General features: G+C 45.1%; 43 protein-coding genes, 2 tRNA genes and 2 pseudogenes. 17 read left to right on the top strand and 30 right to left on the bottom strand.

What is annotated here, in order from left to right:
• From LAY57_RS36555 to LAY57_RS18780, 3 genes and pseudogenes are all read right to left on the bottom strand, one after another.
• Positions 1-131: pseudogene (locus tag LAY57_RS36555) on the bottom strand (Uma2 family endonuclease); the annotation flags it as partial.
• A gap of 529 nt (positions 132-660) precedes the next feature.
• Entirely contained in the window at positions 661-789 is a 129-nt protein-coding gene (gene psaJ / locus LAY57_RS18785) for a photosystem I reaction center subunit IX (RefSeq protein ID WP_249068340.1), read from the bottom strand.
• A gap of 36 nt (positions 790-825) precedes the next feature.
• Complete coding sequence (locus tag LAY57_RS18780) at positions 826-1,320, bottom strand: Photosystem I reaction center subunit III (RefSeq protein WP_249068339.1); 495 nt, start codon at positions 1,318-1,320, stop codon at positions 826-828.
• A 135-nt stretch (positions 1,321-1,455) separates the two neighbouring features.
• Here LAY57_RS18780 and tsaD point away from each other — a divergent pair, with 135 nt between their 5' ends.
• Both tsaD and LAY57_RS18770 read left to right on the top strand, forming a co-directional pair.
• Complete coding sequence (gene tsaD, locus LAY57_RS18775; RefSeq protein ID WP_249068338.1) at positions 1,456-2,499, top strand: tRNA (adenosine(37)-N6)-threonylcarbamoyltransferase complex transferase subunit TsaD; 1,044 nt, start codon at positions 1,456-1,458, stop codon at positions 2,497-2,499.
• A gap of 95 nt (positions 2,500-2,594) precedes the next feature.
• Complete coding sequence (locus LAY57_RS18770; RefSeq protein WP_249068337.1) at positions 2,595-3,200, top strand: Uma2 family endonuclease; 606 nt, start codon at positions 2,595-2,597, stop codon at positions 3,198-3,200.
• A gap of 227 nt (positions 3,201-3,427) precedes the next feature.
• Here LAY57_RS18770 and LAY57_RS18765 read toward each other — a convergent pair whose 3' ends face one another.
• Positions 3,428-4,936, bottom strand: a complete 1,509-nt coding sequence (locus tag LAY57_RS18765; protein ID WP_339389358.1) for a pentapeptide repeat-containing protein — start codon at positions 4,934-4,936, stop codon at positions 3,428-3,430.
• A gap of 16 nt (positions 4,937-4,952) precedes the next feature.
• On the opposite strand from LAY57_RS18765, the gene LAY57_RS18760 reads away from it, so the two are divergent.
• A complete protein-coding gene (locus tag LAY57_RS18760) occupies positions 4,953-5,315 on the top strand; it encodes a hypothetical protein (protein WP_249068360.1) in 363 nt (120 codons plus the stop codon).
• 236 nt (positions 5,316-5,551) lie between these two features.
• Here the strand turns inward: LAY57_RS18760 and LAY57_RS18755 are convergent.
• From LAY57_RS18755 to LAY57_RS18740, 4 genes and pseudogenes are all read right to left on the bottom strand, one after another.
• A pseudogene (locus tag LAY57_RS18755) lies at positions 5,552-5,686 on the bottom strand (pentapeptide repeat-containing protein); the annotation flags it as partial.
• Between the two features lie 126 nt (positions 5,687-5,812).
• The gene (locus tag LAY57_RS18750) at positions 5,813-6,463 is read right to left on the bottom strand and encodes a carbonic anhydrase (RefSeq protein ID WP_249068336.1); all 651 of its coding nucleotides are present in this window, start codon (positions 6,461-6,463) and stop codon (positions 5,813-5,815) included.
• A gap of 662 nt (positions 6,464-7,125) precedes the next feature.
• Positions 7,126-8,028 carry an alpha/beta fold hydrolase gene (locus LAY57_RS18745; RefSeq protein WP_249068335.1) on the bottom strand — a complete coding sequence of 301 codons (903 nt, stop codon included), beginning with the start codon at positions 8,026-8,028 and terminating at the stop codon, positions 7,126-7,128.
• 273 nt (positions 8,029-8,301) lie between these two features.
• Positions 8,302-9,024 (bottom strand): hypothetical protein, encoded by a 723-nt coding sequence (locus LAY57_RS18740; RefSeq protein WP_249068356.1) that lies wholly within the window; start codon positions 9,022-9,024, stop codon positions 8,302-8,304.
• Between the two features lie 218 nt (positions 9,025-9,242).
• Between LAY57_RS18740 and LAY57_RS18735 the strand changes: the two genes are divergently transcribed.
• Complete coding sequence (locus tag LAY57_RS18735) at positions 9,243-9,770, top strand: GNAT family N-acetyltransferase (protein ID WP_249068334.1); 528 nt, start codon at positions 9,243-9,245, stop codon at positions 9,768-9,770.
• A 209-nt stretch (positions 9,771-9,979) separates the two neighbouring features.
• Positions 9,980-10,053: transfer RNA gene (locus LAY57_RS18730), tRNA-Pro, on the top strand.
• A gap of 1 nt (position 10,054) precedes the next feature.
• Here LAY57_RS18730 and LAY57_RS18725 read toward each other — a convergent pair.
• Positions 10,055-11,353, bottom strand: coding sequence for an ABC transporter substrate-binding protein (locus LAY57_RS18725; protein WP_249068333.1), 1,299 nt, complete (start codon positions 11,351-11,353; stop codon positions 10,055-10,057).
• Positions 11,354-11,699: 346 nt separating this feature from the next.
• On the opposite strand from LAY57_RS18725, the gene LAY57_RS18720 reads away from it, so the two are divergent.
• Positions 11,700-12,584 carry a Tic22 family protein gene (locus LAY57_RS18720; protein WP_249068332.1) on the top strand — a complete coding sequence of 295 codons (885 nt, stop codon included), beginning with the start codon at positions 11,700-11,702 and terminating at the stop codon, positions 12,582-12,584.
• Here LAY57_RS18720 and LAY57_RS18715 read toward each other — a convergent pair.
• A complete protein-coding gene (locus LAY57_RS18715; RefSeq protein ID WP_249068331.1) occupies positions 12,562-12,798 on the bottom strand; it encodes a hypothetical protein in 237 nt (78 codons plus the stop codon). The genes LAY57_RS18720 and LAY57_RS18715 overlap by 23 nt on opposite strands.
• A 34-nt stretch (positions 12,799-12,832) precedes the next feature.
• On the opposite strand from LAY57_RS18715, the gene prmC reads away from it, so the two are divergent.
• Positions 12,833-13,738 carry a peptide chain release factor N(5)-glutamine methyltransferase gene (gene prmC / locus LAY57_RS18710; protein ID WP_249068330.1) on the top strand — a complete coding sequence of 302 codons (906 nt, stop codon included), beginning with the start codon at positions 12,833-12,835 and terminating at the stop codon, positions 13,736-13,738.
• Positions 13,739-13,775: 37 nt separating this feature from the next.
• Here prmC and LAY57_RS18705 read toward each other — a convergent pair whose 3' ends face one another.
• The gene (locus LAY57_RS18705; protein ID WP_249068329.1) at positions 13,776-14,150 is read right to left on the bottom strand and encodes a DUF433 domain-containing protein; all 375 of its coding nucleotides are present in this window, start codon (positions 14,148-14,150) and stop codon (positions 13,776-13,778) included.
• Positions 14,151-14,277: 127 nt separating this feature from the next.
• Here LAY57_RS18705 and LAY57_RS18700 point away from each other — a divergent pair, with 127 nt between their 5' ends.
• On the top strand, positions 14,278-14,868 hold the full coding sequence (locus LAY57_RS18700; RefSeq protein ID WP_249068328.1) for an L-threonylcarbamoyladenylate synthase: 591 nt from the start codon (positions 14,278-14,280) through the stop codon (positions 14,866-14,868).
• Between the two features lie 60 nt (positions 14,869-14,928).
• Entirely contained in the window at positions 14,929-15,768 is an 840-nt protein-coding gene (locus LAY57_RS18695; RefSeq protein ID WP_249068327.1) for a sensor histidine kinase, read from the top strand.
• Here LAY57_RS18695 and LAY57_RS18690 read toward each other — a convergent pair.
• From LAY57_RS18690 to rplU, 4 genes are all read right to left on the bottom strand, one after another.
• A complete protein-coding gene (locus tag LAY57_RS18690) occupies positions 15,716-16,189 on the bottom strand; it encodes a GNAT family N-acetyltransferase (RefSeq protein WP_249068326.1) in 474 nt (157 codons plus the stop codon). The genes LAY57_RS18695 and LAY57_RS18690 overlap by 53 nt on opposite strands.
• A gap of 248 nt (positions 16,190-16,437) precedes the next feature.
• Positions 16,438-17,415, bottom strand: coding sequence for a porphobilinogen synthase (gene hemB / locus LAY57_RS18685; RefSeq protein WP_249068355.1), 978 nt, complete (start codon positions 17,413-17,415; stop codon positions 16,438-16,440).
• Positions 17,416-17,517: 102 nt separating this feature from the next.
• Positions 17,518-17,814 carry a 50S ribosomal protein L27 gene (gene rpmA, locus LAY57_RS18680; protein WP_249068325.1) on the bottom strand — a complete coding sequence of 99 codons (297 nt, stop codon included), beginning with the start codon at positions 17,812-17,814 and terminating at the stop codon, positions 17,518-17,520.
• Positions 17,815-17,841: 27 nt separating this feature from the next.
• Positions 17,842-18,255 carry a 50S ribosomal protein L21 gene (rplU, locus tag LAY57_RS18675; protein WP_249068324.1) on the bottom strand — a complete coding sequence of 138 codons (414 nt, stop codon included), beginning with the start codon at positions 18,253-18,255 and terminating at the stop codon, positions 17,842-17,844.
• Between the two features lie 369 nt (positions 18,256-18,624).
• Here rplU and LAY57_RS18670 point away from each other — a divergent pair, with 369 nt between their 5' ends.
• Positions 18,625-19,746, top strand: coding sequence for an AAA family ATPase (locus LAY57_RS18670; protein WP_249068323.1), 1,122 nt, complete (start codon positions 18,625-18,627; stop codon positions 19,744-19,746).
• A gap of 2 nt (positions 19,747-19,748) precedes the next feature.
• Positions 19,749-20,696 carry a hypothetical protein gene (locus LAY57_RS18665; RefSeq protein WP_249068322.1) on the top strand — a complete coding sequence of 316 codons (948 nt, stop codon included), beginning with the start codon at positions 19,749-19,751 and terminating at the stop codon, positions 20,694-20,696.
• A gap of 194 nt (positions 20,697-20,890) precedes the next feature.
• Here the strand turns inward: LAY57_RS18665 and LAY57_RS18660 are convergent, their stop codons facing one another.
• On the bottom strand, positions 20,891-23,734 hold the full coding sequence (locus LAY57_RS18660) for a zinc-dependent metalloprotease (RefSeq protein ID WP_249068321.1): 2,844 nt from the start codon (positions 23,732-23,734) through the stop codon (positions 20,891-20,893).
• 261 nt (positions 23,735-23,995) lie between these two features.
• Between LAY57_RS18660 and LAY57_RS18655 the strand changes: the two genes are divergently transcribed.
• Positions 23,996-24,808 carry a carbon-nitrogen hydrolase family protein gene (locus LAY57_RS18655; RefSeq protein WP_249068320.1) on the top strand — a complete coding sequence of 271 codons (813 nt, stop codon included), beginning with the start codon at positions 23,996-23,998 and terminating at the stop codon, positions 24,806-24,808.
• An 80-nt stretch (positions 24,809-24,888) separates the two neighbouring features.
• Here LAY57_RS18655 and fba read toward each other — a convergent pair whose 3' ends face one another.
• The 3 genes from fba to LAY57_RS18640 all read right to left on the bottom strand — a co-directional run bounded on the left by fba (position 24,889) and on the right by LAY57_RS18640 (position 27,171).
• On the bottom strand, positions 24,889-25,968 hold the full coding sequence (fba, locus tag LAY57_RS18650) for a class II fructose-bisphosphate aldolase (protein ID WP_249068319.1): 1,080 nt from the start codon (positions 25,966-25,968) through the stop codon (positions 24,889-24,891).
• A 144-nt stretch (positions 25,969-26,112) separates the two neighbouring features.
• Positions 26,113-26,184, bottom strand: a tRNA-Lys gene (locus LAY57_RS18645).
• Between the two features lie 117 nt (positions 26,185-26,301).
• Positions 26,302-27,171 carry an aldose epimerase family protein gene (locus tag LAY57_RS18640; RefSeq protein ID WP_249068318.1) on the bottom strand — a complete coding sequence of 290 codons (870 nt, stop codon included), beginning with the start codon at positions 27,169-27,171 and terminating at the stop codon, positions 26,302-26,304.
• A gap of 454 nt (positions 27,172-27,625) precedes the next feature.
• Between LAY57_RS18640 and LAY57_RS18635 the strand changes: the two genes are divergently transcribed.
• Together LAY57_RS18635 and LAY57_RS18630 are read left to right on the top strand one after the other, a co-directional pair.
• Complete coding sequence (locus tag LAY57_RS18635; protein ID WP_249068317.1) at positions 27,626-27,874, top strand: hypothetical protein; 249 nt, start codon at positions 27,626-27,628, stop codon at positions 27,872-27,874.
• A gap of 1,055 nt (positions 27,875-28,929) precedes the next feature.
• A complete protein-coding gene (locus tag LAY57_RS18630) occupies positions 28,930-29,241 on the top strand; it encodes a DUF6679 family protein (protein ID WP_249068316.1) in 312 nt (103 codons plus the stop codon).
• A 139-nt stretch (positions 29,242-29,380) separates the two neighbouring features.
• Here the strand turns inward: LAY57_RS18630 and LAY57_RS18625 are convergent, their stop codons facing one another.
• Positions 29,381-31,069: an MBL fold metallo-hydrolase gene (locus LAY57_RS18625; protein ID WP_249068354.1), complete on the bottom strand. Its 1,689-nt coding sequence runs from the start codon at positions 31,067-31,069 to the stop codon at positions 29,381-29,383.
• A gap of 155 nt (positions 31,070-31,224) precedes the next feature.
• Positions 31,225-31,347, bottom strand: coding sequence for a DUF8629 family protein (locus LAY57_RS36815; protein ID WP_522729853.1), 123 nt, complete (start codon positions 31,345-31,347; stop codon positions 31,225-31,227).
• A 471-nt stretch (positions 31,348-31,818) separates the two neighbouring features.
• Between LAY57_RS36815 and mgtE the strand changes: the two genes are divergently transcribed.
• The 3 genes from mgtE (at position 31,819) to LAY57_RS18610 (ending at position 34,932) form a co-directional block, all read left to right on the top strand.
• A complete protein-coding gene (gene mgtE, locus LAY57_RS18620) occupies positions 31,819-33,168 on the top strand; it encodes a magnesium transporter (protein WP_249068315.1) in 1,350 nt (449 codons plus the stop codon).
• An 18-nt stretch (positions 33,169-33,186) separates the two neighbouring features.
• The gene (locus tag LAY57_RS18615) at positions 33,187-34,176 is read left to right on the top strand and encodes an aspartate carbamoyltransferase catalytic subunit (RefSeq protein ID WP_249068314.1); all 990 of its coding nucleotides are present in this window, start codon (positions 33,187-33,189) and stop codon (positions 34,174-34,176) included.
• 255 nt (positions 34,177-34,431) lie between these two features.
• Positions 34,432-34,932, top strand: a complete 501-nt coding sequence (locus LAY57_RS18610) for a molybdenum cofactor biosynthesis protein MoaE (protein ID WP_249068313.1) — start codon at positions 34,432-34,434, stop codon at positions 34,930-34,932.
• A 446-nt stretch (positions 34,933-35,378) separates the two neighbouring features.
• On the opposite strand, the gene LAY57_RS18605 is transcribed toward LAY57_RS18610, so the two are convergent.
• The 9 genes from LAY57_RS18605 to folB form a co-directional block, all read right to left on the bottom strand.
• Complete coding sequence (locus LAY57_RS18605; RefSeq protein WP_249068312.1) at positions 35,379-36,236, bottom strand: DUF4351 domain-containing protein; 858 nt, start codon at positions 36,234-36,236, stop codon at positions 35,379-35,381.
• Between the two features lie 65 nt (positions 36,237-36,301).
• Positions 36,302-36,652 carry a PIN domain-containing protein gene (locus LAY57_RS18600; RefSeq protein ID WP_249068311.1) on the bottom strand — a complete coding sequence of 117 codons (351 nt, stop codon included), beginning with the start codon at positions 36,650-36,652 and terminating at the stop codon, positions 36,302-36,304.
• The gene (locus LAY57_RS18595) at positions 36,645-36,941 is read right to left on the bottom strand and encodes a UPF0175 family protein (protein WP_249068310.1); all 297 of its coding nucleotides are present in this window, start codon (positions 36,939-36,941) and stop codon (positions 36,645-36,647) included. The genes LAY57_RS18600 and LAY57_RS18595 overlap by 8 nt, the downstream gene beginning before the upstream one ends.
• Positions 36,931-37,128 (bottom strand): four helix bundle protein, encoded by a 198-nt coding sequence (locus LAY57_RS18590; protein WP_249068309.1) that lies wholly within the window; start codon positions 37,126-37,128, stop codon positions 36,931-36,933. The genes LAY57_RS18595 and LAY57_RS18590 overlap by 11 nt, the downstream gene beginning before the upstream one ends.
• A 98-nt stretch (positions 37,129-37,226) precedes the next feature.
• A complete protein-coding gene (locus LAY57_RS18585; protein ID WP_249068308.1) occupies positions 37,227-38,969 on the bottom strand; it encodes a bifunctional serine/threonine-protein kinase/formylglycine-generating enzyme family protein in 1,743 nt (580 codons plus the stop codon).
• Positions 38,970-39,097: 128 nt separating this feature from the next.
• Positions 39,098-39,916, bottom strand: a complete 819-nt coding sequence (locus LAY57_RS18580) for a tetratricopeptide repeat protein (RefSeq protein ID WP_249068307.1) — start codon at positions 39,914-39,916, stop codon at positions 39,098-39,100.
• Positions 39,917-39,959: 43 nt separating this feature from the next.
• Positions 39,960-40,778 carry an SDR family oxidoreductase gene (locus LAY57_RS18575; RefSeq protein ID WP_249068306.1) on the bottom strand — a complete coding sequence of 273 codons (819 nt, stop codon included), beginning with the start codon at positions 40,776-40,778 and terminating at the stop codon, positions 39,960-39,962.
• A 109-nt stretch (positions 40,779-40,887) separates the two neighbouring features.
• Positions 40,888-41,859 (bottom strand): CBASS cGAMP-activated phospholipase, encoded by a 972-nt coding sequence (locus tag LAY57_RS18570; RefSeq protein ID WP_249068305.1) that lies wholly within the window; start codon positions 41,857-41,859, stop codon positions 40,888-40,890.
• Positions 41,860-41,880: 21 nt separating this feature from the next.
• Positions 41,881-42,243 (bottom strand): dihydroneopterin aldolase, encoded by a 363-nt coding sequence (gene folB, locus LAY57_RS18565; RefSeq protein ID WP_249068353.1) that lies wholly within the window; start codon positions 42,241-42,243, stop codon positions 41,881-41,883.
• Positions 42,244-42,419: the final 176 nt, after the last annotated feature.

Raw genomic sequence — 42,419 nt, 5'->3', positions numbered from 1 at the left:
AGAGAATCAGTTAACAGAATGCTTTGGGGATGCTCCTGAAAATTCTTCACGAAAGTACCGTCTGATTCTGGTAGTTGAGTATGGTCTGGTAATGCTGTTATTACTGTTTGGGGCTCGATACTTAGAGTCATTCGATTTTGGATTTTGGATTTTGGATTTTGGATTGACCCCAGGGATGAATCGGGCTGGCTCTTAAAATAATAATTTATTGGTTATAAGTAGACATATTTATGATGCCATGTCCCTACAAAAATGTTTATAACGAACATTAGCATAATGATTCCGAAAGACCCGTAAATTCTAATTTTTTATTATATTATAGCAACCGCCTTGGCGGTTAAGACAACTCCATCTCTTACCTCTGGTTCATAATCCCTTACGGAGTAACCTTTTCCCTCTTCCCTCTTCCCTCTTCCCTCTTCCCTCTTCCCTAGCCCCTAGCCCCTAGCCCCTAGTCCCTAGCTATACATTGAAACTTTTTATGCCACCTGATACGGAATCCGCAACGATTACCCGTCTTATCTTGACCTGCTGTAGAGACGGTTCATGAACCGTCTCTACAATTGCTAGTTTCGGAAGAAGCTACCGCAAAAAGCCAAAACTAGCATATCCCTTTGGATAGAACCCACTCTTCAAATGAGTAAGCCTAAAGATAGATTCTTACGGCATCGGGTGAAACAGCAGGTCGGGGAAAAAGCGGTTGAATTCGATCAAAATTCCAGCTGTGATGGTCATCCAAACAGCGGCAATAACTGGTGCGGTGGAAAGATACTTGAGGAAGTATTGCATGAGCGAAGATTCTCCAAAAATTAAGGTGTAAATAACCTAGCGCGGTGAAACTGGGATTTCTTCTTCCTTGGCAAACATTTCACCAGTGGTGAATTCTTTCAAGGCTAAGAGAGGCCACATCGGCCCAGTCAGCATCTTGGAAACAGCCAGAGGAACATCGATGATGATTTCTTTTTCTTCTGGGGATTTGTCTTGCTTGATGGCTTGCAGGTAGGAACGACCGACCCAGCCAATCCAACCAGCGATATACAGGAACAGAATGCTAGGAATCAGAAAGTCCCCAGCAAGCTTTAAACTGCCATCTACGAGCAAATGGGGTAATCCCTCTGGGCCGCAGAGTTCCTTGGAATAACGCTGAAATCGTTTTACGCCTGATTGGGGATCGTCAGTGGTATTACGCGCACTTTCGATCCGTTGCTGGAAAGCGGGGGAGTCTTTGCAAGGTACAAGCATAGCAGCGTCGGCTGACCCTGCGGGGACAAATGTAAACCAGAGACCGATTACAAGAATCAGAGCGAACAATCGTCGCATGGATTGTTTCCTTTTGTTACAAAACAATAACTTTTCCCTACAAGAAGTTGAAGTTATTTGTACAGTCAAGGTGGCTGAACTATAAAACAGCCTCTCTTGCAGGGAAAGCACATTGATTTTTTAAAGTACCAGTGAATGGCGACAGTTTTAGCAATTGAAACAAGTTGTGACGAAACTGCGGTAGCAATTGTTAAGAACCGTGAAGTTTTAAGTAGCATCATCGTTTCTCAAATTCCTGTCCACCGACAGTATGGCGGTGTTGTGCCGGAGGTAGCTTCGCGCCAACACTTGGAGACGATTAACGATCGCATAGCCCAAGCCCTCAAAGACGCTGATATAGGGATAGCAGAGATTGATGGCATTGCAGCCACCTGTGCCCCTGGCTTGGTGGGAGCTTTGTTAGTAGGATTAACTGCCGCCAAAACGCTGGCTATACTTCACAATAAACCTTTGGTGGGCGTTCATCACCTGGAAGGACATATTTACGCTTCTTATCTCAGCGCCCCCGATTTAGTGCCACCCTTCCTCTGTCTGCTAGTTTCGGGCGGTCACACAAGTTTGATTTATGTGAAAGATTGTGGTAAATACGAAACTTTAGGAGAAACCCGCGATGACGCTGCCGGTGAAGCCTTCGATAAGGTGGCGCGGTTGTTGCAGCTAGGTTATCCCGGTGGCCCAGAGATCGACAAGCTGGCGCTTTTGGGCAATCCCAAAGTCTTTCCCCTCCCAGAAGGTAAAATTTCGCTTCCCAGTGGCGGCTATCATCCCTATGATTCGAGTTTTAGCGGTTTAAAGACTGCTGTGCTGCGGTTAGTGCAAAAGCTGGCAAGGGAGGGCGTAGAGCCTTTGCCTGTGAATGATATCGCGGCGAGTTTCCAGGATACGGTGGCCCGATCGCTAACTCGCAGAGCAATTTCGTGCGCCCTCGATTATGGACTAAGTACGATCGCAGTTGGCGGTGGGGTAGCAGCTAATAGCGGACTGCGCCAACACTTGCAAACAGCCGCAGAATCTCATAATTTGCGGGTAATCTTCCCCAGTCTTAAATTTTGTACTGATAACGCGGCGATGATTGCTTGTGCTGCTGCGGATCACCTGGATCGGGGCCATACATCGTCTTTGACTTTGGGAGTGCGATCGCGCCTTGCGATTACCGATGTGATGCAGCTTTACATCTAGAAACCCGGTTTCTTCAAGAAACCGGGTTTCTGAGGTCTACTTCATCCAACTGCAAACCGCTTTATGACAATATTCGTGATTCATAGGAATCAACAATGGTTTACACCACGCCAAAACTCCTAACCTTTGAAACATTTATCGCTCAATATGGTGATAATCCGCGCTATGAACTTGCTGACGGAGAATTAGTTGAGATGGAACCCACTGGGCCACACGAAACAGTCAGTGGTAAACTAGCAACTCAAATTGGGATTGCGATCGCATCTGAACAACTCCCTTGGTTTATTCCTCGCACTTGTTTAATCCGTCCCTTGGCAGATGCAGCTACTGCCCGTCGTCCCGATATTATCGTTTTAGATGAAACCACTCTCGCTAGCGAACCTTTATGGCAAAGAGAACCTGTGATTACGTTGGGGCGATCGATCAAATTGGTAGTAGAAGTCGTTAGCACCAACTGGGAAACAGATTACGCTCGAAAAGTGGAAGAATATGCTCTTTTGGGAATTCCTGAATATTGGATTGTCGATTATCTAGGCTTGGGAGGTGTGGCTTTTATCGGTAAACCCAAACAACCAACTGTTACCGTTTGCCAATTAATTGAAGAAGATTATAGTCAGCAACAATTTCGCCTCGGTCAACCGATAATTTCGCCTCTGCTAAAAAACTTACAAATTCGCCTTGATGATATTTTGCCTCGTTAATAGCCTTGTCATGGGATTTGGAAAAAAAACCCGGTTTCTGGGATGTATTGAAGTACGTTGTTGCGCTTTATCGCTAAATCGCAACAACATATAGCTAGGGGCTAGGGGCTAGGGAAGAGGGAAAAGCTTACTCCGTAAGGGATTATGAACCAGAGGTAAGAGTTGGAGTTGCTCTAACCGCCTTGGCGGTTGCTATACCTCTATTTATAGAGGTTTTCAGATTTTTTTTATAAACCAAAAACCGATGTAATTAATGGCAACAACTTATTCCAAGATTCCACAAAAGTTGCAGCAAGAGGTAGTCCGGTAACTATTCCTTTTAGCATCGTAATTGCATTATCTGCGATATCTTTCTTATCCTCATCTTTGGGATTTTGACCTGCTTCTGCTAAGGCTTTCACCTGTTTTAATACCTTAGCTTTGTCCTTATCTGATAAATTGGTGTCAGATTCAATTGCTGATTGTAACTGCTTTAACAAGTCTGCCAACTTTGGCGCTTCTGGGGTGTTTGAATTTTCAGGTTCACCGATGCTAACAGTGACATTACCGCTAATTTCACCCCCTGCAACTCCGGTCATTTCTTTACCGGCGACACCGCTATTGTCGCCGCCTACGATACCTGCAACATCGCGACCAACGTCGCCAAATTTGAAATTACTGCTTTTATCTGACATGGTAGTATCTCCTTGATTTTGATGAGTAGAAAAATTAGGTGAAATAGTAATAGTCGGTTCCGATGTTTTCTGCTTTCCTTCTATGAATGTACTTAGCAATCTAATCGTTGATTCTCTTTCAATTAATAATGCTCTAATCGTTTCTGGTGGTAAAGATTGAAGATAACCTAAATTATCTGAGTAACTAACACTTAAAGCAGCATGGTCAGCTTGGGCTGCGGTTTCTGCTTTCAGAATTATTTTATCCTTATTTTTGCCTTTTTTCTCGATTGCTACTAATTCTATATCTGCATCAGAATGCTCATCAATTAGTTGTTGAAAAGCTAGAGCTATCAATCGAGGGTCAGTAGGTTTATTGTGGTAAAGGTTAAGCGTTTGGCGCATTGGCGCAATAAAATCTGCAAAATTACCGTCTTTAAAGAATTGATCCCAATTTGCAGGCTGACGGCGCGGGTTCGGGTCGCGTCTTTCTTCGGGTGGTAGAGTGATAAAATCCGGGCGCTTATCTGGTGGTAAACGCATGAAGACAAAATCGCATTTCACGCCATCAATTTTTGTTTCGGTAGTGATATTCCATCCTTCAATATAAGCGCCAGTGAGATTAGCACCAGTTAAATCTGTTAAGTCTAAAAGAGTATGTACTAATTTAGCATCGGAAAGGTTAGCATCCTGCAAGCAAGCTTCTTGGAGGTTTGCTTCAATAAAACTCGCTCCTTTTAAGTTAGCTCCTTTTAAGTTAATTCCTTGCAAGTTCAAACGCTCAAAATTTTTATCTTGTCCTTGTCCTTTTATCACAACATCTCGCACTTGGGGGATTTTTAAATAACTTTCTCCAGGTCGAGCAAAATCTAATTTTTCAACATTTTTAAAACAGGTACGAGTAAGAATAGCATCTCTGAAGTCAGTATTTTTAAGAGTGGCTTTGGTGAAATCAGTATCGGTTAAATTGGCATATTGAAAATTAGTGCCTCCCGTAGCAGCAAAAGCTACAGCAATTATGCGAATCACAGCATCTCTGGGATCTCCTTTAATCGCACGCCAGCCGAGATAACTATACAACACTATCGATACGATGGTGATGGCGAAGGCGATGGTGATGGCGAAGGCGCTGGTGATGGCGAAGGCGCTGGTGATGGCGAAGGCGATGGCGATGGTGATGGCGCTGGCGAAGGCGATGGCGAAGGCGATGGCGCTGGCGAAGGCGAAGGCGATGGCGAAGGCGCTGGCGAAGGCGATGGCGAAGGCGCTGGCGAAGGCGCTGGCGAAGGCGAAGGCGAAGGCGCTGGCGAAGGCGCTGGCGATGGCGATGGCGGTGGCGCTGGCGCTGGCGATGGCGATGGCGCTGGCGAAGGCGAAGGCGCTGGCGCTGGCGATGGCGATGGCGCTGGCGATGGCGCTGGCGAAGGCGAAGGCGATGGCGCTGGCGTTAATTCCTCGATAAATTAAGAGGAAATTAAAAGCTAAAAACACAATTAGACTTACCCAGCCGATAATAATAGCGTTTTCCAGTTTTGGCTGAGTTATGTATGACACGAAAATGCCTAATAATACTGTCAAGAAACTTGATATTACTAACAACACCAAGCAAACAAACAACAGCGTAATTACCCATCGCTTCGGTAATCCAGCTTTCGCCGCCACAAACTTAGCACCGCTCAGGTTAGCCTTAGTAAAATTAGTCCCCCTAATATCAGCTTCCGAAAAATCTGCACCGGATAAATCTTTACCCTTAAAAGACAAACATCGGAGATTTTCACGCCGAAAATCTCGCCTCCCCTCTCCATAGCGCTGCAAAACTTCACTCGCTTTCATACCGAGTAAGGATACTCCTGATTTCTTTTGCTACTACATCTGGTTGTTCTTTCATTGCCAGATGTCCGCAATCAGGAATTTCAATAAAATTATAGTGATACGAAACCCAACCTACAAATCTGACAGTTACTTTAGCAACAAAGTATGAGGCGCAGGGCAACTGGGGTAGAAGTACCAGCCTTCGGTTGAAACTTTTAGATCTTTAATCAGACCTGAATACAGGTCGAGTACCCAGCCATGAACTTGGGGAGCGCATTCTTCTCGCAAGGCATTTCGCATAATTGAGGTTTGGTAGAGATTTTTGACTTGAACCTCAACATTCAACTCCGCTAGGCGATTCAGTTTGGCTTGGCGGCTAGGCAGTTTGTCAATTTCCTCTTTCTTTTGCAGGTACAGTTCGCGAATGGGGTTGACCCAAGTATCTACAAGTCCTGTCGCAGTTCCTTCAAAGGCTGCTTGAATCCCACCGCAATAGTAATGACCGCAGACAATAACGTGCTGAACATGAAGGTGGACGATCGCATATTCCAGCACAGACAAAAAGTTAATATCAGTTAAACAGACTTGATTGGCGATATTCCGGTGGACAAACATTTCACCCGGTTCGGTTTGCGTAAATCTTGTCAGGGGCAAGCGGCTGTCTGAACACCCAATATAGAGATAGGGTGGCTTTTGTCCAGTCGATAGCTTCTCGAAGTAATTGGGGTCAACTTGCTGCTGTTGAGCAACCCACGCTTGGTTATTGTGTAATATATCCGCAATACTGCAATAATTCATCTTTCTTCCCCCGTGGAGACCCCCACCATAGCTGTATTCAGCTTGGTGGTCGGAGGAAACGGGGGGCATGGTCTATGCTGCATAACATATTTCTTGTAGAGAGTAGAAAACCTTTGCGCCCCAAAAGCGGTAGTTCTTTCTGGCATCCCCTGCTGGCATTACAGGATTGAGGCTACCGAGATTGTTCTGGAAAGACCCGCCTCGGTGGGGCGTTTAAGAAAGGGGATTTCTCCCTCTCCCATTACTGGGGCAGGGGTAAATGTTCGCCTCGACAATGTTAGTGGTCGGTACTATCCAAGCAGCACTGGCTTAACCCTCTATACCTGTTTAACCACTCGGTTCTAGAGCTACGGACTGGCGTCGCATCCGCAGGTAGGTCTTTAACTCTTACCACTAACGTAGGTGTTGCCACCTGAGTCTGGTCAACTAGGGCTATCTTTCAAGCCCCCGTTATAGTCGGTACTCCGATTTAACGGTGGGTTGTTGACGGTTTGTCGATATTCAAATTTACAGATGGCCAATTAAATCTCAATCTGCAAGCCAATTATGACTCTAAAGACACGATACAGACTGTGTACTAGAATACCTAACTTCTGATTAAGGTTGGATTACAGTTTGTAGAGACGTTTCATGAAACGTCTCTACAGCCGATTGAGATGACCTTAAATTTTAGAACTAGATCGATCGAGAATAATACTAATTTCTTTTGCCACCACATCAGGTTGTTCCACCATTGCCAAATGTCCGCAATCAGGAATTTCAATCACATTATCCCCACAGCATTGAAATAGGGGATGAAAGCTAGCCAAATGACGAACATATTTAGGTTCCATAATCGTGTCATTGGCACCGGCAATGAAATAAACAGGCTGCTTCAGGCGGGAGACAACCTGCGGTAAGCGATTCACCTCTGCTTCTGTTGTAGAGTCCAGCAAAGTCCCTAGCGCCGCTTCCGGGTGAGCCATGACAAAATCGACGATCCGCTGACGGCCCCAAGCGCGTGCTAAAGGGCGAGCCACACTATCGCGAGTAAATACTAAATCTATCCAAGGCAGATGACAGAGCAGACGGGGGCGGAATTTAATTAATTGCTGACCTACAGACCGAAATCGCTCGAAGGCTTCCTTAAGGTAAATACCGCCACCGGCGTTGATACAGACGACGCCCTTGACGTACTCAGGTAGCTGTTCGGCTCCCCAGAGAGCGATCGTACCCCCTAGAGAGTGCCCAATTAGCCACGCACTGGAGATATTCAATTCTTGCAGCAAAATGCCCAGATCGCGAGCGTAGACCGCTGGAGTATAGCGGGAGGTCGTAGAGCTTGAATCCGAGTTTACCCAAGTTCCTTGACCGTTAAACCGAGACTGGGAGGTGATTTGGGAATAGCCAAATCCGCGTAAGTCATAAGATAAGCATTGGTAAGTCGGTGCCAACCGCTCAATCAGCGGTTGCCAGTAACGGCGGCTTAAGAGCCAACCGTGAATAAAGACTAAAACATGGCCAGAGGCGGTGGGAGGCGTTAACTCGTAGGCGTGGGGCACACCCAGGATATTGATGCTTGCCATATTTCGATCCTATCCCGAAGTTCTGCCATAGCGATCAAAAGTCAAAAGAACCAGGACTTACGCACTAACCTTGGTTTTGCCCCCCAGCCCCCCAAATCTGGGAGGAAAAGAGTCTTCTCCTCCCCAAATTTGGGTGGAGAAAAGTCCTGTTCCCCCCAAATCTGGGGGGCTAGGGGGGCGAAAAACGTAAGTCCTAAAAGCTTCTCACTTACTAGCCCCTTTGCCCCTTCCCCATGCCCAAGTTCCCCTTCTTTTTCTTGACTTTTGACTTTCCTAGCCCCGGCCCATCAACCTCTGGCGAACGCCTTCGGCAATTTTTTGGCCCAGATATTCGGGAATGATGTTCTCGTTGGGGCCAAGCAGGTATAAAATCAGGCGGGTTCGCCCGCGCCAGACCAGCAAATTGGCACTGATTACTAGCAGATCCTCTTGCCAAATTGCGTACATTACTTTATAGAACAGACCGGGCTGGTTGTCGGCCTCAATCAACAGAGCGGGAAGATGGAAAACTTGATCGATGTGGAAGTCAGTTTCTACCTGCTCTAAGCCAGCATCCAGATTGAATTCCACCGCCAGCATTTCTTCCACCTCAAAGCGCCCTGCCAGTGCCTCTCGAATGGCGCGGCAGACATTTTCCGAAGTTTTTTCCGTCAAGGCTTTGCTGCCACGGGAAACCACCAGTTTGATAAATACCAACATGGGTGGGCGGATCTGACCGTACAGGCTAAGACTGTGAATAGTCAGCCCATAGGCAGCAAGCACGCCAAAAATGTCGCTCAGCAGAAATGACTGATTCCGGTAAGCAAAATACAAGGCCGTTTTGTTGCCTTCCGGTTTTATCTCGATCACAGCTCGCCTACTTCTATAGAGCCGGTAGGCTAGTCTCAAGTTTTGCAGTTGGCTCTCACTGCTGACAAATTGCTCATAAAACTGAGGAAACGACCGATTAAAGCGTTTCAGGAGTTCCAGCGTAGATGATTTCAAACCCTGGGCCATCATTTGGGGTCAAACTCGCCTACCAGGTCAAAGGCTGGCAAAAAGATGAATCTTAACATTTAATCGATTTGTCAGGTGATTTCGTGTTGGGGGCAGGGGAATACCCACTGCCAACGACTGACTCGGTAAAGTCAGCCGAACACTGAGGGGAGTGCGAGAGATATACTATCTAGTACGGCCATCCAACTTCCTTCTATTAATACAATAATCAAGCCTGCATGGGTTTTTGGAAAAGCTGGTTTAGCGACTCTGATGCTGCCTCGACAACTAGCGCGATGCAAATGGAAGAAGATGTGATTCCAGGAACGGGCGATCGGGCCACCCGGAACAGTCGCATCTTTTTCAGTACTGACCGGGACATAGACCTCTACGAACTAGAAGAACTATGCGATGCAGTGGGTTGGTCCCGCCGACCGCTGCGTAAGGTCAAAAAAGCTATTCAGCATAGTTTCCTCGTCAGTTCCATGTGGGAGGTGAGAGGAAACCGTCGTCGGCTGATTGGCTTTGCCCGCGCTACTTCCGACCATGCGTTTAACGCCACCATTTGGGATGTGGTCGTTCACCCGGACTTCCAAAGTAAGGGGTTGGGAAAGGCGTTGATGAAGTATACGATCAAGAAACTCCGCAGTGAGGATATTAGCAACATTACCTTATTCGCTGACCCCCATGTCCTAGATTTCTATCACGGTCTAGGATTTGTTTCTGACCCGGAAGGTATTAAGGGGATGTTTTGGTATCCTAACTAAGAGAAATACCGAAAAATACCAGGAAGTCTAGTCCAAACTGGGTTTCTGGTCAGGGGAGAGTCAATCAACCAAAGGTTGGGATCGACCAAGGAAAGCCGGTCTCTCGTCTATGACAACATTTTTCGGTATTACTCTTACTCAAATTTTGAAGAAATAACGATCGATTGTGCCCAGTTTCTCAAAAACAGGTTATAGTTAAAACTGACCGTCGGGATGTAGCGCAGCTTGGTAGCGCGCCTGCTTTGGGAGCAGGATGTCGCAGGTTCAAATCCTGTCATCCCGATTTACTGCGAACCGCCGACAGTGATGATATCCGTCACTTTGAGGTTGCCAGCGGTGTCAATAGTCCAAACATCGTAGCTGCCAGTGACATCTCCTTGGACATCGAAGTCTACATTGCCGCTGGCTCCCTGGTAGTTAATATCTTTGCCTTCGCGGATGAGAGAGAGAGCCTGACAAACATCGCCGACTTCTTGTCCTGGTTGATTGGCGACGGATAGTATTTTTTCTTGGATGGCAGCACCTGTGGGGGATTTGGCAGCTTCAGCGGCGAGAACCAAGACAGCCGCCGCATCCCAGCTGTTGGGGTCATAGACTCCAGGCTGACGCTTGTAGGTGGTTTGGTAGCGATCGCGAAATGCGGCTAAAGCTGGGCCGGTTGCATTCGGGGCTGTCCCAATAATGCCAGCAGCGATGTATTGCCCAGCAGTATTTTTCCCCACCAGCTGCGCCACTTTGGCTTCTTTCATCCCCTCCGTAACCAGGACTTGAGTTTGCTTACCGAGTAATCCTTGTTGGTAAGCCGCTTTGAGGATTAAACTACCCGTTTCTGGGTAGGCAATCAGGAGGACAGCGTTTGGTTTGCCCCCAAAAGCAGCCCCCACTTCCGATTCAAAGGTGGAAGCATTAGGCGCGTAACGAGTGGGTTTATCCCGATTCACGACTTTGCCGCCCAAAGCTTCAAAGGCGGGGATAAAAGATTGCACTAAACCGTTGCCATAATCGTTATTAATAGCCAGAACCGCTACAGACTTATAGCCTTTTGCTTTTGCCAGTTTCGCGAGTGCTTGACCCTGAAATGTGTCGGGCGGGGCGGTGCGGAACCAAAATCCCTTGAAATCTCCTTTTTTTGCTCTTTCTGTGAAAATGGGGCTGGTACTGGAGGGAGAAATTTGCACGACTTGATTGCGAACGGCAATATCCACGGCGGCACTAGAAACGGCGCTTCCAGCTGCCCCGACGACACCGCCCACCCGATTCACTTCAGCTAGCTTACTCATAGCTGTGGCACCGGCAGCAGGCTGAGTTTGATCGTCTTCAGAGATTAGTTCCACCGGCTTACCCAAAACGCCCCCACAGTCATTAACAGTTTTTACAAGTAAACTGGCACTATCCTGCATGGATGAGCCGAATTGAGACAAATCCCCGGTGATGGGTAGGAGAGTGCCAATTTTGAGCGCACTGGTGCTAGTCTGACAGGCTGTGGGCAGTAACAGTAGGCTAATACCTGCGACGAGTTTGGCTAACGCCCCGTGGCGTAGTCGGCTTGCTTTTGTGGTGATAGATTGTTGATATTTCAGCATATGTCACAATTGGAACTGTTGCTCCGACAGGAGAGTCAAACAGGTGTGGATATCCTAGAATCCGCCGGAATTTGAGTTTTTACTGAGTCTGGCTCTACTCTATCTCAACTAAATTTAGGGATGCTACTGAAAAATGTCGCATCGCAAATCTCACCAGTAAAATTGCCCAAAAAACCTGTCTCTGTTTGTCAAGCGATCGCGCTAGGATAAAGCAAACGGAAAACTGATTACTCAAAATTGCGCGGTGAATAAACTAGCAGCCGATTGCATTAAAAAACGATCCGATACACTACCTAAGTTAAACAGGTTCTAATTTTTCTAGTCCGGGATTATTCAAGGAGAGGTTATGAAATCGATAGTTCGCTGGGGTGCAACATTAGGTCTGATTGGCAGTACCTTACTAACCAATCTGTTTGTCGGAAATCTGAGGGCGCTTGCTCTCACACAAGAAGAGATTGTACAAAAGCTAAGACCGATACCAGTATTTATTGTTGCTAATCCGCAATCTGGTGAATTACTGGTCGGTCGTGTAAATAATGCACAGGGCGCTAATGCTACCAATGGACAGAACAATGTTTCCGTAGCTCGCATTTTTATCAGCCAACAAGATGCTCAGGCTTTTTTGGATAAGCTGAAAACTGAAAGACCGGAGATCGGCAGAAATATGCAGGTAATACCAAGATCTCTGGGCGAATTATACCAGCGGGCTCAAGAAAATAAAAACCAGACAGAGCGGTTGGTATTTGACATGGTGCCAGTTAAGCAGCAGGTTGATTCGGCATTGGCGATGCTGCGGCAGAACGGTCAAAGGGAAAACGAATTTAATGGGGTGCCTCTATTCATTCCCAGAGGTGGGCCAGAAAAAGGATATATAACTATGCAAGTTCCCGAAATGGGCAATCAGCAGATTATTCCGGTGTTCTTCAGTCGAGAAGATGCACAGAATATGTTGAATCAGTTTAAGCAACAAAATCCCCAACAGGCTTCTAACGCTGATATTGAGGTGGTGAACTTTGAGGGGGTAATTCAGACTTTGACGAGCAAAAATGACCAGTGGCTAAATCAACTGATGTTGATTCCGCCGCCAGAAGCGAGGGAATTTTTGCGATCGATCCAACAATCTAATCGCCAAAACCAGAATTCGCCTGGGACTGGCACAACTAATCCCCCATCTCGCAATAATCGATCGCAACCTGCCGCACCCCCTGCTAACAGACCGCAAAATAGGTGATTGGGGATTGGGGATTGGGGATTGGGGATTGGGGATTGGGGATTGGGGATTGGGTTTTGGGTATTGGGGATTGAGGATTGGGGATTGGGGATTGGGGATTGGTGGTTGATGACAACTGACAACTGACAACTGACAACTGACAACTGACAACTGACAACTGACCACTGACCACTAACCACTGACAACTGACAACTGACCACTGACCACTGACCACTGACCACTGACCACTGACTAATGACTAATGACTAATGACCAATGACAAAATTGTTTCCGGTCTAGAACTTTGGCAGTGGCGTCAGAGTGCGTTAGTCAGCGCTAAGGCAGCTGATGTCCCGCCGATGGAAGTGGACTGGATATTGCAAGAAGTGGCTGGACTCGATCGCTTGGCATTGTGTTTGGAGTCGTTTAAAAATTGGCCCCAGATTGAACTAAAGCTGTCACTATCAGAGTTGAAGCAACTGTGGTCTAGGCGTATTCGCGATCGCTTGCCAGTACAGTATATAACTGGAATAACTCCCTGGCGGCATTTTAAATTGGCGGTTTCACCAGCAGTGCTGATTCCCCGTCCAGAAACGGAGGGTTTAATTGATTTAGCTGTCGAAGCTGTCTCCTCTGCCCCTCTGCCCCCCGGCACCCCTCACCACTGGGCTGATTTGGGGACTGGGAGTGGCGCGATCGCGATCGGTTTAGCAGATGCCTTTCCTAAAGCTACAATTCATGCTGTGGACGAAAGCTCTGCTGCCCTATCCATTGCCCAGCAGAACGCCCAAGGATTAGGATTTACCGACAAAATCAAATTTTATCAAGGTTCGTGGTTTGAGCCTTTACAGGCTCTTAAAGGCCAACTGAGCGCTATGGTGTCGAACCCACCTTACATTCCCAGCGAAATGGTACTGACTCTGCAACCGGAAGTCACCAAACACGAACCGCACCTCGCCTTAGATGGTGGAAACGATGGTTTGGACTGCATTCGGCACTTAATACAAACAGCACCAGATTATCTGCTTCCCGGTGGCTTATGGTTGATTGAGATGATGGCAGGACAGGCAGAGATGGTAGCAGAATTGTTGCGACTAAACGGAAATTATATCGAAATTCAGATATTCTCCGATTTAGCGGGAATCGATCGATTTGCTTTAGCTTATCGTTGTTAATTTGGTTGTCCTCTCAGATTATGATCTACCAAAAAAATCATTCTTTCAATTCCCGCTTGGCTTTCTGAGCTTGAAGCTTTGCCCAAAGAGCTTCTTGGCCTGGTTTTGGTGGCATTGCGGCAATCTGGGCAAGGCGATCGCGATTTCTTTCTTCCCAATATTGCCGAATTTCTTCTGCCTGTTCTAAAACGATTTGATACTCCGCTTCGACTTCAGCACGATTTGTCTCAATGTAGGATAAGGCAGCATTAATTTGTTCATCTCTCAAACAAAGTTTTTCGCGGATTGAGTTGGGTGAATATTGAGCTATTAAGTAATCCATCACGTCATATAGAGTGATGCGCGTACCTGCAATGGTCAGTCCGCGTTCGGTGCGAATAATCGCCGCTTGTTCATTGGATACGGTTGTCATATCTATGCTCTGGTAGAAATTGTCTTGTTTTACACCTACAAAAAGCCGCAGTTTTTATGTCAAAATGAGATAAATTATCTTCTCTCCCAGTGTAACAATTGATTATTAAACCAATAAAAAATGACCGATGACCCAAGTCTCCCTCGACATTCTGGTAGATAAAGCACGTTCTGGCTATCTGGTAAGCTTTCCTACAGATACGGTGCCAGCATTGGCAGTATTATCAGAGAAGGCAGATTTAATTTTTGAGGCGAAACAAAGGCAGCAAGATAAACCGCTGATTTTGATGGCGGCGTCTGCGGCCCAGTTGTGGCCATTTTGTAGGGGAACCGCAGAAGAGTTGAAGATTTGGCAGCGATTTGCTGTATCGTACTGGCCGGGGGCTATAACTTTTGTGTTACCCGCATCGGAGAAGGTTCCGAGAGCGGTTAACCCAACTGACCAGACTACAATAGGGTTACGAGTGCCGAATTGTGCGATCGCTCGCCAGATTCTAGCCCAAACTGGCCCACTGGCAACCACTAGCGCCAATTTATCAGGTCAGCCCCCTTTGCAAACAATGTCAGAAATTGAAGCCCAGTTTCCCGACGTTCTGACTCTTGTGCCTTCTCCATTAGAATCAACGAATACAGGCGGTATTCCTTCCACAGTGGCTAAATGGACGGACAGTGGTTGGGAAATATTAAGACAAGGAGCGGTTAACTTGGAAGTCTGTTAGTCTAAATTGGCGGGGAGTAATTCCCTTTTTTTAAGCTTTAATTTTTAATTTTTAATTCTTATGGACTCTAACCCAGAAGTATTGGCGCTCAAAGAAAAATTGCAACAGGCTGAAGTAGCCTACCACATGGCAGCTGAGATGAGCCAATTTAAAGCAGGTTTTTTGGCTCGAATTTCCCACGAGTTGCGATCGCCTCTCAATAGTCTAATTGGTCTGCATCAAATAATTCTGTCCGATTTGTGCGAAGACCCAGCTGAAGAACGAGAATTTGTGGCGCAAGCCCATACCTCTGCCTTGAAAATGGTAGCGTTACTTGATGAAATTCTCAAAGTTGCCAGAACAGAATATGGCACAAATCAGCTGGAAATACAGCCATTGCAGCTAGCACAGGTTTTAGCGCAAGTCTATGATTTGACCCACCTACAAGCGGCAAATCGCAATATCCGTCTTCAGATAATGCCAGCCGACCCGGAAATTTATGTCATGGCAGACCACCGCTGGTTGCGGCAGGTGTTAATGAATTTGGTGGACACGCCACTGAAACTGATGCAGGAAGGTAGCATTACCGTTTCCGTCCATCCAGATGCGGCAACGGGGTATGTCCGCATCTGGATTGAAGACCAACGTCCTGCGAGTACTTGGAGTGACTCAATAGATTTGTTGCGGTCTGTTCCCGAAACTAATAAATCTATTGAAATTGATAAAACCATTGATGAGAATTTTACACTCTCACCAGGACTTACTCTACTAATCTGTCAGACTCTTTTGGAGCTGATGAAGGGACGCTTGGAAGTTTTGGCAGTCCCCTCACCGGGCGCGGAGTCTAATCTGACTCGCATCCAATGCTCTATCCCCTTAGCGATTCCCCAGACGCCATTGCTGGGGCAGGAAGGGAAGTAGCTTGGGGTTTGTTGTACAGCACCATTGTGGTACTGGGGTTGGGAAACTGAAATCCAAGTCGCAGGTAAAAGCCCTGTTGATATGTAGTCATCAGATATACTCTCTCTACGCGGCTGATCCGCGGATGATTTAAGAGTGTTTCGATCATTTTGCGTCCCAGGCTCAGTCCGCGATAATCGGGGTGAATCACGACATCCCAAATTGTGGCCCGATAGACGCAATCTGAGTTTGCCCTACAAAACCCGATTAACCGATTCTCGTCCCAGACACTGATTACAGGATCGCTGTTGGCTATAGCAACTGCCAAATCTTCAATTTTCCGGTTTTGCGCCCAGAAAGCCGCCAGTTTAAACAGTTCCTGTAGTTGATTGAGGTCTACTTGCGATCGCAAATCGCAGAACTTAATATTACGACCATCCATCGTTATCGATAACCTAGAATCTTTTACCGAGTCATTTTACTAATCTACTAGCGGTCAATTGGTGTCCAATCGCACTGAAATTTTCTAATTTCTGTCTTATAGCTAGGGGCTAGGGGCTAGGGGCTAGGGGCTAGGGGCTAGGGAAGAGGGAAGAGGGAAGAGGGAAAGTTATTCACTGCTCCTCTGCTCCTTTGCTCCTCTGCTCCTTTGCTCCTCTGCTCCTCTGCCCCTCCGATAATTGACATTTCCTACAACCAACGAGCGGCGTCTTTGGCGTGATAGGTCAAAATCAGATCTGCTCCAGCCCGCTTGAAGCCGGTCAAAGTTTCCATCACTACCCGCTCCTCGTCAATCCAGCCGTTGAGAGCAGCTGCTTTAATCATGGAATACTCGCCAGAAACATTGTAAGCGGCAACCGGCAAGTTGGTAGCTTCTTTGACACGCCAGATCACATCCATATAGGCAAGAGCCGGTTTTACCATCAGCATATCGGCTCCTTCGGCGATGTCCAGTTCGATTTCTTTAAGGGCTTCGCGGGCGTTGCCTGGGTCCATTTGATAGGTTCTGCGATCGCCAAATTGCGGTGTCGATTCAGCGGCATCTCGGAACGGCCCGTAGTAGGCTGAAGCATACTTAGCTGCGTAGGACAATATTGGTGTATCTTGATACCCAGCTTCATCCAATCCGATCCGAATTGCCTGCACAAAACCGTCCATCATTCCAGAAGGCGCGATGATATCCGCACCGGCTTTAGCTTGAGAAACGGCTGTTTTCTTCAGTAATTCCAATGTTGGATCGTTCAATACGCGCCCGCTTAAGTCGCCAACTTCCAGATAGCCGCAGTGGCCATGACTGGTATATTCGCAGAGGCAGGTATCAGCTATTACAACCAAATCCGGCACAGCTTCTTTTACTGCCGTGGCTGCTTTTTGAACAATTCCGCAATCGTGCCAAGCCCCGGTAGCATCTGCATCTTTATCGGTGGGAATGCCAAACAGGATGATGGACGGGATACCCAGGTCATAAACTTCCTTGGCTTCTTCCACTATTTTATCTACCGATAGTTGGTAGACTCCCGGCATGGATTTAACTTCTTTAGCAATGGCTTCGCCGGGTACTGCAAACAGCGGATATATTAGATCGCTTGTTGTTAAAGCATTTTCGCGCACCATACGGCGAAGTTGAGGTGAGGTGCGGAGGCGGCGAGGGCGATTGATGGGGAACATGGCGTTTGATAAAGCTATAGAGTAGGTTGGGTTGAGGTCAGAAAACCCAACCTCAATCAAGGCTTTGTTGGGTTTGGCTCGCGCTCTACCCAACCTACAATTTTAGACCGCAACTGCTACGGGTTCAGCTGCAATTTCAGCAACTACCTTGGGGTAAACGCTGACTTTCTTGCGGGTTTTACCCTTTCTTTCAAAGGTGACGATGCCGTCGGTGAGGGCAAACAGGGTGTCATCGCTGCCGATACCGACGTTATTGCCGGGATGAAACTTGGTTCCGCGCTGACGGATGAGAATGTTGCCTGCTTTGACAACTTGACCGCCGAAGCGTTTGACGCCGAGACGCTGGGCATTTGAGTCGCGACCGTTGCGTGTACTACCAGTACCTTTCTTGTGAGCCATGATTTCCTCTATTTTTTCTACTACTAACTATTCTGCTGCGTTATCGGCGGTTTCTTCGGGAGCAGCTGATTTTTGGGGGGCTTCAGGCTGGGATGATGCAGCTTCAGCAGTTGCGATCGCTTCCCCGTTCAAACTGATAGAGTTAATCATCAGACGAGTGATTTCCTGGCGATGCCCCCGTTTTTTGCGGGTTTTCTTCTTGGGCTTCATCTTGTAGACGATGACTTTGCGCCCGCGAAAGTGCCGCATCACTGTGCCTTCTACGGTAGCGCCTTCGACTAAGGGCTGACCGATACTCACATCGCCGTCGTTATGAATGAAGAACACTTTGTCGATCGTAACTTGTGCTTCTGGTTCAACGTGCAGCAGTTCGATATCGTAGAAGCGGCCCGGTTCTACTCGCAGTTGTTTGCCGCCGGTTTCAATAATTGCGTAAGTCATGAGATTGTCCGAAAGGTTTGCCGTACAGGTAGCTGATTGGGGCATGGGACGGCAAGACTATTGCCTGTTCTCAATTTCCAATTAACAGCTTTTGGAATGTGTTGACCTGATCCGAGCAGGATTAGACACACAATCTCCTATCATCTGTTATTTGGTGGGTGGTTGTCAAGTGCGATCGCTAGAAAATCCCTAATACTACTCCGAAATAAAAGATCAGCACCTTTTTCCCCATTGTCAGGCTCAATTTTGCTAGAAAAAGTTTGATTCATTTCGTTAAACTCAACATATAATATAAAGGTTATAAGAGTCAGTGCCAACCCTACTTAGTAGTTCAAAATACTCAATATCAATCGATGCTGAAGAGTTATTATGCGTTTACTACGAGTTCAAGTTCCTGACTTTCGCGTATTACAGAATGTTGATATTACCTTTGAAAAGGATTTTTTTCCTAATATTTTTCCGCTTGGCAGTCAAAATGGAGGTGGGAAAAGTACACTTTTACAACTGATTTTTGGATTGCTACATTGTTCTTATAATCCCGATCGGGTGGATTTTTTGAAAAATTTGCTTAACGGTTTTCAAGTAGAAAGAAATGAGAGGGAATTAGCTATCATTGACATTGGGTACATGGAAGAAAATGTCCGCCTTAATTTTTTTGCTGTAAGGAAAGTTGATACTGAAGAAATAGAAAGTGAAAATGAAGGATTTCCATTCAGTGCAGGTGGAGGGAAAGTGCGATATATATTCAAATATTCAGCAAGCCGAAATGAAATTGAAGATTATGTTTTAGTTTCTCGTATAGATAACATAGATATAAATCAAATAGAATCTTTTCTCAAGGATCTGGCACAAAAAATTTTTCTGGCTGCTCCTGCTACCCAAGTTTTCCTTTTTCTTGCTACCAATTCAAAAAAATTATTATTTAGAGAGCCAACTAAAAAAAATGATTACTATTCACATTTAAAGGATGCCAAATCTAAATTACCAGGTTTTTTTACTTATGATTTTCTAGCTGTAGAGCTTCTGACTAAATCCTTGAGAGCAGCTATAGCTGAAGATATGAGAGAAGTCACAGAAACAGGTAAATATGGAAATAGCTATAAAGAACTAATTAAAGATTTACATCTAATTTTAGGTAACAAAAAAATAAATTTGGAACCTGATTTTTATGGTGTCAATTTTAAATTAGATAAAGACGGTGAAACTGTAGAACTATATCCAGAAGATTTAAGTCATGGCGAATTAAAGAGACTCAGTATTTATATGTGGCTGAAATACTATAATATAGAAAATGCGATCGTCCTCATGGATGAAATAGAAATTGCATTTCATCCTGATTGGCAATATCAAATAATTTCAGACCTCAAAGAATGGGCACCGAGTAATCAATATATTTTGGCAACTCATTCTTATGAGCTATGTCAAGCACTTACACCTGCTCATGTTAAGGAACTAGAACCAAAACTTCTTAAGCAAAACCCTTCCAATTAATTATGAGTCTCAATCCTGAGCAGTTAAAGCAACACTGTGATAATATTATTCTATCTCGGAGAATTAAAAATAAAATAGTTGTGTTATGTGAAGGAGAAAGGGGTATCAAGGATACTAAGGATAGATTATCACCTCAATCTTATGCAAGAATGGAACAAATGCCAGATGCAAACTTTTACAAAGCGTGTGTTCCAAGATGGTGGAGTCAGTATAAACCAGAGTTTTTTAATTGTGGCGATCGCAAAGATGTAATCGATACCTATTTTAACCTTTTAGAAATTCATACACAAGACAATAATAACTCATATTTAATCCCAGAGAAACTTTTTGCCATTGTAGATTTGGATTTGCAATTACAAAAGATTGATAATTATACTTTTTCCGATACAGAAGCTATTTTCTGCGATCTTTACGGACAATGCAAAGTCAATGAAATAAATGCAAATAATCATCGTATATGGGTGACAGGGTTAGTTCATAAAGAAGCTTATTTTTTAATACCCGATCTGCAAGAAGTATTTGATAATATTTTTGCTTCTCCGCTTTATAATAGCAATTCTTTGGTACTTGAAAATATTTACTTAACTATGGCAGATGCAATAGTTGACGATGTAGATTTAAAGAATAACTTACCAACAATAGCCAATCGGATTAATTATTTGTCTAGTTTAGATTGTAGTGACACAGATAAATTGCGCGATTCATGGAAAGCAGAGTTTGACAACACCCAAAATGATATAGAGAAAAATGAGTTAATTCTTGCTTTGCTGACAATTAAAAAAGCTAAGGATTACTGGAATAAAATTCACCCTCCCACTGATTACAGTTCTCCAGCAGAGAGATTTAGAGAACAACTGTTATTAGAAATTGGACAATTTTATTCGCATAACAGTAGCGATTCTAGATATCATATTTCTTTTTTCTTGGCAACTTTATACAAATTTGTATAATAAGTAGGTGCGATCGCTCTTTTTCTCTCTTCCTTAGTATAGTGGGAGGGCGAAGCATTGCGGGATTAATCTTAATTCAAAACCGAAACGTTAATTCCGCAATGCTAATGCCTCCGGCACGCTACGCGAACGCCCCTACATAATCTTGCGGCGGGAACGGAGTAGGGAAAAGTTAGAGCCGATCGGACCCACAATTACGTCTTGCGATTTGACTTTGATCGCAACTGTGCATCCAAAACCTTAGTAATCCTCTCCCGCGTTTCCTCCAAATGCGCCTTAGTATAATCATCCAAATTTTTACCCTGTTTTCTCAAGGTATGATTCAGACTTTCTCGCAATTGCCGTAATTTTTCCCAAGCAAGCGATCGCGCATCTGACGGTACATCATCATTCCGCAATACCATATCTATTAATATTTCCAAATATTGTCGCTGCAAAGCGCGACGTAAACTCGATATTTTCAGTGATTTATTCTCCTTTTGCAACACCTCCGTCCAAATCCCATCCTGCAAACTATTAAACAATTCCGGCATAGTCAGCGCTTGTCCCGGCGGCGTTTTCAATTCAATATCCCGCAATCTTGTCAAACGTTCCGCAGACAGTAATCGTGCCAAAATAGAACTTTGCGATAACAAAATTCGATTGTAAATTGGATAATCAAGACGTCTCTTTATCAAGTCATCATCATCCCATTCGTTTGGTGATGGAGATACTAATTTATTCAATAAGTCAGGTGGGAAATTAAAAGCATCTGGCGCAAACAAATACTTTTGTAGCATTGTCAAAGCTGATCGCTGCTTCGCCACAGATACTACTTCTAGTGGTTGTTTTCCATTTGCACTACTGACGCGATCGCGATAAAAAGATTGCCCACCAACATACTTACTTATAATATGCAAATTTCGCAAATAGTAGAAGAAAACCCGATCGAACATTCTTGTCAAATCACCTAAATTATTACTGCTAACTGAATAATTCTTATTCAGGTTTTCCCACATTATACGCGAATTATCTAACTGCCATTGGGAGTAAAGCAAAGGGTCGCTACTTAGATCTTCTTTATTAGCTGTCGGATCGAGATCGGCACTATCCTCATCTGGCGCATAAGATAACTCTGGACTATTAACTTGTTTTTCGGCAATTTGTTGCAAAAATTGCTTTTCAGTTTGGTTGTTTGCCATTGTAAGAGCAACTCCCGCACTATTCGGTTTGTAACCATATTCAATTGCCCATTCATCATAAGGGCCAACCATGCTAGTAAAATAATCTCCCTGTTTAGTACCAGCAGGTGCTAAATTTACTGGTGCATAATCCATTACCGAACTGACCATTCCTCTGGTGCGGGTGATGTCGGTATTGTTTAATTCTTCTGGTTTGAGGAAAATGCTACCACGAAAATTATGTTTTAATCCTAAAGTATGTCCTACTTCGTGGGCAACGAGCGATCGCACATATTGATCTAAGTATTCTTTCATCTCATTACTGTTAGGTTTCTGATTCTGCAACAACGATAATGACATCGCACCAAGAGAGAATTGATTAGCCATTGCTCTGCTATAACAAATATCGCTATTCTTTGCTAAATTTGCTAACAAAGAGCGATGGTAAACCGGCATTGAATGCCTATCAACTTTTGCTTTTCGTGCGGTAAATAAGCCACATAAATTGTCTTGGTAGGCAGTATTTGCTGAGTTAGGCAAGAAGAAAATTCGATCCTCTTCTCTGACTAATTGGATCATGTTGGCATCTATACGAATATCAGCATCTAAAATTTCTCCCGTCAGCGGATTTGCCCGTGATGGCCCCTCTGCAAATGCTTGATCCGTAGAAACAAACCAACGGATCGTATTGTAGCGTATATCTGCCGGGTCCCAAGTAGCATTATCGGGCATTTGCTTCACTTCGATCGCATTTTTAAATCCCGCTTTTTCAAAAGCTTTATTCCACATTAGCACCCCTTCTTTAATCGCATCTCGATATTCTAAGGGCACCGTATTTTCGATCCAGAAAACAATCGGTTTTTTAGGCAGAGATAAAGCGGCGTTAGGGTCTTGTTTTTCTAAATGCCACCGATTAATATAACGCACAAACCGGGAATTACTGTTCAAATTAGAAAAATCCTGAAAAACTGTGGTATAATAGCCAACGCGATCGTCAGCTAAACGGGGATTATACCCATTATTTTCCGGTAATTCGGAAAAACTATAGTGAGTGCGAATGGTTAAAGATCTGCGATCGGGTAGAGTAGGTAAAGAGGTATGATTCCTATTCTCATTTATGAGAGAAAATCCATATACTGATTCAATTTCCATGTTGAGAGGAAAAACTTTGGCATTGCCAAAATAAGATTTTGTCGGATCTACTGAATATTGAGCCTTTAAAGATGCTGCTAACATTGAGCTTAGATCTGGCAAATCCCGCAATAGTAAATCACCCAAATCGATTAAAATTGTTTGACTTTGAGGATGAATACTTCTAATGGGAACGGAAACTAAAACAGAATCAGAAAATGCCCGACGAACCGCATTTTGTTGCGGATCTCCGGGACGAGTGCGAAAGCGAACATTGCGAACGGTGAACAGTAAATTGTTATTAATTCGCCGAAAATAGAAGATAAAATCCTTTAGAGAGGTAGCATTGTAAATGCCCTGTTCACCGATACCCGATTCCATTGTAATTGTGGCAAAGTAATTTTTATTCAATTGTTCTGGCTTAATTTCCAGATAGATTTTGCCGGTTTCTTTCTGACGGTAAAGCGTGAATAGTCCTGCTGATTTTTGTGTAGCTTCGATTATTTCGTTAAATGATTGTAGTTCTGGTTGTTCGGGGTATTCCTCTAGCTGGGTAACTAACTGACTTGAGGGATGCGGAATATCTAAAGTTGCTGCTTTACCTGATGGATTTCCTAACTGTTGCGGGTGCAAGGACAAAGGTGGTCTCCTCTGTAGAGATTCCAGTCCCGTTCCCTGACAGATGGGTGGGAACAATATCCCCTGTAAGAAAATCAGATAGAAAGGCAGCCTTGTGAATCGCTTCATATTTCTATAGATATCTGTAAACAAAAGCTATAAAATATACGCCTATAGGAATATTACATCCGGAAATATTATATATTTGATGTAGCAGTGCGATTTAAGCCGCTCGCCGCGTCCTCACCAAGCAAAACAGATGGTGTTATTACCTATTTACATTCCAGCGGCGATCTGTTGCCTTGAGCAGTGGTTCAATTGATATGCCACAGCTACCCAGAGAAAGATATATTCTGAATAGGCTGTCCTGCAAAATTTTTAGCTTTACCGATGAAGTCTTATCTCGCCGCCGCCATCCAAATGACCAGTGTGCCTGACTTGCAAAAAAACCTGCTTCAGGCGGAAGAACTGATAGAACTTGCCAAAGGGCGGGGTGCCGAGTTAGTATGCTTGCCCGAAAACTTCTCCTTTATGGGGGAAGAGAAGGATAAAATTGGCCAAGCAGAAGCGATCGCCCAACAGAGCGAAAAATTCCTCAAAACAATGGCTCAACGCTTCCAAGTCACCATCTTAGGCGGCGGCTTTCCAGTTCCCGTCACCAGTGATAAAGTATACAACACTGCGCTGCTGTTTGACCCCAGCGGTCAAGAACTCGCCCGCTATCAGAAAGTGCACTTATTTGATGTTAATGTCCCTGATGGCAACACCTATCAAGAATCTAGCACGGTGATGGCTGGGACGAGCATTCCGCCGGTTGCTGCTACTAAAGAATTGGGTAACTTGGGACTATCAGTGTGCTACGATGTCCGCTTCCCGGAACTTTACCGCCACCTATCCCAAATGGGAGCCGATGTATTATTTGTGCCAGCAGCGTTCACTGCTTACACTGGCAAGGATCATTGGCAGGTGCTAATCCAAGCCAGAGCGATCGAAAACACCTGTTACGTCATTGCACCGGCTCAAACTGGAAACCACTATGCCATGCGTCACACGCACGGACACGCGATCGTTGTTGACCCTTGGGGTGTGATTTTAGCCGATGCTGGGGATAGGCCCGGAGTTGCGATCGCCGAAATTAATCCCGATCGACTTATCCAAGTCCGCCGCCAAATGCCTTCCTTACAACACCGCGTTTTTGTTTAATCGGTGATTGGCGATTAAAAAAAGGGTAGCTTAAAAGCTACCCACAAAATTTAACAACCTATTACTAGAGGCTCAGCTATTTAGACAGTCACAGCCTTCTTAGCCACAGCGTTCAACTCGCCCTTGGCATACTTAGCGGCATACTCATCCAGAGACATTTGCTTGATCTTGGTAGCATTACCAGCAGTGCCAAACTGGTTATAGCGATCGGCACAAACCTTCTGCATATACTTGATAGAAGGCTTCAAGAAGTGACGGGGGTCAAATTCCTTGGGATCTTTGAATAGCGCTTCCCGTACCGCAGCGGTAATAGCCAAACGGTTGTCGGTATCAATATTTACTTTACGGACACCGCTCTTGATCCCCTTTTGGATTTCTTCCACAGGCACGCCGTAGGTTTCAGGAATTGCACCGCCATTCTGGTTAATGATCGCGAGCAAATCTTCGGGCACAGAGGAGGAACCGTGCATAACCAAGTGGGTGTTTGGCAGGCGGCGGTGAATTTCCTCAATGCGGCTGATGGCGAGGATTTCCCCAGTCGGCTTGCGGGTGAACTTGTAAGCGCCGTGGCTAGTGCCAATTGCAACTGCCAAAGCATCTACTTGGGTTTGCTCCACGAAGGAAACGGCTTCGTCTGGATCGGTCAGCAGCTGGTCGTGAGAAAGAACGCCTTCTGCACCGTGACCGTCTTCCGCTTCACCCATGCCGGTTTCCAGAGAACCCAGGCAACCCAGTTCGCCTTCAACGCTGGCACCGATAGAGTGAGCAACTTTCACCACTTCACGAGTGACATTGACGTTGTACTCGAAGCTAGCTGGAGTTTTGGCATCGGCTTCTAAGGAGCCATCCATCATCACGCTGGTGAAACCGTTGCGAATGGCAGAGTAGCAGGTGGCTGGTTCATTGCCATGATCTTGGTGCATGACAATGGGGATGTGGGGATAGGTTTCCACTGCGGCCAAAATCAGATGGCGCAGGAAATTTTCTCCAGCATACTTGCGGGCTCCGCGAGAAGCTTGCAAAATAACGGGGCTATTTGTCTCATGGGCAGCCTGCATGATGGCTTGGATTTGCTCCATGTTGTTGACGTTGTAAGCTGGAATACCGTAGCCGTTCTCAGCCGCGTGATCCAACAGCAGCCTCATTGGTACAAGCGCCATAAATTGTCCTCCTAATGGTTTTTGGTCAGCTGGTTAGTCTTAGACGAGCGAAATTCTTACAATAATCTTAAGATAGTTTACAACCTATCAGGGAATATATCTATAGATTGAGCGATCGAGCTTTTCTAGAGATTTTATTAAAAATGGGTCGCCCGGGACTCGAACCCGGAACTATTCGGTTAAAAGCCGAGTACTCTACCATTGAGTTAGCGACCCAGAAAATTGTTTTTTAGACAACGTTCATCAACTTAACACAGATAAAAAGAGTTTGTCAAGCGTTTTCCCGAAAAAGATCGACAACAGGAAAAGGGTAGCCCCTAGCACTCTTAGCCCCTAGAAAAAATTTGCACTCAGACTAACTAGGGTTTCAAAAGTGGCTTCTGGTTCTAAGCGGATCAGATTTTCTCCCGTATTCAGGGCGTTTCGAGGCGCAGTCCAAGGTTCGAGACAGTAAAAATCTTTACCTTTAACCGTCCAGAAAACCAGCGTAGAGTAAGCTTCGTCGTAACTCAGATTTAGCCGCAACTTGCGGTTGTTGTCGGTGACGCTGGCAAATGGACTCCTGATATCCCGAAATGCCACATCAATTTCATCGCTGTCGAAGTCAAAGTTACCTGTAAAGGAACGGTTTGTCTTAGTTAGCTTATCTTGGTACTCGCTAGCGGGAATCTTGAACTCCACCTGGGTCTTATCTGGCATATAAAAGTAAGGATGCAGACCTGTGGAAAAGGGCATCTGTTCATCCGAGAGATTGGTGTAGCGCTGACGAATTTGGAGTGTGTTACCCCTGAGAATGTAGGTGAAGGCGACTTTGAAGTCAAATGGGTAAACTTTCCGGGTCTCGTCGTTGCTTTCCAGAACTAGAGTAATACTTGCCACGTCTTGTGTAACTTGGTCAGTCACTTCCCAGGGAAGGTCGCGAGCAAAACCGTGTTGTTTGAGGCTGTACTGTTTAGTTTGATGGGTGTAGGTGTTGTCGGGTAAGTTGCCGCAGATGGGAAACAGAATAGGAATGCCGCCTCGGACGCTCAAGTTTGGATCGGTCAATCGCTCTGCGTCTAGGTAGAGAATTTCTTGACCTTGTACGCGCCATCTGGTAATGATACCGCCTCGCTCTGGAACGACTTCTACCTCGGATTGGGCTGTTTCGTCCGAGAGAATGTAGGTTTTATATTGCTGCTCTTTAATTGCGATCGCCAACACTGGTGCTGTTCCTGTTTAACAAGAATTGTGGTAATCCCACTACTTTACAAGCGATCGGTCTCCAAAAAGAATAGTCAAAGCCATCAATGGGTGAAGTGAGTCTCTGACGATAGTGCCGCTTACATAGGTTGCATCTGGCCTTCGGTGAACCTATTTTCCGAATCTTCACGAACTTTTCTACATATACCCCTGTATTCTTTACACATTCTTTACATTAATCCATCTAAGCTATTACATAAGTCGAATCTCTCTGTTGTAGTCTTACGCCCACCATACACAGCACTACTAGACTTTCCGTAGCCTAAATCAACAACTTTGAGCCTCAGTGACCTAAATCACAGCACAATGAGGAAATTTATCACAGGCTACTGCGGATCTCCGTCATTTACTTAATCAGAGAGATGTTTGATACTGATAATTAACGATTAACGCATCTAGGATTCGCTGAGACGTTATGATTCGCTCACTGGTAAAGTCTGCTTTTCAAACAGGGTGTTTAAGTGTTGCTTCTGAAGGTCTGATTGGCCAGGTACTGGCTAATAAAGGCTACCAGTCAGCGGATTTAGACGCCGTTGTCACGCTATACAGAGCCCTCCACTCAGGTCAAATTGAACGAGAGGGACGCGGAGATGTGACACGAAGCCTAGTAGAGTACGGCCAAGTTTATTTAAGATCCATACAACCGACTGCCGTACCTTGCTAAGACAATTTTCTGTATTCTTAAATACACTCCCACTGGCGTAAGCTTGGCCTAGAACACCAATTTAGTAATGCCACAAACCGGGAATATGTGCGTTATACCAACGCAATATCGACCTTGACAACCAAAGAATCCCGGTTTCTCATCCCCCCCTCTCTAATACTAAATCGGTGTTCTAGTTTATAGTGGTGACTAACGGCAAGACCCTCAAATAGGGACTTTGCCGTTATGATATTTTGTGAGGCTGAAGTTTTTGGCGCAGCCGCTTGGGTAAAGTGTAAATTTAGACAAAAAATAGAGTCTGGCAGTTCGCAGATTTGGCCTGAATATTATAAAATCGATAAAGTAATACTTATTCCTTTGACAAGGTATGGGTCAAAATTAAAAAAGCCAAATTTTTAGCTATTACCTCACTGGAAGCTGAAAATTGAGATGAAAGCGTCTCTTTTGTGTTAGGATACGCGCAGACAAATTCCAAACTGGATTCCGGCAATAAGCTGGTTGATACTGCTTAAAAGCAATTTCACTTCTTGTGAGCGATCGTGAATCCAGGGTAACGAATTTGACTGATATCGTCGTAGGTATAAACCCTACCCTGTCCTCATAGGAGACTAAGCCAAAGGTAAAGGCTTTTCTCTTTGGGAAGCAAAAAGTAAAAACTTAAGAATCTAGGAGCCAATATCCAGAAACCAGAATTAGAAGCCAAATCCTTATATACTTAACAAAACTTTCTTCTGACTTCTGATGATTGTTTTTTTCTTTTTTAGTTTTGCCAAAACAATCAATTCATTCATTGGTAAACTTGGTAGTGTAAAAGCTGGTAAAAGCTGGAGACATAGACCAAGTAAACCGAACACTTTTTCTCTTAGAAATAAAAAGTCAAACAATTACTTTTGACTGAATTGCTCAAAGAGCAAAAGTTGTGGAGACAAACAAAGAAGGCTAGTATTTCTGGTAAAATCGAGAGATTTAGTATTTCTTAGCGAAAGAATCCTCAACTATAATCTTTGATTTAGTTGGGGTGCGTTCAAGAGTTCCCTGTTCAGGAGAAACAATATATGCTACACCGCAAGATCTATCAACTCTGTTGCGATGGTCGTGAAGTCTGTGTTTTCTTGCGGGACCAGCAACGTTGGATCGAACGCGCTCGCATCATCGACATTGAAGGGGATTTAGTAACGTTGCGTTATGAAACCGATGAAGAAGATGAAATTTCTTCTTGGGAAGAGATGGTGCGCCTGGAAAGCATTGGTGCGGTTAGTCAGAAGTTAGCTTCTGTGCCAAAAGGTAATGTAGAACCGTTAGTTTCGGACGATTGTCCCGAAGCAGAACAAATTCGCAACCATTACCCTGACGCGAATTCAGATTAGTGCTTTTGGTGGGTGCGCTTGAGTTTGGTCAATTCCATTTTAGCCCAGCGTTATATCCCCAGCGCTGGGCTAAAATTTTGGATTTTGGATTGACTCTACGGATGAATTAGGCTGAGGAGCAAACCAATAATTTCAAAGGTTAATTATTTTGTTCATCTTCCCTTAAGGATCGGGGTTGAGTAGCAGAGGGTTCAAACACAGGACAGTAACCATCTGGTGTGACCTTGAAGCCAAACAGGGGGGATGCCTGGTTCCAACAACGCTGTCCCCGCTGGTGGAGACACCTGCCGCAGCAGGCTAAGTCGGCGGGGATGCGATCGCTTCCTTGAGTCAGCAACTCCCGTTGCGTTAACCCCCGCAATACCAGTTCCTCACCTTGCCAGCGTGCCTCTATTAAACCAGTGTCAGCAAAATTTTGCCAGCGCGGATCGACGGTAATGGCATCAGGGAGGGTAATTGTCACCACCGTCCCCAACTCAGTTAGTTCGCCTTCGTAGTTAGTTTCCGGTGCTGCTGGTTGCAGAAATGTCTCGCCTATTGGCAGTTCGACAAGCGTTCCCGCAGATGGGGAATGCAAATGGTAGCGGTTGTGCAGCTCATCCAAACTTGTCAAGTCTGCTAAGTAGGTGGGAGAGCCGTGCATAAACACCACGTGCTGGGGACGCAGGTTATGGATCAGCTGGGTAGTGCCGGGGCCATCGCAATGCTGGGCTAACAAATAGCTTTCGACGCTAATAGGTGATGTAAGTTTGTGTTTGCGTTGAGATCTGGATGGTTCGGGGTTTGTGCCGGAGTCAGACATCAGGACTTGATACTCCTCAGCGATTGGGCGTCCGGGTCGGTGAGGGAGCAATATTAGCCAAGAACCGCTATCTGGATGACAATAAGCATTCAGATCGGCTGTTTCATCCGTAAAAACAATACAGGGAGACTTACTGACGATTTGACGCTGTTCGGGTTGTAGCCGACGGACGCGGGGACGGACTCGTTCATCCCAAAAAAGGGGTTGATGGCGGGAAAAATTCTGTACCGAGCCCGGTAGGTGAGGCAGGAGGTTAAGATAGGCGTCGCAACCTGCGGCAATTGAGCCATCGACCCAGATATCCACGTCGCGACCTGTGAATAGGTGGTGACTGCGTAGGAGCATGAGGATTTCCTGACCGAGGCCCAAAGTTGGGACTGGTAGGAGTACAGATTGACCGTTGGCGATCGCTCTGCTGATGCGTTCTGCTAGCTGGTTTTCCTGCTGTCGCCGATGGGGATGACGCGCCGTGCCATAGGTGCCTTCGACAACCAGTACATCAGGTTCTACTCCGCGCAAGGCATCTAAAGGTAACCCTTCCACCAGACGGGAGTTGGACAGGAAAAAGTCACCCGTATAAACCAGGGTGTAGGTACGGCGAGGAGTAGTGTAGGTTAGCCGGATGGCGGCAGCTCCCGGTAGGTGACCGGCGGGAAACAATTCAGCACATAGGCCGTCTTGAAACTCCACAGGCGATCGCCACGGCAAAGCTTGACAAAATTGCGGTATTTTCTGCGGGTCTAAATTCGGCCAATTCAGCGGCAACAATTGCGTTGTTGCTTCGCTGGCGTAAATTGGCAACTGAGGGAAAGCTTGATGCAGCGCTAGAAAGCCCCTAGCATGATCGGGGTGAGCGTGACTGCATAGCACTACGTCAGCTGGCAGTCCTTGCTTCAAATCTGCCTGTAAGGGCGTTATGTTCTCCATCCCACAGTCGAACATGATGCGATATGGGCCCATCCGCACTAGCAGACAGACCCCTTCGTCGGCATGATTCACGCTATAGGGTAAGCATTCTAGCTCGATCACGATGCTCCCTTTGGAAGAGTTACAGCCTAACGCCTAAAGGCGCGGCTACACAAACTTATACCGCCTGCGCGGCCTAAAATCCCAAAATTTCTTTTCGCCTGTGTAGGCAGGCGAGAGTTTGTCTAGCCTCCGGGCTAACGCTGTGGGCTTTTTTAGTGCGCCGAACCGTTACCGTGGTAGTTGTCCGAATCGTAAAATCCATTTTTGGTGCCAAAGAATAGGCTGGACAGGATAAATACAAATGTCAATCCCATTAGAACTAATTTGATGTCCATCCGTATTAAACCTCTGTATTTGATGATGGCAGTGCGTGAGATTTTAGCAAATCTTCTACCAAACAACAACTAGGGCCGCTATGCGGAAGTCAAAAGTCAAAAGTCAAAAGTCAAAAAGTGGCTAGGGGCTAGGGGCTAGGGGTTAGGGGCAGGGGGAAGAGGGGCTAGGGACTAGGGAAGAGGGAGAAGATTCTGCCCCTCAGTCAGTCATTAGTCATTCTTGTTTTCCCCTCTTCCCTCTTCCCCTAGCCACTTTTTGACTTTTGACTTTTCTGGCCCCTCTCTAAAGGGATTGTGCAATTAATCTTCTGGGAGTAGCATAGACTTACTGGTATCGCTAGCTTGTAGCAGATACGAGTGTTGAATTCAATTAAATGTTTTCATGGACCGAAGTCCATCCAGTCACAGTAGTAAGCTCCTAAGCGCCTGGTGAAGCCCTGTCTCCCGGCGCGTGGGAGATTGGGAGGTTTTATGCTCACTCAGGAAGGACGTGTTGCACTATCGGATATTGCTGACTTAAATCAACTAAAGTCTGAACTCAATCGCATCCCGGCTGTAGATGTGGGAGATTACATTGCTGATTTGCCAGCAGAACGTCGCGCTCTAGCATTTCGCCTGCTCAAAAAAGATCAGGCTATTGATGTCTTTGAGTATCTACCCGCTGAAGTGCAGGAAGAATTGATTAATTCTCTGCATAACGCTCATGTATGCCAAATTGTAGATGCTATGCGTCCCGACGATCGGGCCGAATTGTTTGACGAATTGCCTGCTGGAGTGGTAAAGCGACTCGTACAGCAGCTCAGTTCTGAAGAAAGGCAGGCAACCGCAAGGATTTTGGGCTATCCAGAAGGCACTGCGGGTCGGGTGATGACGACGGAATATGTGCGACTGCGGGAGGGATTGACTGTTGGAGAAGCTTTAAACAAAATCCGCTTGAGCGATGAAGATAAGGAAACAATTTACTATGCTTACGTCACGGATGACAACCGCAAACTGTTGAAGGTGGTTTCTTTGCGGCAGCTGTTATTTACTTTTCCCGATGTCTTGGTAGGGGATATTGCTAGCCATCGCGTCGTTAAAGTAAGGACGGATATGGCGCAGGAAGAGGTGGCGCGACAGATGAAACGCTATGATTTAATCGCAGTGCCAGTAGTCGATCGCGAAGATCGTCTAGTGGGAATCATCACTATCGATGATGTTATAGACATTTTAGAAGAAGAAGCTACTGAGGATATCCAGAAGTTGGCGGGGGTCAGCGGCGGTGACGAAGCAGCACTATCTCATCCGTTGGTGACACTTCGCAAGCGCCTGCCGTGGCTGCTGGGTAACATTGGTTTATATATTGGTGCTGCTAGTGCGATCGCTCCTTTTCAGAAAGTGATTTCCTTAGTACCCGTTCTGGCAGTCATTATGCCGATTTTGTCCAATGCCAGCGGCAATGTGGCTATTCAGGCTTTATCGGTGACAGTGCGGGGACTCGGCGTGGGGGAGGTAACACCCAAAGATACCGTGCAAATTCTCCGCAAAGAAGTTCTGGCTGGATTGGGTACAGCCTTGGGGCTGGGCCTTTCTCTGGGCATTCTATCTCTGATTTGGTCTCCCCCAAACGAACGGTGGGTGGCGTTAATTGCCGCTGCGGTGATGTCTATTAATGTGTTGGTAGCAGCTTCCCTGGGAACGTTGTTGCCAATGGGACTAAAGCGAGTGAATCTCGATCCGGCTTTGATTAGTGGGCCTTTGCTGACTACATTGCTGGATGCAGTGGGATTCTTGACTTTTCTAACCATGATTTCATTCGCTTTGAAGACATTTTCAACGTAATTTGGCTAAATTACCCTCATGGCTACTACGACTTGGACGCGCCGCCACGTTATTTCCCTAGCTGATTTTGTTCCATCTGAGTATGATACCGTTCTACAAACTGCGGCTAGTTTTCGGGAAGTGCTGTCGCGGCGGGTGAAGAAAGTACCGACGCTGCAAGGACAGGTGGTGGCAAATTTATTTTTTGAGCCTTCTACTCGGACTCGCAATAGCTTTGAATTGGCGGCGAAGCGACTCTCAGCGGATACGCTTAGCTTTGCACAGGCAACTTCTTCTCTGACGAAAGGGGAGACTATTCTGGATACGGCGATAACGTATCTGGCGATGGGAACGAATATTATGGTGATTCGCCATCGGGAGGCGGGGGTGCCGCAAGCGATCGCAAATGAGATGGATCGGCTACAATCTCAGGTGAGTGTGCTTAATGCTGGTGATGGTCAACACGAACATCCTTCACAAGCGTTGCTGGATTTGTTTACCATTTCTGCTGCGTTAGACCCAGACCTACCTCGATTAGAACTGCTGAAGGACAAAAAAATTGCGATCGTCGGAGATATTCTACATTCGCGAGTAGCACGTTCTAATATCTGGAGTTTAATGGGAAGTGGAGCCGAAGTCCATTTGGCTGGGCCGCCGACTTTATTACCGCTGTTGTTTGCCGGTTATGGTAAAGATAGACCTGGAAAATTATTTTTGCATTGGGATTTGGAACCGGCTTTACAAGATGCCGATTTTGTGATGACGTTGCGGCTGCAAAAGGAACGGATGAGTCAGCATTTGTTGCCCAGTTTACGAGAATACCATCAGTTGTTTGGGATTACACGCGATCGCATCCAACTCTGCAAACCCGATGTCAAAGTACTGCATCCGGGTCCCGTCAATCGCGGCGTAGAAATTAGCTCCGATCTGATGGACGATCCCCAGTTTAGTCTGATTTCCCAACAAGTTACCAGCGGCGTTGCTGTTCGCATGGCGCTGCTTTACTTGATAGGCGGCGGAAAGGCGTGATTGTAGGGAAGTGGGAATTAATTTCAAATTTGAAAGATTTCTCCAACACTACTAACTAGATGTAGGGGTAATGTCCTTACGTATCGGTTACCTAAAAATTCCCGTTCTTCTCTTATCTGTGTTCATCTGTGTTCATCTGTCTTCATCTGTGGTAAAAATTTAACCAACGATAAAAACAGACAACTTGACGATATCATTCTTATGCTAACGATGCAACTGGAAACGATATTACCCCTACATCTCTATTTAAATCCAATGAACAATACAAGTACTATTTCTTTAACAGCGATCGATCGAAGCCACCCAGGAGATAATTTTGCCATTACCTTTGCGCCGTTATCTCTTGAAGAAGTCTACGCACTAGCAGACGATCGCGCTAACGGTGCTGTAGTATTGATGAGTGGGATGGTTCGCAACCAAACCGATGGAAAGCCTGTAGTAGCCTTAGAATATCAAGCTTATGAGCCGATGGCGGTTCAGGTATTCCGTCAAATTGCCGCCGATCTTCGCAAAACGTGGCAAGATGTAAATCGGGTGGCGATTCACCATCGGATCGGACGTTTGGGAATCGGCGAAATCAGCGTGTTGGTAGCGGTTGGTTCTCCCCATCGAGGGGAAGCGTTTGCAGCTTGTCAATATGCGATCGATACTCTCAAACACAACGCCCCAATATGGAAGAAAGAACACTGGGAAGATGGTTCTAGCACCTGGGTAAGTATCGGCGCTTGCGAACAGCAATTAGGAGACAATTGTTGAACTAGCCAGAGATTTGAAGATGTTGTTGGTAAATTGACGAGATTTTAATTCTACACAAAGCTACTGACTTCGCTTGGGGCCCGCCAGCGATTCAAATCGCTGGCTAATAGCTTAAGTAGGGGCGGGTTTTGTTGTGAGGCGATCTGTAGGAAACAAAGGATGTTTGCTAAACCCGCCCCTACAAGTGTACTGAATACTAAGGGTTTTGTTGTGAGGCGATCCGTAGGAAACAAAGGATGTTTGCTAAACCCGCCCCTACAAGTGGACTGAATACTAATCTTCCAGTCCATTTTAATGGACTTTCGCTATTAGCCCTGCACTTGAGTGCAGGGCGGGTGTGGGCGACACCACCGACTTTGCCAACAGCATCTTTGAATCCCTGGTGGGTGAGGAAAGCAGGTACAAAACTTGGTTTACAAATGAGATTTTACATTTTCAATCAATATTTACGATCGCGGATATCCCAACCACGCCTCTAAATCTGCCACTTCGGAAAAATCTAATAGTTCCACTCCTAAATCTTCTAATTCTTCGATAGATAAACTGCCAATTCGTTCTTGAAGTGCAGAATCAATTTCATCAAATCGCCGCGTTAATTGGCGTGTAATAAATAAAATTGCTTCCTCTTTTTTTCCTTCCTGTCTTCCTTCCTGTCTTCCTTCCTGTCTTCCTTCTTGGAGAATGTCTTGGTAAATAACAGAATTTCGCATAATATCAGCCCTCAAAATTGAACGAATTAAGTCTTTCTCAAAGCGTAACCCCGCTAAAATGCCAGTACAAGCAGCAATTCCTCGCTGTTGTTCCGTATCTTCTATTCTATCAACCCTTTCGGCAACTTGTTCTAACAAAGCTTGGGGAGAATCACTCCTCGCCAATACCGCCAAAGGTAACAAACCAGGATTATCCAAAAAGATGGCAGGGTCTTGTTCCCACAAACGAATTACGTTATAGCGGTGAGTTGTAGTTCTATCCTGATACTCTGTGGTGAAAACTATTTCATTTGACGTTTCCTGCAAAAAGATCGCAAACTGTTCTACATCCCGACGATATTTCCGTTTTAACCTGACTGAATAATCCAGCATTCGGAAAGGAATAGGAGGTTTAGAATAAGCATCGGTTTCAAATTCTAAATGCAAAATTCGATCGGCAAGTCTCAAAAAACTAACCGAATCTGCACGAATTGGTTCTACATCTAGTTCCGTTTTCAATACCCTAATTCTAGTCGCTTCTATTCCTAAAAGCCACCGGGTAAAATCAGCGGGGAAACGTTCTGCTAAATACTTACAAGCGTTGTCGTAACTCATGGAATTGAGAGTTTAATAAATACTGTCATACTGAAACCAACTTGTAATGCGATCGCCATGTTAAATTATACAGGTAATTCGCCAGCCAATTTGAGGACTGCCGCGCGGGTAGAAGGGTCAAGGCGAAAGCGAAGTGCATCCAGTTGATCGAGAATAGGCGCAATAGTTGTCATATATCCTACTTGCTTTCCTTTCAACAACAGCCCCAAAGTACCTGTAAATTGCACACCAATCAAGCGTGCATATCTTCTGCCTAAAGCATCGTCTAAAATAACTAAAGAATCTGGTATTTCTACTGTTAGTGCTAATGCCTCTCGTTCACCCATTCCCAGTTCCGTTACGATGGATAAAATTGCCCCAGACAAAGGTTGGCGAATAGTTATCCAAGGCGAAGTGTCAGAAATGACATTAGGCACGCGCAAAATCCTCCTTCAATTCCTCTTCTGTGAGTCGAAATGTGTCAACTCCGTAATCAGCTAGCTTGGTTAAAAATACAACTTGCGGTACACCAGCAAGATTAGCCGCAGCACCAGCGGAAAGTTTACCTAATTCATATAGTTTGATTGCTGCTGCTAAACAGACTTCATCGCCCAATTGTTCGGGAGTTAGTTTCAGCGCTAACGCCGTTTCTTCTGGTAAAGATAAGGTAATTTCGTACATTTGCTGTAGTTTTAGGGTGGGTAATACCAAAATTTTAACAAACAAAGTCTATATAATACTCTTGCTTTTTTGAGGGATAGTTTGCTATAATAAATCCATCCAGCAGATCGTAGAGTCCCGTAATGATTCTGTCCCCTCGCATAAATTTATGGTCGCGGGGCAGGCGGTTCAAAATTGGCACGTACCATTTAATCAAATCGTAGGTTTTTTGGATAATTGGTAATTCGCTCATTTTGAAAAAAAAAAATTGATCGCCTACGGCGAAGGGCTACAATAAAAGAGAGGGTAAAGAAAAAAGGGTAGAGGGTAAAAGGGTAAGAGTATAAAGGGCTACAAAGTCCACGCAACAAGACAAACAACCCGAAAACCGATGCTGCAGTTCCTGTCGCCCGCAACGCCCCCGTCGCGATAAGCCGAACGGCAAACCCACGGATCGTTGTTCCACGAACCACCGCGCAGCAGCCGGTTAGAACTTTCATCGCTAGTTAGCCATATAGTTCCATCGTTAGGTGCTGATTGATAATTCGAGTGCCAATGGTCAGCGCACCATTCCCACACATTGCCGTGCAGGTCGTAAAGCCCAAACTTATTGGAAGGAAAACTACCTACTGGGGTGGTTTCCTGACGATATTTTCCTTTAGCGCCCAAACCGTAAGTATAATTACCATTGTAATTAGCTAATTCGGGAGTAATTGTTTCGCCAAAGTAAAATGGTGTTGTGGTTCCAGCGCGACAGGCGTATTCCCATTCTGCTTCACTGGGTAGGCGGTAGGTTTTACCAGTGTGTCGGGAAAGGCGATCGCAGAACTCTACTGCATCATACCACGAAACTTGTTCTACAGGTCGATTTGCACCTTTAAATCTAGATGGGTCTGGCTGTAGGTCGCGGTTAACTTTGCGGAGATTAGCAACAGCTTTCCACTGGCTCTGAGTAACTGGGTATTTCCCAATTAGGAATGATTTGATTGTAACACGATGTTGGGGTCTTTCATCATCGTTACTTTCTTTTTCAGTTGACGGCGCACCCATTGTAAATGTCCCAGCAGGAATGTAAACCATATCGAGTTTGACACCATTCCCCAAATCTTCAGTAAAAGATTGGGATAGAGATTTAATCTGAGGAGATTGGGGAAATGAGATTTGAGCAAGTGGAACTTGAATTTTTGGCTGAGGAGGTGAAACTGGCGGCGGATTGAGCGCTTTCAGAACTTCAGCAGCAGATTGATATCGCTCTCCTATGGGAAACAATAGCATTTTATCCAATACTTTTCCCAAATCATTACTTACAGAAACATTTTGCCGACGCCATACCCATTGCATTTGCATCGGATCGAAAAGTTTATCGTTCCAATCACCATTTCTCTCTTCCAGCAAACACCCAGTTAATAGCCGAATACAAGTTACAGCTAAACTATAGAGGTCACTAGCTGGCGAAACATGACCGTGCATTTGTTCCGGTGCTGCATAACCTGGAGTACCAGTAATAGTACCCATTTTGGTAAGCACGGTAGCGCTTAATTGTTTGGAAACGCCAAAATCAATCAGAACGAGAGAACCGTCATTACTTATAATAATATTATCTGGTTTGATATCGCGATGAATGACATTTTGCTGGTGAATAAAATCCAAGACTGGTAGCAATTCAGCTAGTAATTTTCTCACTTCTTGTTCGCTAAATTTTCCCCGTTGCTGTAATTCTTTGAACAAATCCTGACCATCAATAAATTCTTGTACCAGGTAAAACCGATTATCTTGTTCAAAAAATGCCAGCAAGTCAGGAATTTGAGGATGTTTGCCCAAATCTCGCAATCTCATTGCTTCCTGCTTGAATAATTCCGTCGCTTTCTGGAGTGCAGCACTACCTTGCAGTTGGGGCAAAAACTGCTTAATCACGCATCGGGTATCAAAACGATGTTCGTCTACCGCCTCAAAAGTACGACCAAATCCACCTTCGCCAATATACCTAATGGCACGGTAATGGTCTGCTAAAAGTAATTTATTCCCACACCGATGACAAAATTTGGGAAGAGATGGATTTGAGAATTGGCAATCAGGGTTAAGACACTGACTCATTTAAAGTATATGAACTATGACGCTATGCTTGATAGTATAGCTGATTGGCGAGAGATGACGAAGCTTGACGACTGAAGTCGCGGCTACACAAACAAAGCCCGCCTGCGCGGGCTAAGTAATAAAGACAATTAGAATGAAGGGCTGTCATTGTCGCGAAGCATAGTCGGACTTGCGGTTACGGGAAATCGGACTATTCGATCGATGCAGCGGCGATTGCGATCGCTTTGTTGTCTAGCTACTTGGCGCTCTAATTGCTGTGCTTGATTATTTTGACCTATCCTTTCGTAAAGTTGACCCATTCTCTTCAGGATTTTATCTTCACTGCGGCAGTTTTGCTGTCGTTTGTAAATTTCTAAAGCTTGTTGGTATGCGTATAATGCCTGGGAACTCAAGCCTAATTCTAGATCGAGATCGCCAATGGTAATGAGGATATCTGTTTCGCGATCGCTATTGCCGCTTTGTTTGTAAATGGCGAGAGCTTTTTGATAAGATTCCAGAGCTTTTAACCTGTTGTTCGATTGTTGGTAAACTTTGGCGAGTTTAATTAAGATATCTGGATTACGTAAAACTGCAAATGCTTGTTGATAAAATTCTGTCGCTTTCTGGGACTCACCTAATTGGCGATAGACAACAGCAAGGTTACTCAGGGATATCTCTTGACGTTCGCGATCGCCTATGTATTTACTAAGCGCTAATACTCGCTGAAACATATCCGCAGCATCATCCAATTGTCCATTCTGAGCTTGCGTTACACCCATTTCTAACAACCGATCTGCTTCTAGATTCGGTGTTGGCGGTGCTAATTGCGCTTGTGCTGAATTAAAAACTTGGTAGTAGGAATTTGGCAGCAAGCTAGCAGCGACGCACAAGATTAAAGTCGCGGTAAAAAGGTTGATAAATGTTAGACGGTATTGCATGGTAAGAGTCCAGCGAGAGTTCTTGCTCATACATATCCAGTGCTTTTAAATACTGACCCATTTCTTAAAAATATCATATAAATCTGTTAATTAAACTGTTACTTATTTGCCAGAGTTTATCTTGCCACTCCAGATTTAAGGCTTTTTCTGACAACAATATCGGTTTATTAAGATAAAAATAATTACCGTTAATATTTCTTACATCTGGACTAATTGCTAGATAAATTGCCGTTTGGGCACCTTCTTCTGGAGTTTTGTCATTAGGATTTGGTTGTGTTTGTACCAATCTATTTAAATCAGTAGCTACTCTGCCTGGATTAAAGGAGTTTACAGTAACAGAAGTGTTTTGTAAAATATTTGCCATTTTAAGAGTAAATAATATAATTTCCAGCTTGCTGTTTGCATATACCATGCCCCCATCATAGCTTTTTTCAGCTTGGATATTTTCAAAATCTAAATTTGCCTCTTCATAAGCACCGGAAGAAACGTTTATGATTCTACCTTGCGGCGATAATTGTAGATGTTCTATTAGCAGATTAGTTAAGAGAAAAGGAGATAAATAGTTAGTTGCAAAAGTAGTCTCCATGTTTTCCTGAGTCATGATTTTTTCAGGCAAGAAAACACCTGCATTGTTTATCAAAGTATCCAATCTGGAATACCTTTCTTTAAATTGATGAGCTAATTTTATGACTTCACTCATCAAGGATAAATCAGTTATAAAATAGTCAATATTGCTATTACCGCTGAATTCTTTGATTTCGTGGGTGGCATTTTGAGTTTTTTGCTCGTGGCGACCAACTATAACTACAGTGCTATCAGTTCTAGCTAAAGCTTTGGCCGTTTCTTTGCCGATTCCAGATGTTGCGCCTGTGATTAATATAATTTTAGACATATTCAAAAATTAGGGTGATGAGATCGAGAGGATAGTGGAGGAACTGTCAGGACGCGGAATGGTTCTGCGATCGGATGTGCTTTCTGTACCGTTAATGCAATTTAACATCTTAATCTCTGGTACTTTGGACAAAGTTAGCAAGTATTTCTTGATTTTCTCGTATGTAGGTCTGTGCTAGATCGATTAATCTATTGATATTATTATCTGTGGCATCGTCGATCAGCTCGTTCTTGATTGTGGGTTGCAGCCGCAGATAGCGAGAAGAGGGTCGATCTTCAAGTTCTGGGGAACTCATTACCTGCCGAGTAATGTAATCGTTAACATCACCAGAAGCATCAGACAATACTTGAATCAAGCGTCCTTCCCATATCCATTGCCCCATTCCCCAACCTTGTACTTGTTCAAAAGGAATTGAGTTACTTGAATTTCCTGTTCCAATTGAGAGGAGGGATATTTCTTGAATTGGATTATCCAGTCGGATGGCTTCGGCAATAGCACAGGATGAAGGGTTGTTGGCACCAACGCCGCCGTCAATTAGGGAATAGTTTTTGTCTTGGGTTTTCATTAGATGTGCTGGAAAATAAGTTGGGGCAGATGAGGAAGATACGCAGACTTCCCACAGGGGTGAATTTGCCCAAGGTTTGTATCTTTGCCAACTTTTAAAAACGATGGTTTCTCGATCGATCGTGTCGTAAGCAATAATTAAGAGTCGTGGCGATGTGTCAATATCGGATAATTGTGTGCTGCCAAATTGCTCTTTGAGAACGTTAATTAGTCCTTGGTCGGAAAATTTAGGGGCTGAGGGGCCGTATTGCAGTATCAATGGTAGCCGCTGGAGTGACCAGCGACTGGTGTAGGGGAAGATGTTTTTGCCTTTTTGCCTGTAAAGTTCGATAATTTCCTGGCTTCTTCGTCCTGTGGCGATCGCAGCTGCCAAAATCGATCCGGTGGATGTGCCTGCAATTAGGTGAAAGTATTGATTTAAGGGCCGATCGATCAGTTGTTCGACTTCTGCGAGGATAACTGCTTCCATGACGCCCCGAATACCGCCGCCGTCTAAGCTTAATATGCGAAATGCCATTGTTTTTACCTTTTCATAGAATTATTGCTGTTTCGATCTGGTGATGTCGATGCAGATTTTACCGCCAAAGTCGGGAATAGGGGCTGAGGGCTTTGTCACCCTAACTCGCACTTGGGTTACTTTCTCTGCTTCTAGGATGCTGGATGCGATCGCACCAGCCAATGTTTCCACCAACGCAAACTTAGATGACTTCACCAAGTGCTTTACTGTTTCAATTGTTGTGCGGTAATCTACCGTGTCTTCTATGGCGTCGCTTTTACCCGCTACGGACAAATCCAACCATAAGCTGACATCTACCTCAAACCACTGTCCCAACACCTGTTCTTCTGGCAAGTAGCCGATGTAACCGTAGCAGCGAATTTCAGTAACGTGAATGCAATCCATAATTAGAAAAGTCAAAAGTCAAAAGTCAAAAGTCAAAAGAAAATAGGGGCTAGAGGGAGAGGGGGAGAGGGGGAGAGGGGGGGAGGGGGGGAGGGGGGGAGGGGGAGAGTGGGAGAGGGGGAGAGGGGGAGAGTGGGAGAGTGGGAGAGGGGGAGAGTGGGAGAGTGGGAGAGTGG

Origin of the sequence: Argonema antarcticum A004/B2 (assembly GCF_023333585.1) — a bacterium.
GTDB classification, from domain to species: domain Bacteria; phylum Cyanobacteriota; class Cyanobacteriia; order Cyanobacteriales; family Aerosakkonemataceae; genus Argonema; species Argonema antarcticum.
This window is presented reverse-complemented; position numbering and strand designations above follow the sequence as displayed.

Excerpts from the sequence above, each read along its gene's own strand:
- psaJ (WP_249068340.1), bottom strand. The coding sequence starts at position 789 with ATGCAATACTTCCTCAAGTATCTTTCCACCGCACCAGTTATTGCCGCT.
- LAY57_RS18780 (WP_249068339.1), bottom strand. The coding sequence starts at position 1,320 with ATGCGACGATTGTTCGCTCTGATTCTTGTAATCGGTCTCTGGTTTACA.
- tsaD (WP_249068338.1), top strand. The coding sequence starts at position 1,456 with ATGGCGACAGTTTTAGCAATTGAAACAAGTTGTGACGAAACTGCGGTA.
- LAY57_RS18770 (WP_249068337.1), top strand. The coding sequence starts at position 2,595 with ATGGTTTACACCACGCCAAAACTCCTAACCTTTGAAACATTTATCGCT.
- LAY57_RS18760 (WP_249068360.1), top strand. The coding sequence starts at position 4,953 with ATGGCGAAGGCGATGGTGATGGCGAAGGCGCTGGTGATGGCGAAGGCG.
- LAY57_RS18750 (WP_249068336.1), bottom strand. The coding sequence starts at position 6,463 with ATGAATTATTGCAGTATTGCGGATATATTACACAATAACCAAGCGTGG.
- LAY57_RS18745 (WP_249068335.1), bottom strand. The coding sequence starts at position 8,028 with ATGGCAAGCATCAATATCCTGGGTGTGCCCCACGCCTACGAGTTAACG.
- LAY57_RS18740 (WP_249068356.1), bottom strand. The coding sequence starts at position 9,024 with ATGGCCCAGGGTTTGAAATCATCTACGCTGGAACTCCTGAAACGCTTT.
- LAY57_RS18735 (WP_249068334.1), top strand. The coding sequence starts at position 9,243 with ATGGGTTTTTGGAAAAGCTGGTTTAGCGACTCTGATGCTGCCTCGACA.
- LAY57_RS18725 (WP_249068333.1), bottom strand. The coding sequence starts at position 11,353 with ATGCTGAAATATCAACAATCTATCACCACAAAAGCAAGCCGACTACGC.
- LAY57_RS18720 (WP_249068332.1), top strand. The coding sequence starts at position 11,700 with ATGAAATCGATAGTTCGCTGGGGTGCAACATTAGGTCTGATTGGCAGT.
- prmC (WP_249068330.1), top strand. The coding sequence starts at position 12,833 with ATGACCAATGACAAAATTGTTTCCGGTCTAGAACTTTGGCAGTGGCGT.
- LAY57_RS18705 (WP_249068329.1), bottom strand. The coding sequence starts at position 14,150 with ATGACAACCGTATCCAATGAACAAGCGGCGATTATTCGCACCGAACGC.
- LAY57_RS18700 (WP_249068328.1), top strand. The coding sequence starts at position 14,278 with ATGACCCAAGTCTCCCTCGACATTCTGGTAGATAAAGCACGTTCTGGC.
- LAY57_RS18695 (WP_249068327.1), top strand. The coding sequence starts at position 14,929 with ATGGACTCTAACCCAGAAGTATTGGCGCTCAAAGAAAAATTGCAACAG.
- LAY57_RS18690 (WP_249068326.1), bottom strand. The coding sequence starts at position 16,189 with ATGGATGGTCGTAATATTAAGTTCTGCGATTTGCGATCGCAAGTAGAC.
- hemB (WP_249068355.1), bottom strand. The coding sequence starts at position 17,415 with ATGTTCCCCATCAATCGCCCTCGCCGCCTCCGCACCTCACCTCAACTT.
- rpmA (WP_249068325.1), bottom strand. The coding sequence starts at position 17,814 with ATGGCTCACAAGAAAGGTACTGGTAGTACACGCAACGGTCGCGACTCA.
- rplU (WP_249068324.1), bottom strand. The coding sequence starts at position 18,255 with ATGACTTACGCAATTATTGAAACCGGCGGCAAACAACTGCGAGTAGAA.
- LAY57_RS18670 (WP_249068323.1), top strand. The coding sequence starts at position 18,625 with ATGCGTTTACTACGAGTTCAAGTTCCTGACTTTCGCGTATTACAGAAT.
- LAY57_RS18665 (WP_249068322.1), top strand. The coding sequence starts at position 19,749 with ATGAGTCTCAATCCTGAGCAGTTAAAGCAACACTGTGATAATATTATT.
- LAY57_RS18660 (WP_249068321.1), bottom strand. The coding sequence starts at position 23,734 with ATGAAGCGATTCACAAGGCTGCCTTTCTATCTGATTTTCTTACAGGGG.
- LAY57_RS18655 (WP_249068320.1), top strand. The coding sequence starts at position 23,996 with ATGAAGTCTTATCTCGCCGCCGCCATCCAAATGACCAGTGTGCCTGAC.
- fba (WP_249068319.1), bottom strand. The coding sequence starts at position 25,968 with ATGGCGCTTGTACCAATGAGGCTGCTGTTGGATCACGCGGCTGAGAAC.
- LAY57_RS18635 (WP_249068317.1), top strand. The coding sequence starts at position 27,626 with ATGATTCGCTCACTGGTAAAGTCTGCTTTTCAAACAGGGTGTTTAAGT.
- LAY57_RS18630 (WP_249068316.1), top strand. The coding sequence starts at position 28,930 with ATGCTACACCGCAAGATCTATCAACTCTGTTGCGATGGTCGTGAAGTC.
- LAY57_RS36815 (WP_522729853.1), bottom strand. The coding sequence starts at position 31,347 with ATGGACATCAAATTAGTTCTAATGGGATTGACATTTGTATTTATCCTG.
- mgtE (WP_249068315.1), top strand. The coding sequence starts at position 31,819 with ATGCTCACTCAGGAAGGACGTGTTGCACTATCGGATATTGCTGACTTA.
- LAY57_RS18615 (WP_249068314.1), top strand. The coding sequence starts at position 33,187 with ATGGCTACTACGACTTGGACGCGCCGCCACGTTATTTCCCTAGCTGAT.
- LAY57_RS18610 (WP_249068313.1), top strand. The coding sequence starts at position 34,432 with ATGAACAATACAAGTACTATTTCTTTAACAGCGATCGATCGAAGCCAC.
- LAY57_RS18605 (WP_249068312.1), bottom strand. The coding sequence starts at position 36,236 with ATGAGTTACGACAACGCTTGTAAGTATTTAGCAGAACGTTTCCCCGCT.
- LAY57_RS18590 (WP_249068309.1), bottom strand. The coding sequence starts at position 37,128 with ATGAGCGAATTACCAATTATCCAAAAAACCTACGATTTGATTAAATGG.
- LAY57_RS18585 (WP_249068308.1), bottom strand. The coding sequence starts at position 38,969 with ATGAGTCAGTGTCTTAACCCTGATTGCCAATTCTCAAATCCATCTCTT.
- LAY57_RS18580 (WP_249068307.1), bottom strand. The coding sequence starts at position 39,916 with ATGAGCAAGAACTCTCGCTGGACTCTTACCATGCAATACCGTCTAACA.
- LAY57_RS18575 (WP_249068306.1), bottom strand. The coding sequence starts at position 40,778 with ATGTCTAAAATTATATTAATCACAGGCGCAACATCTGGAATCGGCAAA.
- LAY57_RS18570 (WP_249068305.1), bottom strand. The coding sequence starts at position 41,859 with ATGGCATTTCGCATATTAAGCTTAGACGGCGGCGGTATTCGGGGCGTC.
- folB (WP_249068353.1), bottom strand. The coding sequence starts at position 42,243 with ATGGATTGCATTCACGTTACTGAAATTCGCTGCTACGGTTACATCGGC.